52 protein-coding genes and 1 tRNA gene (2 of these 53 cut by a window edge) are annotated in these 57,671 nt (G+C 36.1%); 16 read left to right on the forward strand and 37 right to left on the reverse strand.

The window, feature by feature from the left end:
* From B5X76_RS03745 to B5X76_RS03770, 6 genes are all read left to right on the forward strand, one after another.
* On the forward strand, positions 1 to 478 hold the 3' portion of the coding sequence (locus B5X76_RS03745; RefSeq protein WP_079641605.1) for a sensor histidine kinase. 398 nt of this gene lie to the left of the window's left edge; 478 of the gene's 876 nt are visible here — the last part of the coding sequence; the start codon falls outside the window, past its left edge; it ends in the stop codon at positions 476 to 478.
* Positions 468 to 1,187, forward strand: coding sequence for a response regulator transcription factor (locus tag B5X76_RS03750; protein ID WP_079641356.1), 720 nt, complete (start codon positions 468 to 470; stop codon positions 1,185 to 1,187). The genes B5X76_RS03745 and B5X76_RS03750 overlap by 11 nt, the downstream gene beginning before the upstream one ends.
* Positions 1,188 to 1,347: 160 nt before the next feature.
* Entirely contained in the window at positions 1,348 to 1,863 is a 516-nt protein-coding gene (locus tag B5X76_RS03755; RefSeq protein WP_079641358.1) for a tetratricopeptide repeat protein, read from the forward strand.
* Between the two features lie 6 nt (positions 1,864 to 1,869).
* Positions 1,870 to 2,904: a uroporphyrinogen decarboxylase gene (gene hemE, locus B5X76_RS03760; RefSeq protein ID WP_079641360.1), complete on the forward strand. Its 1,035-nt coding sequence runs from the start codon at positions 1,870 to 1,872 to the stop codon at positions 2,902 to 2,904.
* Between the two features lie 49 nt (positions 2,905 to 2,953).
* Complete coding sequence (locus tag B5X76_RS03765; protein ID WP_079641362.1) at positions 2,954 to 3,505, forward strand: CopD family protein; 552 nt, start codon at positions 2,954 to 2,956, stop codon at positions 3,503 to 3,505.
* 6 nt (positions 3,506 to 3,511) lie between these two features.
* A complete protein-coding gene (locus tag B5X76_RS03770) occupies positions 3,512 to 4,009 on the forward strand; it encodes a hypothetical protein (protein WP_139375190.1) in 498 nt (165 codons plus the stop codon).
* 15 nt (positions 4,010 to 4,024) lie between these two features.
* Here the strand turns inward: B5X76_RS03770 and B5X76_RS03775 are convergent, their stop codons facing one another.
* The 4 genes from B5X76_RS03775 to B5X76_RS03790 form a co-directional block, all read right to left on the reverse strand.
* Positions 4,025 to 5,455, reverse strand: a complete 1,431-nt coding sequence (locus tag B5X76_RS03775) for an NAD-dependent succinate-semialdehyde dehydrogenase (RefSeq protein ID WP_079641366.1) — start codon at positions 5,453 to 5,455, stop codon at positions 4,025 to 4,027.
* A gap of 124 nt (positions 5,456 to 5,579) precedes the next feature.
* Positions 5,580 to 6,794 (reverse strand): bifunctional 3,4-dihydroxy-2-butanone-4-phosphate synthase/GTP cyclohydrolase II, encoded by a 1,215-nt coding sequence (locus B5X76_RS03780; protein WP_079641368.1) that lies wholly within the window; start codon positions 6,792 to 6,794, stop codon positions 5,580 to 5,582.
* A 75-nt stretch (positions 6,795 to 6,869) separates the two neighbouring features.
* Entirely contained in the window at positions 6,870 to 8,327 is a 1,458-nt protein-coding gene (locus B5X76_RS03785) for an LptF/LptG family permease (protein WP_079641370.1), read from the reverse strand.
* Between the two features lie 67 nt (positions 8,328 to 8,394).
* Entirely contained in the window at positions 8,395 to 8,772 is a 378-nt protein-coding gene (locus B5X76_RS03790; protein ID WP_079641371.1) for an START-like domain-containing protein, read from the reverse strand.
* A 240-nt stretch (positions 8,773 to 9,012) separates the two neighbouring features.
* Between B5X76_RS03790 and B5X76_RS03795 the strand changes: the two genes are divergently transcribed.
* A tRNA-Met gene (locus B5X76_RS03795) sits at positions 9,013 to 9,086 on the forward strand.
* 528 nt (positions 9,087 to 9,614) lie between these two features.
* On the opposite strand, the gene B5X76_RS03800 is transcribed toward B5X76_RS03795, so the two are convergent.
* The 27 genes from B5X76_RS03800 to B5X76_RS03930 form a co-directional block, all read right to left on the reverse strand.
* Positions 9,615 to 10,010, reverse strand: coding sequence for a helix-turn-helix domain-containing protein (locus B5X76_RS03800; protein ID WP_079641372.1), 396 nt, complete (start codon positions 10,008 to 10,010; stop codon positions 9,615 to 9,617).
* A 23-nt stretch (positions 10,011 to 10,033) separates the two neighbouring features.
* A complete protein-coding gene (locus tag B5X76_RS03805; RefSeq protein ID WP_079641374.1) occupies positions 10,034 to 11,986 on the reverse strand; it encodes a polysaccharide biosynthesis protein in 1,953 nt (650 codons plus the stop codon).
* Positions 11,987 to 11,996: 10 nt separating this feature from the next.
* Positions 11,997 to 13,052: a GNAT family N-acetyltransferase gene (locus B5X76_RS03810; protein WP_079641607.1), complete on the reverse strand. Its 1,056-nt coding sequence runs from the start codon at positions 13,050 to 13,052 to the stop codon at positions 11,997 to 11,999.
* Positions 13,053 to 13,112: 60 nt separating this feature from the next.
* On the reverse strand, positions 13,113 to 14,171 hold the full coding sequence (locus tag B5X76_RS03815; RefSeq protein WP_079641375.1) for a GNAT family N-acetyltransferase: 1,059 nt from the start codon (positions 14,169 to 14,171) through the stop codon (positions 13,113 to 13,115).
* A gap of 19 nt (positions 14,172 to 14,190) precedes the next feature.
* A complete protein-coding gene (locus B5X76_RS03820; RefSeq protein ID WP_079641376.1) occupies positions 14,191 to 14,685 on the reverse strand; it encodes a GNAT family N-acetyltransferase in 495 nt (164 codons plus the stop codon).
* A 70-nt stretch (positions 14,686 to 14,755) separates the two neighbouring features.
* Entirely contained in the window at positions 14,756 to 15,742 is a 987-nt protein-coding gene (locus B5X76_RS03825; RefSeq protein WP_079641378.1) for an aspartate aminotransferase family protein, read from the reverse strand.
* 34 nt (positions 15,743 to 15,776) lie between these two features.
* Positions 15,777 to 16,580: a phytanoyl-CoA dioxygenase family protein gene (locus B5X76_RS03830; protein WP_079641379.1), complete on the reverse strand. Its 804-nt coding sequence runs from the start codon at positions 16,578 to 16,580 to the stop codon at positions 15,777 to 15,779.
* Positions 16,581 to 16,650: 70 nt separating this feature from the next.
* Positions 16,651 to 17,682, reverse strand: coding sequence for a GNAT family N-acetyltransferase (locus B5X76_RS03835; protein ID WP_079641380.1), 1,032 nt, complete (start codon positions 17,680 to 17,682; stop codon positions 16,651 to 16,653).
* Positions 17,683 to 17,728: 46 nt separating this feature from the next.
* On the reverse strand, positions 17,729 to 18,877 hold the full coding sequence (locus B5X76_RS03840; RefSeq protein ID WP_079641382.1) for a glycosyltransferase family 4 protein: 1,149 nt from the start codon (positions 18,875 to 18,877) through the stop codon (positions 17,729 to 17,731).
* Between the two features lie 97 nt (positions 18,878 to 18,974).
* The gene (locus B5X76_RS03845) at positions 18,975 to 20,357 is read right to left on the reverse strand and encodes a pectate lyase family protein (RefSeq protein WP_079641383.1); all 1,383 of its coding nucleotides are present in this window, start codon (positions 20,355 to 20,357) and stop codon (positions 18,975 to 18,977) included.
* A 203-nt stretch (positions 20,358 to 20,560) separates the two neighbouring features.
* Positions 20,561 to 21,661 carry an NAD-dependent epimerase gene (locus B5X76_RS03850; RefSeq protein WP_079641384.1) on the reverse strand — a complete coding sequence of 367 codons (1,101 nt, stop codon included), beginning with the start codon at positions 21,659 to 21,661 and terminating at the stop codon, positions 20,561 to 20,563.
* Positions 21,662 to 21,713: 52 nt separating this feature from the next.
* Positions 21,714 to 22,802 (reverse strand): glycosyltransferase, encoded by a 1,089-nt coding sequence (locus tag B5X76_RS03855; protein ID WP_176140981.1) that lies wholly within the window; start codon positions 22,800 to 22,802, stop codon positions 21,714 to 21,716.
* Between the two features lie 57 nt (positions 22,803 to 22,859).
* On the reverse strand, positions 22,860 to 23,741 hold the full coding sequence (locus B5X76_RS03860) for a glucosamine inositolphosphorylceramide transferase family protein (protein ID WP_139375191.1): 882 nt from the start codon (positions 23,739 to 23,741) through the stop codon (positions 22,860 to 22,862).
* An 89-nt stretch (positions 23,742 to 23,830) separates the two neighbouring features.
* Positions 23,831 to 24,928 (reverse strand): glycosyltransferase family 4 protein, encoded by a 1,098-nt coding sequence (locus B5X76_RS03865; protein WP_079641390.1) that lies wholly within the window; start codon positions 24,926 to 24,928, stop codon positions 23,831 to 23,833.
* 38 nt (positions 24,929 to 24,966) lie between these two features.
* Entirely contained in the window at positions 24,967 to 25,563 is a 597-nt protein-coding gene (locus B5X76_RS03870; RefSeq protein WP_079641392.1) for a sugar transferase, read from the reverse strand.
* Complete coding sequence (locus tag B5X76_RS03875) at positions 25,553 to 26,851, reverse strand: DegT/DnrJ/EryC1/StrS family aminotransferase (protein WP_079641394.1); 1,299 nt, start codon at positions 26,849 to 26,851, stop codon at positions 25,553 to 25,555. The genes B5X76_RS03870 and B5X76_RS03875 overlap by 11 nt, the downstream gene beginning before the upstream one ends.
* A gap of 55 nt (positions 26,852 to 26,906) precedes the next feature.
* Positions 26,907 to 28,007: a glycosyltransferase family 4 protein gene (locus tag B5X76_RS03880; RefSeq protein ID WP_079641396.1), complete on the reverse strand. Its 1,101-nt coding sequence runs from the start codon at positions 28,005 to 28,007 to the stop codon at positions 26,907 to 26,909.
* A gap of 376 nt (positions 28,008 to 28,383) precedes the next feature.
* Positions 28,384 to 30,207: an asparagine synthase (glutamine-hydrolyzing) gene (gene asnB / locus B5X76_RS03885; RefSeq protein ID WP_079641398.1), complete on the reverse strand. Its 1,824-nt coding sequence runs from the start codon at positions 30,205 to 30,207 to the stop codon at positions 28,384 to 28,386.
* Position 30,208: 1 nt separating this feature from the next.
* On the reverse strand, positions 30,209 to 31,381 hold the full coding sequence (locus tag B5X76_RS03890) for an O-antigen ligase family protein (RefSeq protein WP_079641400.1): 1,173 nt from the start codon (positions 31,379 to 31,381) through the stop codon (positions 30,209 to 30,211).
* Between the two features lie 40 nt (positions 31,382 to 31,421).
* Positions 31,422 to 32,306 (reverse strand): glycosyltransferase, encoded by an 885-nt coding sequence (locus B5X76_RS03895; protein ID WP_245800934.1) that lies wholly within the window; start codon positions 32,304 to 32,306, stop codon positions 31,422 to 31,424.
* Positions 32,293 to 33,459, reverse strand: a complete 1,167-nt coding sequence (locus B5X76_RS03900; protein WP_079641402.1) for a DegT/DnrJ/EryC1/StrS family aminotransferase — start codon at positions 33,457 to 33,459, stop codon at positions 32,293 to 32,295. The genes B5X76_RS03895 and B5X76_RS03900 overlap by 14 nt, the downstream gene beginning before the upstream one ends.
* Positions 33,456 to 34,898, reverse strand: a complete 1,443-nt coding sequence (locus B5X76_RS03905) for a lipopolysaccharide biosynthesis protein (RefSeq protein ID WP_079641404.1) — start codon at positions 34,896 to 34,898, stop codon at positions 33,456 to 33,458. The genes B5X76_RS03900 and B5X76_RS03905 overlap by 4 nt, the downstream gene beginning before the upstream one ends.
* A gap of 3 nt (positions 34,899 to 34,901) precedes the next feature.
* Positions 34,902 to 36,197 (reverse strand): nucleotide sugar dehydrogenase, encoded by a 1,296-nt coding sequence (locus B5X76_RS03910; RefSeq protein ID WP_079641406.1) that lies wholly within the window; start codon positions 36,195 to 36,197, stop codon positions 34,902 to 34,904.
* Positions 36,185 to 36,739 carry a UpxY family transcription antiterminator gene (locus B5X76_RS03915; protein WP_139375192.1) on the reverse strand — a complete coding sequence of 185 codons (555 nt, stop codon included), beginning with the start codon at positions 36,737 to 36,739 and terminating at the stop codon, positions 36,185 to 36,187. The genes B5X76_RS03910 and B5X76_RS03915 overlap by 13 nt, the downstream gene beginning before the upstream one ends.
* A gap of 294 nt (positions 36,740 to 37,033) precedes the next feature.
* Complete coding sequence (locus tag B5X76_RS03920) at positions 37,034 to 39,322, reverse strand: GumC family protein (protein WP_079641410.1); 2,289 nt, start codon at positions 39,320 to 39,322, stop codon at positions 37,034 to 37,036.
* 19 nt (positions 39,323 to 39,341) lie between these two features.
* Positions 39,342 to 40,100: a polysaccharide biosynthesis/export family protein gene (locus tag B5X76_RS03925; RefSeq protein WP_079641412.1), complete on the reverse strand. Its 759-nt coding sequence runs from the start codon at positions 40,098 to 40,100 to the stop codon at positions 39,342 to 39,344.
* Positions 40,101 to 40,634: 534 nt separating this feature from the next.
* Positions 40,635 to 41,072 carry a helix-turn-helix domain-containing protein gene (locus B5X76_RS03930; protein ID WP_139375193.1) on the reverse strand — a complete coding sequence of 146 codons (438 nt, stop codon included), beginning with the start codon at positions 41,070 to 41,072 and terminating at the stop codon, positions 40,635 to 40,637.
* A gap of 213 nt (positions 41,073 to 41,285) precedes the next feature.
* Between B5X76_RS03930 and B5X76_RS03935 the strand changes: the two genes are divergently transcribed.
* The 3 genes from B5X76_RS03935 (at position 41,286) to B5X76_RS03945 (ending at position 44,405) form a co-directional block, all read left to right on the forward strand.
* Positions 41,286 to 42,332, forward strand: coding sequence for a response regulator (locus tag B5X76_RS03935; RefSeq protein ID WP_079641416.1), 1,047 nt, complete (start codon positions 41,286 to 41,288; stop codon positions 42,330 to 42,332).
* Positions 42,333 to 42,543: 211 nt separating this feature from the next.
* Positions 42,544 to 43,374: a universal stress protein gene (locus B5X76_RS03940; protein ID WP_079641417.1), complete on the forward strand. Its 831-nt coding sequence runs from the start codon at positions 42,544 to 42,546 to the stop codon at positions 43,372 to 43,374.
* Positions 43,375 to 43,766: 392 nt separating this feature from the next.
* A complete protein-coding gene (locus B5X76_RS03945) occupies positions 43,767 to 44,405 on the forward strand; it encodes an outer membrane beta-barrel protein (protein WP_079641418.1) in 639 nt (212 codons plus the stop codon).
* A gap of 57 nt (positions 44,406 to 44,462) precedes the next feature.
* Here B5X76_RS03945 and B5X76_RS03950 read toward each other — a convergent pair whose 3' ends face one another.
* The 6 genes from B5X76_RS03950 to B5X76_RS03975 all read right to left on the reverse strand — a co-directional run bounded on the left by B5X76_RS03950 (position 44,463) and on the right by B5X76_RS03975 (position 49,611).
* Positions 44,463 to 45,179: a 3-ketoacyl-ACP reductase gene (locus B5X76_RS03950; RefSeq protein ID WP_079641419.1), complete on the reverse strand. Its 717-nt coding sequence runs from the start codon at positions 45,177 to 45,179 to the stop codon at positions 44,463 to 44,465.
* A 75-nt stretch (positions 45,180 to 45,254) separates the two neighbouring features.
* Positions 45,255 to 45,560: a 30S ribosomal protein S10 gene (rpsJ, locus tag B5X76_RS03955; protein WP_013667229.1), complete on the reverse strand. Its 306-nt coding sequence runs from the start codon at positions 45,558 to 45,560 to the stop codon at positions 45,255 to 45,257.
* Between the two features lie 71 nt (positions 45,561 to 45,631).
* Positions 45,632 to 47,755 carry an elongation factor G gene (gene fusA, locus B5X76_RS03960; RefSeq protein WP_079641420.1) on the reverse strand — a complete coding sequence of 708 codons (2,124 nt, stop codon included), beginning with the start codon at positions 47,753 to 47,755 and terminating at the stop codon, positions 45,632 to 45,634.
* 132 nt (positions 47,756 to 47,887) lie between these two features.
* On the reverse strand, positions 47,888 to 48,355 hold the full coding sequence (gene rpsG, locus B5X76_RS03965; protein ID WP_022829265.1) for a 30S ribosomal protein S7: 468 nt from the start codon (positions 48,353 to 48,355) through the stop codon (positions 47,888 to 47,890).
* Between the two features lie 19 nt (positions 48,356 to 48,374).
* A complete protein-coding gene (gene rpsL, locus B5X76_RS03970; RefSeq protein WP_079641421.1) occupies positions 48,375 to 48,788 on the reverse strand; it encodes a 30S ribosomal protein S12 in 414 nt (137 codons plus the stop codon).
* Positions 48,789 to 48,948: 160 nt separating this feature from the next.
* Complete coding sequence (locus tag B5X76_RS03975) at positions 48,949 to 49,611, reverse strand: helix-turn-helix transcriptional regulator (protein WP_217699618.1); 663 nt, start codon at positions 49,609 to 49,611, stop codon at positions 48,949 to 48,951.
* Between the two features lie 204 nt (positions 49,612 to 49,815).
* On the opposite strand from B5X76_RS03975, the gene B5X76_RS03980 reads away from it, so the two are divergent.
* The 6 genes from B5X76_RS03980 to B5X76_RS04005 form a co-directional block, all read left to right on the forward strand.
* Positions 49,816 to 50,319 carry a DUF2480 family protein gene (locus tag B5X76_RS03980; RefSeq protein WP_079641425.1) on the forward strand — a complete coding sequence of 168 codons (504 nt, stop codon included), beginning with the start codon at positions 49,816 to 49,818 and terminating at the stop codon, positions 50,317 to 50,319.
* Between the two features lie 256 nt (positions 50,320 to 50,575).
* A complete protein-coding gene (locus tag B5X76_RS03985; protein WP_079641426.1) occupies positions 50,576 to 51,445 on the forward strand; it encodes a DUF808 domain-containing protein in 870 nt (289 codons plus the stop codon).
* 119 nt (positions 51,446 to 51,564) lie between these two features.
* Positions 51,565 to 54,918, forward strand: coding sequence for a DEAD/DEAH box helicase (locus B5X76_RS03990; protein ID WP_079641428.1), 3,354 nt, complete (start codon positions 51,565 to 51,567; stop codon positions 54,916 to 54,918).
* 111 nt (positions 54,919 to 55,029) lie between these two features.
* Positions 55,030 to 57,249, forward strand: a complete 2,220-nt coding sequence (locus B5X76_RS03995; RefSeq protein ID WP_079641430.1) for a heavy metal translocating P-type ATPase — start codon at positions 55,030 to 55,032, stop codon at positions 57,247 to 57,249.
* Positions 57,250 to 57,284: 35 nt separating this feature from the next.
* Complete coding sequence (locus B5X76_RS04000; RefSeq protein WP_079641432.1) at positions 57,285 to 57,506, forward strand: heavy-metal-associated domain-containing protein; 222 nt, start codon at positions 57,285 to 57,287, stop codon at positions 57,504 to 57,506.
* Positions 57,507 to 57,640: 134 nt separating this feature from the next.
* A protein-coding gene (locus B5X76_RS04005) for an alpha-hydroxy acid oxidase (protein WP_079641434.1) crosses the window boundary here: on the forward strand, positions 57,641 to 57,671 show its 5' portion. Its footprint extends 1,121 nt past the window's final position; 31 of the gene's 1,152 nt are visible here — the first part of the coding sequence; the start codon lies at positions 57,641 to 57,643; the stop codon falls past the right edge of the window.

Raw genomic sequence — 57,671 nt, forward strand, 5'->3', positions numbered from 1 at the left:
TAGAACGTTCATCCTGCCCAAGGAAGATTTTGACTTCTCGTTACTAATAGAAGAAATTTTAGATAGATTACAGAAGAACGCTTGTAAGTCAGAGATTATTAAACCATATATCGAACCGGGGGTGATACTACACGCCGATAAATTTGCAATTACCAATGTAGTGACTAACCTTGTAGAGAATGCTATAAAATATTCTCCTCCATGTGCTAATGTAGAGGTGAATCTGAAGATAAAGGATAAAGATCTCGTGTTTTCGGTGTCGGATCATGGCGCTGGTATACAGGATGAGGAAAAGCGACTTATCTTCAATAAATTCTATCGTGTAGGAAATGAGTCAACCCGCAAAACCAAAGGAACTGGTTTGGGGTTATATATAGTGAAATCTGTATTGCAAAAACATGATGCGACGATTAGGGTTATGGATAATAAGCCTTCTGGAAGCATCTTTGAAGTAACATTTGAAAATTATGCAAGCTAAGCAAAGGATACTCTTAGTCGAAGACGAGGAACACTTGTTGGAGGCCATCAAACTGAATTTAGAATTAGAAGGCTACCGTGTCACTACGGCTACCGACGGAAAGAAAGCGTTGAAAATCTTTAAAGAAGAACGTTTTAATCTGATTATTTTGGATGTTATGATTCCGGAAATTGACGGTTTTCAGGTAGCGGAGACTATTCGTCTCCAGAATACCGAAGTGCCTATCATGTTTTTGACTGCCAAAAATAGCAGCGAAGACCGGATTACAGGACTTAAAAAAGGTGCTGATGACTATTTGGTGAAACCTTTCAATCTTGAAGAACTAATTTTACGCGTGGGAAATCTAATCCGGCGTGGTATGAAAGGCGATGAATTGAAAGAGTTAAATTCCTATACTATTGGGGATAAAACCATCTATTTTAATTCGTACGAATTGCACTTGGCAGATGGTACTGTTACTTCTCTTACTAAAAAAGAAACAATGTTGTTGAAGCTTTTGATTGAGCGACGCAATGAAGCTGTCTCTAGAGAGCAGATCTTGGAAACTGTTTGGAATTATGATGTGTACCCGTCTACGAGAACTATCGATAATTTTATCCTGACATTTAGAAAGTATTTTGAACCAGACCAGAAGCACCCTATCTATTTTCACTCGATACGCGGTGTAGGGTATAAGTTTACGGATACTCCCGAAGGCCAAGGTGAGTAGCTTTTATGAAATATCCTGTAGCACAGACTATACAAGCACGAATGACCGAGAAGCAGCATGCACAGCATCAGGCAATAAAAATGTGCATAATATACTTTGGATATTCCATCCCGGAATGTTGGGACAAGATAATGACCGTTAAAAAGCAGATTATTTACATATGAATACACGCTTTCGGATGATAATAGTGTCAATAGCGGTGGTAGGCTTAGCTTATTCCGTTGTTTTTAAGCACTATAATGTTTGTGTTTATCTCTTGGGGATTATGGGGTATTTCATATGGAGCCAGTATCGAGAAGGGACAGTTTTTCTCGCGACACAAGCATTTCATAAACAAGATTACGAAAAGACAAAAAGATTACTCGCAGAGATCAAAAATCCCGACCACCTAAGGAAAGGACGACGTAACTTTTATGAATTTATGCTAGGTAATATAGCGTTGAAGGAGAATCAGATAGAAGAAGCTGAATATCATTTTCAATTGGCTTCGAGATTGCCTTGGCGCAGAGATAATGAAAAAGGCATGGTGTTGATTAATCTAGCAAATATCAACTTACGAAAAAAGGATTATGATCGTGTCACAACGTATCTAGATTTGGCTGATAAGTTGGCTCTTACACAGCGACAAGGTGATATTGTTAGAAAAATTAGGGAAGACGTAAAAAAATATAATTAAGAAATAGTGAGTACAATTTTACAGAACGATTTGTTTATCAAAGCTGCACTTTCGCAGCAAACAGAAAGACCTCCGGTGTGGATGATGCGTCAAGCAGGACGTTTTATGCCAGAGTATTGGGAAATCAAGAATAAATATAGCTTCTTGGAGATGTGTAAGACTCCTGAGATTGCTGCAGATGTCACTATGTTGCCTGTGGACCTCCTAGGTATCGATGCAGCTATTCTTTTTTCTGATATTCTAGTTACTGCTGAAGCTATGGGAGGTGACTTATCCTTTGAACAGGGTGTGGGGCCTCGTTTTTCGAATCCAGTTCGGTCATTCGCGGATGCAGAAAAGCTGTCTGTAGATTGCTTAGACAAACTTCAATATGTAGCTGATGCGATTAAAGTGATACAGGAACGCCTAAACGGACGTATTCCACTTATTGGTTTCGCTGGCGCACCATTTACCATATTAAGCTATTTGGTAGAAGGGGCTTCTTCTAAGGATTTTAAGTTAACAAAACTTATGCTTAATAATGAGCCAGAACTTGCTCATCTTATCTTGCAGAAAATTGCTGACTTAACGATAGCTTACTTGAATATGCAGATTGATGCTGGTGTCAATGCTGTACAGTTGTTCGATAGTTGGGCGTCTGCATTGTCTTGGAATGATTATCATACATTTTCTCATAAGTACAATAAGTATATTATCGACAATCTGAAACGCACGGTGCCGGTTATTTCTTTTGCAAAAGGAGCTTCTGTGTTTGCACCAGTAATGGCGGAGACTAAGCCTGATGTAATTTCGGTCGATTGGAATGCAGACCTGTTAAATATTAAGAAGAGTCTACCTGCTGGTATGGCTGTTCAGGGGAATTTGGATCCATTTATCATGTATGCTAATAAACCTGTTATCAAGGCTAAGATACATGAGCTTTTTGAGCGTATGCGGGGGGAGAATGGTTTCATATGTAACCTGGGGCATGGTATCATGCCGGATATGCCATTTGACCACGTCAAGTACGCTGTAGAAGTCATTAAAGAGTTTAGATACTAATAAATCAAAAAGGAAAAATTATTTAATTTTTCCTTTTTACTTTTGTGTTATGATATATCTATATGCTAAGGCAATACATATAATTTTTGTAATATGTTGGATGGCGGGACTTTTCTATATGCCCCGTCTTTTCATTTATCATACGGAGGCCAAGGGAAAAGGAGAGGTGGAATATAATGTGTTGCACCGGCAATTTGCTATTATGGAAAACCGTCTCTGGTGGGTCATCACGACTCCTGCAATGTATATTACGATTGTTTCTGCTGTATTGATGTTGTATCTTAATCCGGGTTTGCTGTCCTTAGGTTGGATGCATGTCAAGTTGTTATTTGTTGGTGGTATGGTCTTCTATCACTTTAGGACTCAGCGAATAATGTTTAGGTTGAGAGATGGGGCTTCTACATGGACGTCACATCAACTACGACTTTGGAATGAAGTTTCTACCATATTGTTGTTTGCTATTGTATTTGTTGTTATTTTGAAATCAGCACTGAGCTGGATTTATGGAGTGGTGGGCTTGTTGGCTTTAGCGATTTTATTGATGATACTAATTAAACTTTATAAAAAATACCGGAAATCAAAAGGAGAGAAGGTAGACTAATTTATTATGAGAAGAGTTTTTTTGACAATTATGTTTATGACTGGTTTATCGATACTTTCATTTGGACAGGACCATAGTTGGGCTTTTGGCTTTTATGGAGATATGAGTGTAAAATCAGCAAAGGAGAGTAGTTTCGGTGTGCAGGGCAAGTATGACCTGAACAGTCGGAACTCGGTACAAGGACAGGTGCATGGAAGGAGTAATTTTGTTTCTGTTGGTGCAGATTATCTTTTCTCGTTTTTAGATAAGCGAAAAAGCAATTTTAACGTTTTTCTTGGAGCGGGAGCTACTGAAGATTTTGTGCGTTACCAAGATCCTGGTGTACAAGAGTATGTATTTGTAAAGGATGAACGGTTCGTTCTGAATGGACAGCTCGGATTGAGCTATTATTTTAAGCCTGTACAATTATCTGTCTATACAGGGTATAAGGTGAAGTATCTAGTAGAAGATGATACGTTTCTGCCTAATTATTTAACGCTTGGCGTACGATATCATTTGTGGTAATATGTTACGGAGCGATTATGCTCCATAACATAAATACTTAATTTCGAGGTATTCGTCTAATCCGTATCTAGCACCCTCTCTACCTATTCCGGATTGTTTTATGCCCCCAAAAGGAGCGGATGCATTGGAGATTAGTCCTGTATTGATACCAACCATCCCTGCTTCCAAAGCTTCACCTACCCGGTAGCAGCGGTGGATATTTTCACTGTAGAAATATGCGGCCAAACCAAACGGCGTGTTGTTTGCTAATTTAATTGCTTCTTCTTCATTGTTGAACTTAAATAATGCACATATGGGGCCGAATGTTTCCTCTTCACTTATTAGGGAGTCCTGAGGGACTTCAGTGAGTACTGTGGGTGCGAAGAAATTATCCTTCAGCGCCTTTCCTCCAGTCAATATTTTAGCTCCTCGGCTTACCGCATCCTCCACATGCTCTTTTACTTTTGCTAAGCCAGCTTGATTGATTAGGGGGCCTACCTGTACGCCTTGCAAAAAACCGTCCCCAACCTTTAATGACTTAACAGCTGTGCTAAGCTTTGTCGCAAATTCGTCGTAGACGGCCTCCTGTATGTAAAATCTATTGATAGAAACACAGGTCTGTCCAGAGTTTCTGAACTTTCCTGCGATAGCTCCCAAAACTGCTTTATCAATATCTGCATCTTCGAATACAAGAAACGGAGCATTCCCACCTAGTTCGAAAGAAACTCTTTTAATGGTACTGGCAGCTTGTTGCATAAGTGTCCGGCCGACAGGTGTTGATCCTGTAAATGTAATCTTTTGAACAATAGGGTTTGTAGCCAACTCTTCCCCAAATCCTTTACTGTTTTTGGAGGTAAGCACGGAAAAAACACCCTTGGGTATTCCTGCCATTTCGACCAATTTGGCTAGTGCTATTGCTGTAAATGGAGTTTGTGAAGCTGGTTTTAAGACGACGGTACATCCAGCAACTAAGGCCGGAGCTAGTTTTCGCGTAATCATTGCTAGAGGAAAGTTCCATGGTGTGATAGCGGCTACTACACCTACAGGTTGCTTAATTGTCATTAAGTGGTTATTGCCTTTCAGTGAAGGGATAGTCTCGCCATAGGCACGCTTGCCCTCCTCTGCAAACCACTCTACAAATGAAGCACCATAGTCAACCTCACCTAAGGATTCTGTCAAAGGCTTACCACATTCCAGTGTCATTATTTCTGCAAGCTCGTTTTTGTGGAGTAGAATGAGTTCGTAGATTTTATCGACGAGTTGACAACGCGTGCCAATAGGGGTCTGACGCCAAGGCGAAAGTGCTGATTCGGCTGCTTTAATCGCACTTTTGCAATGATCAATATGTAGATCCGGGACCGTGCCTATTACTTTGTTTGTAGATGGGTTTACGACTTCAAAAGTATGTTCTGAAGTTATAAACTCACCATTGATATATGCTTGTTGTATAAATAGTGTGTTTGTCATGATTCCTCTATTTATGTAGATAACAATAGATAGCTAATGTAGTTTGTCAATTGGCATGAAAGTTCTTTGCGAGTATGAAGAGTAATACGTTAAGAAAAAAAGAGGAACCCGTCCTCTTTTTATTTTATAAATTCTTAAGAATGGTGTGTCCCATTCGATCTCGCTTGGTCTTCAAATATTCCTCATTGTACACATTGGGTTCGATTTCAATAGGAACATTCTCGACTACTTCTAATCCGTACCCCACTAGACCGGCTCTTTTTGTCGGATTGTTTGACATTAGTCGCATTTTTGTAACCCCCATATGACGGATTATCTGTGCACCCACACCATAATCCCTGAGGTCTGCTTTAAAACCCAGTTGTGTATTTGCATCTACTGTGTCGATCCCGTCTTCTTGAAGTTTGTAAGCGAGTAGTTTGTTGATCAGCCCTATACCGCGACCTTCTTGATTCATGTAAACGATGATTCCCTTTCCTTCTTTCTCAATCATCTCCATTGCTTTGTGGAGTTGGGGGCCACAATCACAACGGCAAGAACCAAAGATATCTCCCGTCATACAGGAGCTGTGTACGCGAACTAATACAGGTTCGTCTTCTTTCCAGTCCCCTTTGTAGATAGCAAGATGCTGCTGTCCGCTATTTTTTTGAGTGAAAGCCTTCATTTGAAAATCGCCGTAAGCAGTAGGCATTTTTACAGATACTTCCTCTTTGATTAAGGTATCGTGTTTCAGACGATATTCGATTAAGTCTTCGATGCTTATTATTTTCAGATTAAAACGTTTAGCTACTTCCATCAGATCCGGAAGTCTTGCCATTTCGCCGTCATCCTTTAATATTTCTACGAGCACACCTGCTGGCTCAAAGCCAGCTAGTCTTGCTATATCAACAGTGGCTTCGGTGTGACCAGTACGACGTAATACGCCTCCGTCCATAGCGATCAAAGGAAAGATATGTCCTGGACGACCTAGTTCTTCAGGCTTGATATTAGGATCTATTAATGCTTTAATTGTTTTTGAGCGATCTGAAGCTGATATTCCTGTGGTACAACCATAACCTTGCAAATCTACGGATACCGTAAAGTTTGTTTCATATATAGCTGTATTCTGACCTACCATTGGGTGTAAATCTAATTCTTTACAGCGTTGCTCCGTCAACGGGGCACAAACTAATCCTCGTCCATGCGTCGCCATAAAGTTTATAATCTCAGGTGTGGCATTTCTCGCTGCGGTTACAAAGTCTCCTTCGTTTTCCCTATCTTCATCGTCTACAACGATGATTACTTTCCCTGCTTTGATGTCTTCAATAGCTTCTTCGATCGTGTTTAATTTTATATCCATTGATATATGAGTTTTCGAATTACAAAGGTATGTTTGATTTATCTTGCTTTAATAATAAGGAAGTCAAAATTGTGATTATACCTTTTGTTTTTTGATGTTTAGTTTTTCTTTAATCCATGACAAAGCATATTGAGCTTTGATTTTATACTGGTCTATATCGAATAAAGCCGAGTCTGTGGTCGATTTGTAAGTCAGGAATGCAGCTAACGGACTTAATACGATGATTGCCATCCACATTCCCCAAAATGGACTGATAGCTCCATCTTTCGCTGATTTCTCTGCTACGGTAGAGATAATATGATATATCAAGAAAAATATGATGGATATCACTACTGGTGCTCCCAGTCCACCTTTTCTAATGATGGCTCCTAGAGGAGCTCCAATAGCAAATAAGAGCAGACAAGAAACGGCAAGCGTAAATTTGCGGTGATACTCAATATCATAGCGAAGATCTTTGTCTACTAATGCTTGATATTCTACAGATCTATTGAAAGTTCCATCCTTAAATTGTTGGATCTGCCCCAGGGCGCTGCTTACAATGTTTCTTTTTGCTGCTTCAGGTACATTATCTAATAGGTTACCTTCAATTTTTAATTTAGACTTTTGATGTACGCCTTCGTTGTAATATCGTGATGTAAAGAGAATATTGTGCTTTAGTTCCTGTGCGCTGATTCTTGATACACTGTCCAATTCCATCCGGTTGGTGTCAGACTTTAATTTAAGCTGACGTAGATTTAGCATCTGATGGTGTTGTTTAAACAAGTTTTCATCTGTACGCTTCATTTCAAAAGCATCCATGTTAAACTTTGTCTCTGTCTCCTTAAAATAAAAACGGGTAAACTGTTGGCGTGGATCATAGGTCTTGGCATTGCTGGCACGAGAGTCCTCATAGCGTACGCCATCAATCAGTTTTAGAATCATAAAATTTTGATCCCGTGAGTTGTACATATATCCCTCTTTTGCTACTAGCACATCGCTACCAGCCGTACCCTTCGATTTATCATAAATAGTAAGATCATATAATACGGTCCCATCTTTACTTTTGCTTTTTGCACGAATCGAATATCCTGGTATAGTACTGTTAAAAATCCCGGGTTTGATAAGAAAGTCTGCTTTTTTATTGCGTACATCCCAAAGAAGAGAACCCATTTTTAGGTTTACGACAGGAAGTATATAGTCTGAAAATAGAAAAGACCCAGACGCAAATAATGCGACCAGAATAAAAAGCGGACTCATCGCTTTACGAAGAGATACTCCTGCCGCTTTGATCGCAACTAATTCGTAGCTTTCTCCTAAATTACCAAATGTCATAATCGAGGATAGGAGCATAGATAAGGGGAGTGCCATTGCTAGTTGTACGGCACATTGATAGCCAATAAGCTCCATAATAACGTACCACTCGAATCCCTTTCCGATCAGGTCGTCAATATATTTAAATAAAAAAAGCATCAAAAGCACAAACATCACAATACAAAATGTGACGATAAACGGCTTAATGAATGCTTGTAGTATTAATACGTGTACTTTTTTCATGTATCTTTAAGCATAGCCTTTCCTAACTTTGTGTTAGGCTACGAGCGACAAACAAAGATACAGAATTTTAAGCACCAATTACACTCTGTAGATAGCTTATAGAGTTGTCCCAGATTTTTTTTCTATCATCTACATTTTCATCTTTTGCATGATCCGTTATCGCTAGAGCGACATCATTTGTGAGTTCGTCTTGCACTATTTCTAGTTCAAAAAAATGAGGTTCGTCATCAATCCATTTGAATTTGACGTATTTGTTTTCTTTATATGCGGCAAGCTTTGCTCTATGGTGTTCACCATCCCAGATAAATTCATAGATTCCGTCGTGGTAGATGACGTCATCGGCAAACCATTGTGATAAGTCATTTGGCTCAACCAGATAAGGGTATAGAATACGAGGGGAAGAGTTGATTATATATTCAAGTTGTATTTTAGTTTTTTCCGACATAGACAAATCACTTTTTAGTTTACGTTCTCTTATTGATTTTTGTAATGATACATATTTTTATTTTAAAAGAGTAGCAAGTCGGATAAAAATTGTTCACATTGAAAAAGTTGTCAACATGTTACAGGTTTCATTTATAGATAATTGCGGTTGAGGCCTTTTAGGAGGATTAATAATTTGTTAAAATCTCGAAATAATTCCTTTGAAAATAATTCCTTATTGCTATATTTGCATCACCGAAACGGCGGGGTAGCTCAGATGGTTAGAGCGCAGGATTCATAACCCTGAGGTCGGCAGTTCGATCCTGCTCCCCGCTACTGAAAAAAGCTTCAAGGAAACTTGAAGCTTTTGTTATTTATAGGTATTAACGAGGCGGGCTTCATATCCGCCAGCTGGCGGACTGCAGTTCGATCCTGCTCCCCGCTACTAAAAAAAGCTTCACTGAAAAGTGAGGCTTTTGTTGTTTTTTGCCCTTGGTTAACGTTTAGCAATGTTTGTTACTGTTTCAGTAGTAAGGAATTCTAAGGGATAGACGGAAAAAAATACGTACCAATCCTGAAAGTCATAAAATACGTTGTATCGACCGTCGAGGATTAGAATCCGTAGTTAAAAAATAATGGGGGAGGAGAGTAATGTTAAAAGAAGAGATAGTGAGTTGATGTTTAAGATACTGTTTGGGATTTTAGGTTCGTTTAACAGTTTGCTGGTTTCTTTGTGGTTTAGGGTAGAAGAAAACGCAAATCTTTGTGGCCTCTACATTTTATATTGATTCTGAATCGATGGGGATAGGAGGGGCGAGCTGAGGAAATCATTTTATTTCTTCCAATAGAAAATGTTTTTTTACATTAAAAATAACCATTTTTGCCTGTTGTGTTCTTATTTGAAGGTGAATTCTCAGAAATGAGATTTAATAGATCATTATATTTTTCTAACAAGCTAATATATTTATTCATCCAAAAATAAACAGAATTATTATCAATGTCTGTGTTTTTTACGGAAGAAGCATCTTGTGCACTAAGTACGTGACGATGGTTTTTTATTAACGTTTCGGGTAGTTCGGCCGTAAAATCGTGTCCAATTATATTACCAACTTCCAAGAGAATTTGAAGATTCAGATTTTCTTGTTCAAACCAATTATATATTGTTCTTCTACTTACTTTAAGCTTTCGGGATAATTCGCTAATCCCAATACGTTCCATTCGAAGAACCTGTTCTAAAATATTTCCTACGTGTATGCCCATGATAAAAAAATGTAAAAGTTGATCTAATTAGCCTCAAACAAGTCTAGCTCTTCATATCTGGAATTATTACTGATGAAGTCTGGTAGAATTTCTTTCATTTTTTTTACCATTTCATAGTCATTGTTCAAGCTATTTAAGCGCAATAATTCCTCTGTAACCCGATGAACATAATTAAAGCTGTAATCAATAATTTTAGATATTTTAATCTTTTGATGATGGGTTGGAATAGTTTCTTCTTCCAGAAGGAGCAACTCCTCATATAACTTCTCTCCTGGGCGTAGTCCGGTAAAAACAATTTTGATATCCTTATCGGGCGCCATGCCGGCAAGTTTGATCATGTTCTTTGCCAGATCAAGAATCTTAACCGGATCTCCCATATCAAAAATAAAGATTTCACCTCCATTTCCCATTGCTGCAGCTTCTAATACCAATTGTACAGACTCAGGAATAGTCATAAAATATCTGGTTATTTCGGGATGGGTAACTGTTATTGGCCCCCCCTTTTCTATCTGAGCTTTAAATCTCGGAATGACAGAGCCGTTTGACCCCATAACATTCCCGAAGCGGGTCGTAATAAATTTAGTTTTTGGTTTATGTAGACTCTTAAAATTTGCTGTAACGTTTTCCGAAGCGGATAATATATTATTGTTATTTAGCGATTGGATATACATTTCTGCAAGACGTTTAGAAGCTCCCATAATATTAGTGGGTTTTACAGCTTTGTCTGTAGAAATCATAATAAACTTTTCTACCTCATGATCGATCGAGAGATCGGATATGTTTTTCGTACCTAATACGTTGGTTAATATAGCTTCTGCAGGATTATTTTCCATCATCGGAACATGTTTATAAGCCGCCGCGTGAAAAACAATCTGTGGTTTAAATTCTTCAAACAGTGTTTTCATCCGGCTTTTGTTTTGGATGTTGGCCATGAATATTTTGGTTTTACCTTCGGGGTAATAATCTTCAATTTCAAGCTGAAGCTCATGTAAAGGTGTTTCTGCCTGATCGCAGAGGATGATATACTCTGGGTTATAGTTTAAAACCTGACGCACAATTTCGGAACCGATTGAACCTGCTGCTCCGGTAATCAAAACTCTCTTTCCGTTTATCTCTTTTGATACATTATTCTTTTTGAGGATAATAGGTTCCCGTTGTAAAAGATCTTCAATTTTCAAGTCCTGTATCTGATTAGGGCTTAATTTGCCATATAGCCATTTATCAGAAGACGGCACTGTAACGACTTTAATGCCCAGCTCTATACATTTTTCAATTGCTTTCTTTTTTCCATTAATATTCAGATCGTTGCCAACTAATAAAACCTTATTGATAGCATATTTTTTCTTAAGTGTTTCTATGCAAAATGACGGATATACATTTTTTTGTTCTATATGTTTGTTTATTTTATCTTGATCATCATCAATAAAACCAAACACGTTTATAGGTGCTTCCTGACAGGTGTCGAGTGCTTGTTTCACCAGGATTGAGGTGTTGTCAGTCCCATAAATTAAGATATTATCCTTTATATTTCCAGGTTGTAAATCTTTTAAATATCCAAAAATGTGTTTAACGGCTATTCTCAAAATAATTAACAAGGATGAAGAAATAAAAAAGTTCAATAACAGTGCTTTGTCAAACCATTTCCATGGAAGTTTAAAATATGGAGCAACAAGCAGATTACCGATAAGCATAAAACCAATACTGCTTATTAGCACTGCCATGAATACGCGAAAGATATCTTCTGTATTGGAATATCTTATGATTCCTGTATGAATTCTCATGCTGATAAACACGTAAATAGAGATCACACTGTACAGACCTATATACAGGATATCGCTGGTGTAAAACAATTCAGCAGATTCAATTTTTTTGGTCAGCAATAAAGATATAAAGAGTGTCCAGATTACGATTAACTGATCGATCAATAATATCAACCATCTTGAATGTACTTTATCACTAAATAATAACTTTTTCATAAGAGTAATTTTAGATAAATGATAGAGAGGAAAATAAGGCAATGAAAGCTCTGTATAAAGGGAAATAGTCGATGGCTATTTTTTTGTCAACGCCTCGCTTATCAAGCAAATAGTTGTATGCTTTGCGGTTTGCAATGAACCGGAAACTTTTATAGTTTAAGAAGAGATCTGAAAAAGCCGATTTCCATCGGAACAGGGAATCTTCTTTAAAGCCGAGCCCCCCACCTAGATGAAAAAACTTCATTCCCCTTTCGCGTCCAATAATGGTAATTTCATCAACTAGAAATTTTGCAGGAGATTGATTCAAATAGGATGCTTTAGTAGCAACCAAATGTGCCTGAATAATTCCGTGAGAAAAAGAGATAATCGTTGCACATGTTATTTCATCACCTAAATAAACCAATAATAATCTGCAGTCAAACTCATTTGAATGAATTAAGTCTGTAAAATATTGTTTATCAAATAAATAGTATTCTGTTGATCCGATTCTACGCATGTTTTCTGTATAGATATCAATGAATATATCAATATCTTCTGGTCGTTTTGATTCCTTTACGAAGTATCCTTTGTCACGGCACCTTTTGATTGATCTAGAGGTAGAGCGATCGTACTTTTTACGCTGAACATCTAAAGGCAAATTCAGATCCAGAGCGACTGTAAGTCCATTTTCATGAACTCCTTCGAATTCTTTCATCAAAATGTACTGATCAAAAAAGGGGTGCAATCGGGAGAATACGGAGACTATCTGTTCGTTTTTCAGAAATTTTAAAAATGACTTTTTAAAATTATCGATTAATCCTTCATTCAGCTGTTCGAATTTTTTACTTGCAATTGGTCCAGGATATCCATACACAGAGCTTAAATCAAAAAATGGCGAATCAGGGATAACTCTTTTGAGGAACGGAAAGGCTATGAAATCTTCACCTTCTTCATAAATCAAGAGTATAGGATTACCACTATTGTCTAAAGAATGATAATGCCAGGTATGATAAAAATCATGTACAAAAGAACGGTTAACGTAAGAATTCCATTCGTTTCTTTCGTTAAGGGTAAGTAATTTAATCATAGAATACATTTTTAGGTGGATAAGAGACCAGGAGGTTAATCAAATACTAACCTATATTAGCTAATATTGGAGCACTGCATTATTTACCGGCACAAAGTCGCATCTGTATAAGGGGAAGTAATCAATCTTATTATTAGGATCGATTCCTATACGATCAACTAAGGAATTATATATTCGCTCATTGGCGACATAGCGCCAACTTTTATATTCTAAAAACAGATCTGAAAAGCCAGCTTTCCAGTTAAACAAGGTATCTTCTTTAAAACCTAAACCACCACCTAAATGGTAATATTTCATGCCTAATTTACGTCCGAGGATGCTAATTTCGTCCGTTAAAAATTTGGCGGGTGATTTATGAAGATATTTAGTTAAGGTAGCCACCAAATGGGCTTCAATTATGCCGCATGTACAGGTAATTATGCTGCCACAAATTATCTTATCGCCAGCATAAACCAATATAAGACGACAATCAAACTCATCTGTACTAATGAGGTCTATAAAATATTGTTTATTAAAAAAATAGTAATCTCCGGCTTCAATCCGTCTCATGTTTTCTGTATATATGTCAAAAAAGGCACTGATATCCTCAAGATCTTTTGTCTCTTTTACTGAATAGCCATTGTTCCACGCTTTTTTGATATATTGATAAGTGGATTTCCTGTATTTTTTACGCTGCTGTTCAAGTGGAATAGTAAGATCAATGGCTACAGTTTTGCCATTTTTGTAAACACCTCCGAATTTTTCGATTAATAAATATTGATTAAAGAAAGGGTGAAGTCTGGAAAATACAGAAATATTATGTTCCTTATCCAGAAAGTCCAGAAAGGAGCTTTTAAAATTATCCATCAGACTTTCTTCAAGATCTTCAAATTTGCGGTTAGAAATAGGCCCGGTATAACCATATACAGAACCCAGATCTGAAAACGGGGAATCTGATATTTTTCTTTTAAGCAAAGGTAAAGCGATATAGTTATTTCCTTCTTCATACACGAAGAGAACGGGATCTCCACTTTGATCTAGAGTATGATAATGCCAGGTATGATAAAAATCATATTCTATGGAACCCTTTACGTAGGCTATCCATTGCTCTTTGTGAAAAAGAGTAATTAATTTTCTCATGATAGTAAGCGAACTAAGGTTAGATGGGAAACTCTTTTTTATTTAATTTCATTTTAATAAATCCATTTCCTTCATTGGAGCCTACTGCAACAAAGCCCATTCTTTCGTAAGTTTTACAAGCAGAAATATTTAATGGATTTACCTCTAATAAAACACGTTTTAAACCTAGTTCGAAAAAAGCATACTTTAATATAAGCTTTGTAGCTTGCTTGCCTATTCCGTTTCCCCATAAGCTTTTTTCACCTATGAATATATGAAAGGATGCCAGTCCATTATTTATATTTAATAACTGAATATTTCCTATGTATTGATTGTTTTCTTTAAGACAAATTGCAAACCGTCGTTCATCCTTATTCTCTAATTTGCCTTTTATCCATTCCTGCTCAGTTTCTAAAGAAATGTATCTATCAGGTTTAAATTCAGTATATTTCCAGATGTCAGAATCATTTCTCCACTGATAAGAGACATTTGCATCGCTTAAAACCAATGGTCTTATATAAACTAAATTATCCATCCTATTTTTTTTAAAAAATTAAAGTAAATTCATAATGTGAATCAAAAAATAAAGAGGCTAGTAAATAGAATTAGGAAGTTAGTTCATGTATTATATCTTTCAACACACAAACTATTCGTTCCATATCTTTTATAGTATACCGATGATCTATTGGTAGTGGGACAAGGTGTTTTGCCAGATGATTTTCAAACATATGTTCGTTTGTCCACTTAAAAACATTGGGCCAATAGGTAGGAACAAATATTTTATTCGCTATAAGTTTAGTTTTAACTTTATCATTTGAAATAAGAAGAGGGTATACCATAGGAACAGCATCTACAGGCATTTCAATATCCAGTTCATTTATTAGAGCCAAATTTTCCTGCAGATGATTATAGTTTTGTTTTCTTATTTTTTCACTGTTTTTATAATTAATTCCAGAAAGAATTTTCTGCGTTAGAACAGACATCTTTTTTATATCGTTATTTTCAAGACTTTTATCGTTTTCAACAAAATCTCCATATGAATTTTCACTCCCAACATCGATACTCTTTATAAGATGTAACAATCTATCAAAAGATATGTCCGTTTCTATGTTCAATCTGAGACTACTATTAAGTTGCAAGTAAGCACCATCAGAGACGCCAAAAAACTTTCTGCATGAATATATTGTATCGATCTTATCTATTGGTTTTGAAAAGAAGGCTTGCGAATTATCAACAATTAAATTTTTAATGTTTTTGCTTAATTTTTCTACTGTATGCTGTTTTATGCCGAAATAGTTGGTATACAAAAAGCATTCAGCATATCCAATTTCAAAATCAACTATAGGGTCTAACTGTTTGTCCAGTGTATAAAACTCATATGGAACTGCCAATTTTAACATAGGTTCCAATATCGTATCACACGTAAAATAGGGGATATAAATTTTAGTATACCCCTTAACCCTCAATATATATTCTAATGCATTTCTGGATGTATTTAATTTTATGAGTGAAGGATAGTATTCTTCTCCATTTGAGAGTTGTAACTGAAAAAAGCCTCCAATGGTTTTCTGAAGTTCTTTTTGATCTTTCATAAAAATTGGAAGTTAAATTTTCAAAAAAAAACTATTAACCTTGACTCGATAAATACATTCTTTTATGAGGAGGTTGATAAAACTCGTACAAATCTGCTGGAATTCTGGCGTTATAACCAACAACTTGCCTTAAGCTTTCACTTAAAGATTCTCCAAATTCATAACCTAAATATCTTGGAAAATCAAACATCGGCTTAAAGAATGGTTTGGTAAAACTTAATGTTAATACTTTTCTGGCATTTTCAGTGTAATTTTTACCAGCAGCATGCCATAAGTTAGAATCAAACAAGATAATACTACCTTTTTGCGTTATCGCTCGGTCAGCGTATTTGTAAAAATATTCCTCACTCGGTTTAACATCTTCCTTATGTGAGCCTGAAAGTAGATAAGTAGCACCATTCTCTTCTGTAAAATGATCAAGCAACACAATCATTTGGATCATCATTTTCATGTTTCCGGTAAAACTTCTCAAATCCCGATGAATATTTTGAACATACGGCCTATCATTTTTCATGTTAATAACCGCACTAAAGCCATTTAAGATATAGTTTCCACCTAAAAAGAAGCGCATTTCCTTATCACAAAACATTTGTTCTAAAAAATTTAAACTAAAATTGTCACATTCCAATAAATGATGAAGGGTGCCCTCCATATTTGTTTCAATACCGTTTTGGGTTTGGATTTCTCTTCTCTGCAAATAAGCCGGTTCCAGGTCATTAATAATTTGAGCAATCAGCCCCTCATTAAGAGCGTTTTCATATATAACCCAACCAAACTGATCAATTGCATTCTCAAAGTCACTAATAGTAGCTCCAGAATAATTAAATATATTTTTCAAAGTATATAGATTTAATGGTTAAAAATTTAGTTTTTTTAATAAAACCCGGAATTTTGAAATCGGATTGATTTTATTTAATGGCCATTTCAGGGTAACGGTACAAGGGAAAATAATTTATATTTAAGTCGTTCTTTCTTTCTTTGATCAGGTCATTGTATACGAATGTATCTGATACAAATTTCCAGGTAGAATCCTCGAGAAACAGATTTGAAAAGGATGATTTAAATTTAAATAAGGAGTCTTCCCGACCTCCCAAACCACCACCCAGGTGAAAATACTTCATTCCCAGCTGCCTGCCTATTATACTTATTTCGTCCGTGAGTAGCTTACTGGGCGATTGATTAACATAATCGACTGCTGTGGCAGACAGGTGGTTTCGTATTATACCTCCACAACACATAATAATTGCGCCACAAATCATTTTAATTCCATCATACATCACGATTAACTTGCAACTATCCTCTTTAATGATTGCCGCAAAATAATCTTCATTGAAAAAATAGCTTTTTTCTGCTTTCAGCCGGTGCATGTTCTCATTGTACATGGCCGTAAATAGACTTATTTCATCTCCGGTTTTAGCTTCTTTAATAATGTAGGGCATCTTTCTCAAGTGTCTGATTTGTCTGCCCATCCTTTTTTCATAGCCTATTCTTTGCTCTTCAATAGAAATGGATAAGTCCATGTAAACGGTTTTACCATTGTTGGAAATACCTCCTATTTTTTCAATCAACACTTTCTGGTCAATAAAAGGATTAAGTCTACAGAAAACACAGATATATCTTCCCGTGTTCATGAAGTTTAAGAAGAAATACTTGAAATTTTCAAGTATTTGGTCACTTATGTCTGCAAATTTTCTGTTGGAAATCGGCCCTGAATAACCATATACAGAAGTCAGATCATACAAACCTGAATTTGCAATTTCTCTTTTTAGTAGGGGTAGCGCAATAAACACATCCGATTCTTCGTAAACGAAAAGAAATGGATCCCCGTTTTTCTCTAGTGAATGATAGTGCCAGGTATGATAGAAATCATAGTTTACAGAATTATGGACATATGCTGTCCATTCTTCCGATTGTTGAAAATTGATCAAGCGATATGCCATGACTAATAATGTATTTAAAGAACTACAGTTTTTTTAGATGTACAAGCTAACCAACGTTCATGATTTTAAGCATTTCTGCATTGACAAGGTTCACATCAAATTTCTCTTTGGCGAATTTTCGCCCATTGATACCATATGAGATAATATCTCGGGTATTATTTATGTAGTGTTCCATTTTGGAAGCAAGAGCTGGAATGTTTTTTACGGGAACCAAAAAACCATTAGTACAGGAAGGTGAAACATTTACAGTTTCACGACATCCAACAGAATCGCTGGTAATGATGGCTCTTCCCATGGCCATGCCTTCTAGGATACATCTAGGAACACCTTCTCCATAATACGAAGGGAGTACAACGATGGATGAATTTTTTATATACGGTCTTACGTCATCCACTTGTCCTATATATTCTACGGTATCTCCAGATTGGATTTTGAAATACAGTTCCTTGTTAATGGAGTCAATGTTATCATCAAAAGAACCAATAAGCCTGAATTTTATATCCGGGTATTTGGATCTGATGGTTTTCGCCGCTTCAAAAAATTCATTTACACCTTTTGCATTGATAAGGCGAGATATCATTAGAAAGCTGATATTCGTAGTTTCTGGTTCAGAATAATCATAATGGCCCAAATCCACACCAGAACCATTTACTACAAATGCCTGATGTTTAATTCCGATTATACCTGATTTTATTAATTTATTATAATCATCTCGGTTCTGAAAAATGATTCTGACCCTCCGGTTTTCCATCAGACTGAACTTAAGCAGTGTTTTGGTTATCAGGCTCACTACACTTTTTTTAGAACCATTATCGGTGAAATTATACCCCAGTCCGGTTAACATCGGAGTTATACAATCTATTCCACAAAGCTTTGCTATAATTGTTCCATAGATTACAGGTTTAAATGTGTAGGGAAAGAAAATATCCGGTCTTAGTTTCCTGATAACCTTGTATAATTGAATCATGTATGTAAGATCGGAGAGGATCGATACATTACTTCCGTTCAGATGATTTTCAAAAACAGTTACTCCAAGATTCTTTAGCTTTTCTTGAACATGCTGTTGTGAAATTTTTGGGGTATAAACAAACACCTCATTCTTCTTGATAAGTTCTTCAATGAGTTTACCCCTAAAATCAAGTAATGTACGCGGAGAATCGCACGCTATCAATACTTTTTTTCTATTTTCTGCCATAATAATGGAATTAAAAAGAATTATACATGAACCAAAAGGCCACCTGACTTACAGTCAGATGGCCTTGCAATTAAATATTTTAACTTACTTCTGTTGATTATAAGGTTGCGCCAGCACCTTTCATCACAATAGATGGAACATTTGCAGCAGTACTAAGTACTGATTTATATTCGTAAGTAGGTACCCAGTTTGAAGGGGCCGTAGTAATTTTGTTTTTTCCAGAGTTATCAAATATATTGGTACTTTCACCGCTGATAACACCTGCTACAGGACTAAGTTCTGTTCTGATCGGAAGCGTAGTGTTTTTGAAATAACTATTTTCCACTCTTACAATTGCCCCCATAAAAGAGCTAACAAATCCTGCATTGTCATAATAGTTATTGAAAGTATGAACAGTTCCATATCTCACATTCGGACAACGTTCTGAAACATTATAGAAATAGTTGTTATGTACAGTAACACGAAGTTTGCCAACAGATTCAGGTTCGTTGTAACTAAAACCGATCAGCATAGCTTTATGGTTGTCGTACAGCTTATTCCATGATAGTGTAACGTAGTCAGCACCAGTTCCTACGTCCAACAATCCATCATAGTAATCCCAGTCACTTACCCGTTCTGATGAAAGGTCACAGTGATCTACCCATACGTGGTGTGCACCACCTTTGATAATTATATTTGAATATGTTTTAACTTTGCTGATTGTCATATTCCGGATAATGATATTGCTCTTCCCGTAGATAAACAAACTTGCACCAATCAGTTTAGATCCGTTAAGGCCCAAAATCGTTTTATTAGATTGTACTCTAAGTAATCCAGATCCTGTAATTGTACCAGAAACTTGTATAATCAATGGTGCCGAGGATGAAACAGCACTTTGAAGCGCTGAAAAAGTTGATACAGTTACCGTCTGACCGCCTGCACCACCTGTTGTTTTACCATTTACAGAAGCATATCCGATAGGTTCATTAGTAGATACTGGAGGATCTGTGGTACCAGTTGGCGGAACTACTGGAGGTATTGTAATGCTTTGATCGCCTACAGTATAGGTGTATTTCTTACGATTGGTTCTCGGATCTGAGTTATCAGAAGCCGAAAGAAACAAGAACCCCGATTTATGACTGAAACGACCTTTACCTAAGTTTCTGATTTCCTGGTGTACAGAGTGCGAAGGGCCTATTTCAACTCCATTTTCAAATACTCTTACGGTTGATGCAGTTGGCTTATCGTTTGTGTCGCTTATTAAATTGGCGTCCATCGGAATTCGTACCGAAAATCCGCCATCGGAAATACCTTTTGAAACATTTACTGTGAATACAGAAGTTGAAGTTGTTGAAACAGCACTTTGTAAATCCACATCGTTAGGCGCATCAATTGTTAGATTTTCTACCCCTTCTTTTTGACATTGACTAAAGGTAAAAATTGTAAACAGTAGTGAGCTAAATACTAGCACTTTTGTAATTAATTTTGTTTTCTTCTGCATGAATTTTTGTGTTTTAAATTTACATCTTGGGCGCAAACCTAAAGGATTTGTAATTTAAAACACAATGCAGATAATGAAGTAGTTATCTAATTTAACTTTGAAGAGTTTTTTGCTAGGCCTTGATTTTTAAGCGGTTGTGATTTTTCAAATTTTTGTTTTCAAGTAAAATTATTGAAGTTGTTAAAAAACCTTATGTTACAGTATTATGACAAACCATTTGCGGTTTGTATAATTTTTGTCTGATTTTGATAAGGTGCTGTATAATAGTTGTTGTACCAGTTTACAAAATTTTTAACCCCTGTTCCCACACTTGTTATTGGTTGATAATGAAGCTTATTGGTTAAATCATTAATGTCAGCAGAAGTTTCGGCAACATCTCCCGCTTGCATAGGCAAAAAGGCTTTATTAGCTTTAATTCCAGTATGTTTTTCGATTTCATTAATAAAATTTAGCAAACTTACCGGTTCTCCTCTTCCAATGTTATAAACAGCGTAAGGTACTTTTGAAGTGGCAGGATCAGGACTTTTCGCATCCCAATTTGGATCTGCTTGTGCGGGAGTATCAATTACTCGAACTATGCCTTCGACAATATCGTCAATGTAAGTAAAATCTCTACTCATCTCTCCGCTATTGAAAACTTCTATTTCTTCACCTTCCATTATTGCTTTAGTAAAAATATACAAAGCCATGTCTGGTCTACCCCAAGGACCGTAAACTGTAAAAAATCTTAAACCTGTCGTTGGCAAATTAAACAAGTAGCTATAGGCATGAGCCATTAATTCATTACTTTTTTTAGATGCAGCGTAGAGTGAAACGGGATGATTTACGCTTTCATGTGTAGAAAAAGGCATTACCTTATTTAATCCATACACACTCGATGAGCTGGCATAAAGTAAGTGTTTAATTTTGAAATTTCTACAGCACTCTAAAACATTCAAAAAGCCTTTTATATTAGTCTCTACATAAACTTCAGGATTTGTGATACTGTATCTTACACCTGCTTGTGCAGCAAGGTTGCAAACAGCATCAAACTGAAAAGTTTCAAAACAAGTCGCTAAACTTTCACTATCACAAATATCCAGTTTAATAAAAGTATAGTTTGGATATTTAGTACTTATCCTACTTTTACCATATTCTAGTTCTGTCACATCTATTCCTGTTTCTATAAGTCTATCGTGTTTTAAGTTGACATCATAGTAATCATTGATGTTATCTATACCTACTACTGTATCTCCTCTTTCTAACAAACGTTTGGCTAAATGGAAGCCAATAAATCCGGCCGTGCCTGTGACTAAAATTTTCATAAGATATAAGTTTATAGATGAATTATAGATTGTTTGAGTCTTTTATTAAAAGTTATAAGCTATTTACTCGGTGCATCTCTTCCAGAATGGAACTAATAAATAGCTCAGGACTGCGATCTTTGAGGTAGTCTTGTCTGGTGTCGTTTTTCTGACTGGGATAATCAGCGAGCGCAAACCCTATAGCTGATGTTAAAGAGTTGATATTATTGGGTTCAACTTTAAGAATAGAAGGTATTTTTTCAATGCCGCCGGCGCAAAGGGTCGAAACAACCGAGTCATTTACGGCCATCATTTCAAGTAAAACATTTGGAAATCCTTCTTTAATGGATGAGACAATACATAGTTTTGCTTTTTTATAATATGGTATTGGATTATCAACATGCCCCATTAGGATTACTCGCTCTTGTAGACCAGTGTCTTTTATTAAAGTATTGAGATTTTTCCTTTCTTTGCCTTCTCCTAATATCAATAAATTTAGATTCTCATGCTGCTGTGCGATTTTTTCAAATGCACGGATTAGTATTGAAAAGCCCTTTTCAGGAATTAACCTGCCAGCTGAGCAGATAAATTCTGAACCGGTCAGCTTTTCATCTATAGGGGCTTCTGCTTTTTTTAATATATGATTTAGTTCAATCGGATTTTCTATTATTACAGCCTTATCGTCTGGTATAAATTTATTTTGCGCTAATAGCTGATTACGCATAATCTCCGTTTGGCACACGATTAAATTAACTGCCGGATAACCTAATCGATATGCTATCTTATAGCTTAATCTTTTGACACCTGTATAGCGGGTAAATACCGAAGTGCATTCACGGACAATTAGGCTTGATTTTAGGTATCCAACGCGTTTGAGTAGGCCTAAATACGAATTTAGGTAAGGATGTGTGCTTATGATCGTGTAATCTTTTCTGTAAGGGTATAGCTCTTTAATAAGTTTTAGAAAGCCGATCAACAGCGTCTCTTGAGTCAAATGCTTTACCTCCTGTGTTTTTGGTATGAAAAGGCGCGAATCAAATACATGTTTCAGAAATATTAATGGACTGTTTGTTACACCTGCTGCCATACGCAGGATATTTTCTGCTCCACCTGCAGTATCAGACATTGATACAAATAATAATCTATTTGAAATCGTATCCATCCTTTGAAAATAATCACATTTCTCAGCTAACATTATGCGCCGATAAGGGCATATATTTTAGTAAAGAACTTTTTTTAATAATCTATGTACAGGAGTAATGGGAGAATGTGTTCTTCTCTTTCCATCTACAACAATCAAATCGTTTCCAAAGCTGATATTATGCATACCTTCCAAATAAGGGGCTTCCGGTAATAATTCAAAATCAGGATCTGATTTAAATGAATGTTCAGAAAGTTCAGAAATCTTATTGATAATTATGGATCCTCCGTAACGGATTTCCAGATTCTGAGTTGGGCGGTAAAGTCGCCCGTTTACTATAAATAAGTTTCCGGCACTCCTGCAATTTTTTGAACTTACCGGAATGGGGTTTAATGCATGTGGTTTAAATTCCTCCTCTAATGAATCTGAATAGTATATGTATAGATCATTTAGCATACCATCTATATTGGTAAATAGCCAATATTTTCCCTTGTAGTAGATAATCGAAGTATCTACATAGCGTGGCCCCACTAGCAAAACCCTTTTCTTCTTTAACTCGGTCGAGTTTTCATGATCCAGCTGATACAGACTTACTTCACCTGCATCTGCTGTTTCAGGAATGCAATAAAAATTTGACTTTTCTTCAAAAATGTATGGGTATGAAAAGTGGATCCCTTTTGGTGTAAGGCCAGATATCCTTTGTTTAGTGCTAAAATTAAAATTTTTAATTCTCGAAATTTTGCCTTTAATCTTCCAAAAGTTAAGCTCCTCATAGTAGATGAAAAGACTGGAATTAATTTTGACAACAAAGGGATCTGCCGAATAATGCGCTTCATCCTCCTCCAGCCATACTACTTTTCCATTAAATCTTTTTCTCCGGATTAAATCTGCAGCAGATTGTTTCACAAATCCTATATTCCATTTGTCTGCACCAAAATACCTATCAATTACGTTATTCATGTTTTCATCGAGATTAAATAACAAGAATTTCATTATCCAAACCTGATTATGCAAATTCTTAAAAGGTTCTGTTTATTTAGTATTTATGTTTAGATCACAAGGTATGCATCTACATGTTTCTTACACGAAGTTCCTATATGATAGTGCTGTTTAAATGAATTCAGGCTATTTTCTTTTATTTTTTGTTTGTCTGGATAGAAAACGGCTCTTTTTATCGTTTGATAATATGAATCCACGCTATTATCATTGCTCAAGAAGCCGGTGTCTTCATTCTTAATCATATCTTTAACACCACCGGCCTTAGTACAAATGGATATACATCCAACTGATAATGCCTCAATTAAGGATATTGGCATCCCTTCATAAAAGCTTGATAAGCAGAAAAAGTCTGCCATACTTAGAAAATCAGCGATATTTTCTTTTCCTCCAAGAAACTCAACGTAAGGGTCGTCTTTTATCATTGAATAAAGATGATGATATAAGGATTCATCACGAACATCACCGATTATTAATAGTTTGCATTTCTTCTCTTCATTTGCATTAAACTTTTGTACAGCTTCAATTAATAGCTGCTGGTTTTTCACTTTCATAATCCTTCCCACATGAATTAAAAGGAAAGAGTTTATATTTTCTTTATATCTTTTAATAAGTACAGGATACTCAGCAGTCAGAGTTAAAAATGGACGACCATTTTCAATTACAATAACATTATCTAAACCATAATATTTCTTAAATGATTTGCCCCCATCATTTGAAACGGCGACAGGAATTACCTTATTCTTCTTGTACAGAGTTTTACGAAATGCCTTAATTAAAAAATTCGGACATTCGGCTTGGGCTGTTGAATGGATGGTGTGAAAAAACTTGCAATTACCACTTATAAATCTATACAAAAGCAAATACTCAAAAGCATTTAAGTGCGTGTGGACTACATCCGCTTTTTGCTTAACCAGCCAACTGGTCAATTTAAAAAGTACCCGGAAATTTAGGCCTTTGCCCTTGTGTAGGGATAAATAACTTATCTTCCCGCTGATTTCATTAAGAAAAGTTGTATCAGCATCATTATCACAAAGAGAAATTAAATATATTTGATACTGATCATTCTTTGCCAACTCATTACATAAGTCGACAACAAAGCGCTCTGCTCCACCTCTTCTAAGTGCGCCTATAATGTGAACTATTTTCATTTTGTTTATGAGTTTTAGAATCGTATTAATTGACTGCTTTATCCAATCGCAATTTTTCTTAAAGTCAGAAATATGATTTTCAGATCAATCCATAAATCATGATTATTGATGTATTTCAGATTTTGTGTGATTTTTAACGGGATTATTTCTTCTATATAGAAATGCTCCGGATCATTGGATTTTGCCAAAAGTTCACATTCGTCAGAAAATTCAATTGATGCCCAATCGGTAATTCCCGGTTTAACGGAGAGTACCCTAATTTGCTCCTCGTTATAAAGATTTACATATTTACGAACCTCAGGACGCGGACCGACAAAACTCATATGGCCTTTTAGTATATTTAATAACTGAGGTAATTCATCCAGTTTATATTTTCTTAACCAATATCCAATTTTTGTGATACGAGTATCGTGATTACCTATGGTAAGTAGTTGCTGATCTGTCTGATGCACATACATTGTTCTGAATTTGAGCAACGGAAAATCTTCCACGTTCTTCCCAACCCTGATCTGACGATAGAATATTCCTCCATTTGAATCTAGAAGTATTAGTATAGCAATTACTACAAAAACCGGACTAAGTACAATCAGTCCAAATGAGGCTAATAAAATATCAAATATGCGTTTAGTGTCCATATCCAAAAATTCTTGTTGAAACGATTGGTCTTCTTGTTCTCTTAATTTTATCTTTAACCTCTGCCTGTACTGGTTTGTTCAGTTGAATTTGTACGGTGGCAATTACCGATTCGATAATAAATTGTATTTCGGCATCCGAAAGTTGAGGGTAAATAGGCAATGAAATCTCACATGAATATTGCTTATAGGCAACCGGATAATCCTCTATATGATATCCAAGGTTTTTAAAATAGGTAAGCATAGGCATAGGTATAAAATGTACGTTGGCCGCTACACCTAGTTGAGCCAAATCATCTATTATTTGATCCCGTTGTGCTTCGGTAATGCCCATTATTCGTAGCGGAAACAGATGATGGGATGATTCTCGCTCTTCATCCTGCAATGGAGGTTTTATAAACCAACTCATTTGCTCTAAGCCCTTACAATATTTTGAAGCTATTTCTTTACGCTGAGGCAATAACTCATTACTATATTTTTTTATTTGTGCCAAACCAATAGCAGCACATATATCCGGCATATTAATTTTTAACCCTTGAAATAAAATATCATAACGCCAGCCACCACCTTTTGATTTAGCTAAGGCATCTTTGTTTTGTCCATTAAGTGTATATATCTTTAGAAATTCATATTCTGTCATTGCATTAAAACTGCGTGGAAGATTTAAACAAATACAGCCACCTTCAGCTGTGGTGATATTTTTTACGGCATGAAATGAAAATATAGCTATATCGCTCATCTTAGCCGAAGACAAACCGTTATACGTTGCACCGATAGAATGTGCTGCATCTGCGATCAATAAGATACGTCCTAAAAGTTGCTGTTTGTCAGACTCCGCTGTAAACATATTATTCACCTCCGAATCCAGAATAATAGCCTTTAGTTCAGTATAATTACATGGCCATCCGGCGATGTCTACAGCTATAATAGCTTTTGTTTTCGCCGTTATGGCTTTCCTGACTTTTTCAGGATCTATACAAAAATCATCGTTGATATCTACCATTACAGGAATAGCACCACAATGCAAAACACTTAAAGCGGTTGCACAGTAAGTATATGCTGGTATAATTACTTCGTCCCCCTCTTTAATCCCAAACCATTTTAACATCAGTATTGCTCCGGATGTCCAGGAATTTACACAAATTGCCGCATCCGAATTGGTAAGTTTAACTATCTCTTGCTCTAAGTCTTTAACTTTAGGTCCTGTTGTAATCCACTTATCTTGAAGTGTTTGTACGACTTGATCAATGACCGTTTGATCAATAAACGGAGGTGAAAATGGAATGTTCATAATTCTGAAGTTTAGTGTGGTTGAATCTCTATTACAATAAAAGAAAGGACATGGATTATGCATTATGCAATATCAAATCTTTCCATTTTGGAAGAATATTTTCTATAGAATTTATTTGATTTATTAACTGCGCATTGCTCGCAACTTTTACTCTAAGGCTTTCATCGGCTAATAAATTATCCATTGCGGAAGTTAGCTTACCAATATTATTTGCCTCTATTAAAATTCCATTTGCTTCATTTTCTATTATTTCTGATGGACCAAATTCACAGTCCATTGCGATACAAGGACAGCCAAAACTCATCGCTTCTATTAAAGCATTTGGGTACCCTTCATTTCTGGATGGTAGAACAAACAATTCCGCTTGATTATAATAATCCTGCAGATTATCTTTTGGTCCAATTAGTTTAGCCCGATTTTGTATACCCAATTTTTCAATTAGATTGGATAGGTTTTCATATTCGCTTCCGCCGCCAACAATTAATAAATCAACGTCATCAGCTTTAATTTTACTATAGGCCTCAATTAGTTGGTCAAATCCCTTAATATAGGAAAGCCGACCAACTCCTAAGATGAACTTCTTGCTGTTTACGGGTTTTGCAGAGGGCGATTTAAATACATTTAAAGGATTTCTGATAATCTTGAAATTATTTAATCTTTTAAAAGATTTATGGTTTCTAATGCAGTCCTCTATTCCTTTGGCTGGTATAACTACAGCCTTAGATTTTTTATATATGACATAGGAAATTCTTTTTAAAAAGAAGTTGAATGAATTAATCGTATGATCAGGTGTAGTTCGTTCTGAGACGATAAAGGGTGTTTTAATTAAAGAGCAAGCCAAACCGGTCCATAAATTTGCCGTGGTCATAAAAGAAATAACACAAGTTGGCTTTTCTTTAATAAGCAATTTAGACAATCGTAGAAATATTAATAATGCATATTTAATACGATTAAAAATATTTTCTTTTCTCCTCTTTTCTAATAAGTTAATCATTTTGACTTGAGGGGAAATTTGATAACCGGGTTCGGCTTCGTTGAGACAAAGAATAAAAACGCTCAGCCCCTGTTTACTAAATTCATTCGCCAATATAGATAACACTCTTTCTGCCCCTCCACTATGAAGGTTATTAATAACAAAAAATAATTTATTTTTCATATGTAAATAATTTGACTTTTAACGGCCATATGGAATATCCAAACTATATTATGCACGGATTGTTGTAATTGGTGTGCATGCTGCTTCGCGGTCATTCGTATTTGTGTAGCCTTTGCTACATGGATATTTCATAGGTGTTTAATCTGTCTTTTATCTTTCATTAACTTGTTCCGAGTTATTGGAATGGAATACTCGTGAGGGCTTTGCTAACTAGGAGTATTTCATAGCTGACAACTATCTGGAAAACTTCAATGATCAAAATATTAAATGGGGCAAACCAAGGATTAAAAGCATTTAGAAAAGCCTTAAATGCCTGAAACAATTTTTTTTAGTTAAAGAAGAAGTAAACGATATTATTATTTGGTGCTAAAGGTATTTATTGGGTGCCAATTTTTTTATAAAATCCAAATTCTTGATACCACTTAGACAAAATATATATTCTCCAAATAAAAGATGAATAGTCATGCTTTCCTTCTAAATGCTTTTTAAAAATATCTTTAAACCTGGGTACATTTAAAATGGGAATCTGACATAAAAAATCGTCTGTTAGATTTTCTTCAAACTCACTACGCAGTTCATTTCTTATCCAACCTGCTAAAGGCACAGCAAATCCTCTTTTGGGTTGATCAAATACTTCTTCAGGAATGTATTCTTTCAGAATATCCTTTAATATTTTTTTTCTCCGGCCTTTTTCGTAACGAAATGATATAGGAAGTGTTCTTGCAAACTCAATGATATTATAGTCCAGAAAGGGGCTTCTTACTTCTACTGAATGAGCCATACTGGCACGATCTACTTTTACATTACTGTCGTTTTCTAACCACAATTTAATATTTAAATCAGCTGTTGCCTGTAACAAATCTTTCGACCATATTTTATAACCATTATAGTGGGACAACCAATTAAAGTTTCTCTTCTTTAGAAGAGAGTCATATCCAACAAATATACCTGCAATGAAATCATATTTTGAAGCAGCATTGAGTATTCCTTTATAAGAAAGTGCGCGTGCACCCAGGAAATTAAAACTCAATACGCTGGCCGCCATTTTTCTCAAAAAATAGGGCACAAACGTAATTTTATCTGCGTAAGGCACTAATCTAAAATGGTTGTATCCAAAGAAACTTTCATCCCCTCCATCTCCAGATAAGACCATGGTAACAGATTGCTTCGTTATTTTATTCAATAGTAAAGAAGGCAACGCAGAGCTATCTGCAAAAGGTTCATCGAACACTTTTACCAATTGGGGAATCATTTCTAAAATATCTGTTGCTTTACAAATTGTTTCTGTATGTTCAGAACCTATAATTTTTGCATATTGTGCAGCGATCTTGCTTTCATCATATTCCGGATCCTCAAAGCCTATCGAAAATGTTTTGATAGGATCCTTTGAAACCGTTGAAGCAATACTGGATATTAGAGCAGAATCTATTCCTCCCGAGAGAAATGATCCAAAAGGCACATCTGCTTGCAATCTTATTTTTACGGCATCTTTTAACAGATTGTGCAACTTCTCTTTGGCCTCATTATAAGCTAAGCCCACTTCGACGACCTCCTTCAGATTCCAGTACTCTTTAACATCGTATTTTTGTCTGTCCAAATCAATCTCCAGATTATTTCCGGGAGGTAATTTATAGACATTTTGATAGATCGTGTATGGGCTGGGGATATAACCACAGTCCAAATACATCGATATAGCTTCATCGTTTATTTGTTTGTGTTGGCTTATTGGACGTAACTGGCTACAAATTTCAAGTTCACCGTCCTTCCATGAATAATAAAAGGGTTTTACACCTAAGCGGTCGCGTGAACAAAATATTTTTCTTGATGTAGCATCATATATAGCAAAAGCGAACATTCCGTTTAGTTTCGGCACTAGAGCAGCTCCCCATTCTTTATAACCTTTTAGTAACACCTCCGTATCGCTTGTTGTATCAAAAGTATACCCTAGAGCTATTAAATCTGTTTTTATCTCCTGAAAGTTATAAATTTCACCATTGAACACTATAACAAGGTCTTCAAATGTCATGGGTTGATGTGAACGAACATTTAAATCTAAAATGGATAGCCGTAAATGTCCAAAAGTCAAATCAAATACTTTTTGAATCCCTAAATAGTCCGGTCCACGGAATTGTATGGATTCCAGTTTTGATTTTACGGCTTCCTCTTCAATGGGAATGTTGGTTAAATAAATTCCACACATACTAAAACGCATTTATATTTAGATACTCAACCTGATAGTTCTTGACTTGGTGAAGATCTACATGTTTCTTTTCAGAGACTTTCTTACCCAGATCTATTTGAATATACAGCCACATCGAAACAAATAATACCAGGTTGTTTTCAAAATAATTATGATTGGTAAGCATGTACATTACTAAAGAAAATGAAACCAGAAAAATTACCGGATTATCATGAAACATTCTTATGCCATTAATTAAAAAAGATCCATATATCCATAGAAAATAGAGAAGGACAAAAAAGCCAGCTTCACCAATAACCATTAAAAAAGTGTTGTGTACACCATTTTTTACGGTGTAAGTATTGTATTCAGGTCCAAAAATTTCTCCGCTAAAGGAATGGTATCCATTACCCAAGATTGGATTGTTTAAAATTTGATTATAATAATGGGACCAGGTTTCTGTTCTCGATTCTTCTTTTAAATCATCATTTACTTTTCCTTCAAGTATTCCTGAAAATGCATGCATTCTTTTCGTACTTAAATCCAGCTTATCTCCAAATGAAAGAAACAGACCAAATAAAACAATACCTACTAGTATTTTATATACATTTTTATAATTGATCAACAAAGATATCAAATTGACTAATATCCAGATAAATAAGAAAGTCCTGGAGAAAGTAAGAAAGCCGGCCATTGAAAATAGTAATTGGCCAATGATTTTTAATTTTTTGTTATTTATTGAAAAACTCAGAGAATAACCTAATATACAAGCATAGCCAGCTGCATTAGGGTTAATATAATACCCCCTATACCTGCCACCAATACCTTCAATAAAAATAGATTCAAAAATTATACTTAAACATCCTAGTAAAAGCACTATATATATGTCTTCCTTTGTGGTATCGCTTACAACACTTGCTCCCATAACTATGACAATAAAATATTTTATAAGCGTTACTAAATAACCATCGTCATTTTGTGCACTGACTATTATCGATATCAAAAAGAATAAAAGGCCAAATACGATAAAAGGAACTATCGGCTTCTTATTCTCACTGAAAAAGTAATAAACGATTATGAGCAGGAAGGTGCTGTAGCTTAAAAGTTGACCAATTGCGGCATTAGCTTTAACCAAGAAATAACTTGGAAGATTGCAGAAAACTAAGAATAAAATAATAATCTTAAGATATTTCATATCGGAAATTATTTAATGTATAATTATATTTTCTAACTACTTACAATATGGTTCTTATTGTACTAAAAGCATTTTGTAGACTGTGATCTCTAACTTCAAATAGGAAATATTTTTTAAGATAATAGAGAAGCAACTTGATTTTTTGAACGCGGGAATATTTAAAAATTTCAATAATCAAGTACAAATCATCAAGTGTTTTTTGTTTTAAACTTTTTGCTTTTAACATGCTCCAGATGCCTCCCGAATGCTTTCTATAGCAGCACATTATTTCGGGTAAAACATAGATTTTCTTTCCAGAAGTAAATGTTAAATAAAGTTTAAGAAATCTGTCTGGCGCATTAAATTTAAAAAACCAATCTGTTGAGTAAATTTCTCTAATTTCGGGCGTATTTCTGAAAAGAATTGTATTGAGTACTGTTTCAAAATCATTATCGAATAATATATCCTCAAACGAATAGATTATTGGTTTTGGATTTAAATTCATATAATATATTTCATTATTTTCTTTAATCCTTTTCGAATAATGACAACACATTATATACTCCTGATTTTGTTCTAAAAAATCAACTTGTTTTTGCAATTTTAAAGGGTCAGTCCAATAATCATCTCCGTCGCATTGGGTTAAATATTTGCCTTTTACCTCTTTATTCAGTCTTACTGCGTTCTTATGGACACCCACGTTAGATTCTGAAGTAATTAATTTTATTTTATCAGGATGTTTTAGCACATATTCTTCTACAATTTTTCTGGTATTATCGGTAGAACAATCTTCTCCGATAAGAATCTCAAATTTAAAAGATGTTTGTTGCATCAAGTAGCCCTCAATAGCCTGTGCTATATACTTCTCATGATTGTAAGTTACACAGCAGATGCTAACCATCACTTCTGTTTCTATACTTTTCATAGCTGGTTTACTTTTTTTCATGACCATTTATGACTTTTTCTATTCGATTGGCAATCAATTCTCCAAAGCCTTTTTGTGTATTAATGGTTTTCACAGGGTATTTCTGTGCTCTCAATAATATACGTGAAATCATATCCAGATCGGGGATGGTGAGTGTATCATACAGAGGCAGGCAAACAATTCTCTTTACCACAGAATCGCAAACGGGCATTCTTTTACGGCTTACAAACGGTAATGTAGCCAAAGAAGGAAAAAAATACCTTCTGCAATATACACCCGCCAATTCAAGTTTGACAATACAATCATGCATCAGTTCTTCTGAATCGAAAAGAATTGGACAGTAGGCGTAGTTGTAATCGGGAGCAGAATCAATGAACTGAAATTTAACTTTTAACTTTTTCAGGTTCTCTCGGTAATGCAGAGACAAAGATCTTCTCTTTTCGAGAATGGCATCAATATGTCCTAGATTACACAACCCCATAGCTGCATGAAATTCCGAATTTTTTGCATTTATACCTGCCAGCGCAAGGGTATCGGGACCGCTGTATCCAAAATTTCGCATAAATGCCATTTTCTCTAACAATTCTGGTTTTTTAGTAAAAACCGCTCCACCTTCTATCGTGTGAAACAATTTAGTGGCGTGAAAGCTTGTAGTACTAATGTCTCCATATTCAAAAACTGATCTGTTTTTATATTTTGTTCCGAAACAATGCGCAGCATCATATATCACCTTTAAACCATGTTTATCAGCAATACTTTGTATTGCATCAATATTACATGGGTTGCCATAAACATGGGTTGCCAATATCGCGGAGGTTTTAGGGGTAATTGCAGCTTCGATTTTATTGGGATCAATATTGAACGTATCCGGATCGATATCCACATATACTGGTTTGCAGCCCTGCCATAAAATACTATTTGTCGTAGCAACAAAAGAGAATGGAGTTGTAATAACTTCTCCTTTCAATTCCAATGCTCTAATAGCCATTTGGAGAGCAATAGTACCATTGGATACATATAATAAATAATCTAGATTTAGATACTGTTTGAGTTTAAGTTCCAAATCATTAACCAGAGGGCCGTTATTGGTTAACCATTGGCGGTCCCAAATACTTTTTACATAGTTTTCAAATTCCTCTACTCTAGGAAGAAATGGCTTAGTTACTGGTATCATCTTTTTAGAATTAATTGTTTAAAATCTATTATTGCCGTAAGGTTTATAAGATTGCTGATACTTAAATAAGTAAGAGCGTAAAACACCGCACTTATGATAATCCGTGTCAAATTGTTAATATTAAAAGAATCCACTAAGAAAGAATCAAGAAGATAAGTTGAAATACCAATAAAGACAGATAAGATTATGGTGGGTAAAATATCAAATATCTGTTCTTTGACCGGATAGTTAATCATCTTTCCACTATAGATTGTGTTGATGTAAAATCCAATAAAATTAAAGGATAATTGAAAATATAACAGGCCGTAAATACCGAATGGTATTACACTCAAAATGCCTATTACACTTAGTACTTTTTTAATAACCTCCAGCTTTAAAAACAAATCGCTCCGACCTTTTACCTTTAAAATATTCAAATTATACGCATGAAGGGGCTGCATTACACCAGCAATACAAAGTATTTGAAAATAAGGTACTGCTGGCAACCATTTATCGGTTAATAAAAAACTAAAAAGAGGTTGAGCTGCGGCACTCATAAAAATCAGTATGGGAGCATTCCAAAAAATAACCTGCTGCATCACTTTTTTGTTTACCCTTTTCAATTGCACATTATTATGGGATATTTCTGAAAACATCGGATAGGTGACTTTATTGACAGCTGCTGAAATATTTGCTGTTGGTAGCTGACTGATAGAATCGGCCCGTGAATAATATCCTAGTTGAGTAGCAGAGTAAAATTTACCTATAATAAGTGTATATATATTCTGGTAAAGGGTGTCAAGTATTCCCGATAGGGTCATTTTATAACCAAAATAAAAATGACGGTTAAAACTTGTTTTATCAAATATCAAAGCTGGACGCCAGTCTGAATATATCCAATGAAGTATGGTAGACAAAAATGTGGTAAATAAACTCATCCATACCAGACTCCAAACGCCATATCCGGTTTTAGCAAGGATAATTCCTAAAATTCCCCCAGCTAAAGAGGACGGTATTTGTATGTTTGTTTGTGTTTTAAACCTCATCTCTTTTACAAGACGGGTGTTTTGTACACCAAAGAAAGCATTTAAGATAAATATCAGACTATAAACACGAATGATACCTGTAAGAACTTGCTGATGGTAAAACGATGAAATAAGAGGGGCGCAAAAATATAATATAAAATAAAGTATTGTGCTTCCTATCAAATTAAAATAAAAAACGGTAGAAAAATCTTTTTGATCTGCATCGGTCGTCCGTATAAGCGAAGAAGTAAGACCACTGTCTAGTAATGTATTTCCGATGGATATAAATACCGATAACATGGCTATTAACCCAAATTCTGCCGGAGTTAAAATGCGAGCAAGCACTATGGTTATAAAAAAACTAATTAGTTTAGAACCAAATTGCTGACCTACTGACCATATTACGCCAGAGATGGTCTTTTCCTTTAAAGTCATTTGTTATAAGCGTGCACTTACCATGGTATTTGGTAAGACTGATTTGATGTCGTAAACGACCGTATTTTCTTTGCAAAGCTTTGTAAGGTCGAGGTGTTTAAATTCCTGATGAGCAACGGCTATTAAAATTGCATCATATTGTCTCTTTTTCGACTCCCCGTTCTGACAAATCACACCATACTCTTGTTTAACTTGATCTGAATTGGCCCAAGGATCGTGAATGCAGACCTTTACTTTATATTCTTCTAACCTCCTAACTATGTCGATTACCTTTGTATTCCTTACATCAGGACAATTTTCCTTAAAAGTAAATCCTAAAACCAACACATCTGCATCTATGATATGCGTGCCGTTATAGATCATTTGTTTAATAAGCTGATCTGCTACATAAGCTCCCATTCCATCGTTTACGCGGCGCCCAGCTAAAATAATTTCAGGATGATAACCAACTTCCTGTGCTTTTTGTGCAAGGTAATATGGATCAACACCTATACAATGCCCACCGACTAAACCGGGTCTGAAATTCAGGAAATTCCACTTTGTACCTGCAGCAGTAAGCACTTCAGTGGTATCTATACCCAGTCTGTTAAAAATCATCGCTAATTCATTAACAAATGCAATGTTGATGTCTCTTTGTGCATTTTCTATGATCTTTGCTGCTTCTGCGACTTTTATTGATGAGGCTTTGTGTGTGCCTGCCCCAATTACAGATCTATAAAGATTATCAATTGTAGTCGCCGTTTCTGGTGTAGAGCCCGAAGTTATTTTTAGTATATTGGCAACTGTATGTTCTTTATCTCCAGGATTGATCCGTTCTGGCGAATACCCTACAAAAAAATCTTCGTTATAAATTAACCCTGATTTTTCTACTAAAATAGGTACACATTCATCTTCTGTTACACCGGGATATACAGTGGATTCATAAACGACAATATCACCTTTTTTTAATACACCTGCTACTAGCGCACTTGCTTTTATTAATGGCGTTAAATCTGGTCTATTATTCTTATCAACAGGTGTCGGGACGGTGACTATAAAAACTTGACAAGAATTTAATTTGTCTTTTTCGCTCGTGCAATACAATCCATTTGGATCTGTACAGTCAAAAGTTAGCACTTTTTTAAGTTCTTCTTCGCTGACCTCTAAAGTGCCATCTTTACCTTCGTTAAGTTCATCCACTCTTCGTTGGAGAATATCAAAACCAATAACTTTATGCTTTTTGGCAAACTCTACTGCGAGTGGAAGTCCAACATACCCAAGACCAATTACGGCTATTCTTGTGGGTTCTATCTTGTGCATAATGCTGTGTTTAAAGGTGAAGCTTTTACAAGATGATTAATCTCAATACAGGTTACCAATGCACATTCTATATGGTCAAGCGACATTAGTACTGTTTTTCCTTGTACTTTGATTATTTTACCTTCGTGATTATAGAATAAGCCACTTCTAATTCTTACTCTATCACCAGGCGAAAGATCATTTAGGTTAATTATTTCAAGGTTATTATATGTCTTCACCAGTTCCTTCAGCTGTTCAATTTCTGACTCCCTTATCACAGCTGGTTTCCCCATAAAATAGATGTAGTTAATTACACCAAGCGTATATCTAACCTTTGTAAGATCTCTATCATCTATTTTAACAAAAACATAACCGGTAAAAAGTGGTACACTAACCTTCTTTTTTCTATCCGCCCATTGGTTTTCGGTAGTTCTTAAGGGACAGAAAGTCTCAACCCCTTGTTCTTGCAATAGCCTATCAACCTTTTTTTCCCAACGGGGACGTACATAAATAACCAACCAGTTTTTTTCAAGTTTTCTTTTGTAATTTAATCCCATTTCCATTGTTAGATTCATTAAGAGGAAGTAAAAAAATGTGTTGTTTTATTAGACCCAATAGAATTTTCCGGACAATATGTAATTCCTGGTTTGCTACTTTGGGGTGCAGGGCTTCGCCATATCACTTACAGTGATGAGGGTGTGTTTTTGTAAAGTAATTAGACAAAGGGTAAATTAGAGGCGGCTAAAATAATTATTTAAAGATCATTTATTTCAAGTCAGGTGCAGCGTAAGTTTATTTATATAATGGTTATTGTTTTAATATTGCAATAGATCTATTTTCTTCTTTTAAGAAGAATGTTAGTTTGGCATGGCATATCCGTAGCCCCCATAACCGTACTTTTGGTTCTTTTCTCTTTTAGCATCGTTAAATACTACCATAAGATTTTTAAGCTTATTTTCGTCGTTAATATCTTTCAGTATAGCTAATTGATAGTTATTTGTGTAGTTATATCTTACCAGATAAATACTCACATCTACATAAGGTGCTAAACTGAAAGCATCAGCTACTTGTCCAACTGGAGATGTATCTAAAATAATATAGTCAAAGCGTTTTTTTAGTTCGCTTAGGAGTTCATCAACTCTAGGGCTCATTATCATTTCTGCTGGATTTTTTGGGATTTCTGAACACCCAATTACACTGACATTATCTGATAATAGACTGGGTTGGATAATATCATCTACAGAAATATATTCATCATCAAGATAATCTGTAATTCCTAGCGTTGATGATAAGTTTAACTTTTTTAATAGTACGGGTCTCCTTAAATCAAATTCTACAATAACTACTTTTTTACTAAGCATTCCTAATGTAGTCGCCAAATTGATGCTAAAAAATGTCTTTCCTTCCCCTTTCATACTGGATGTAACCAATATCACTTTATGACGTTGATTTGTCATAAAGCTTAAATTCATTCGTATGTACCTAAATAGTTCGGAAATAGTGGAGCGATGGTCTGTTTGAAAAACATTGGTACCTTTATCTAGATTGTGGGAAAGTTCGCCTAGCAATTTTGCACCTGTTAGCTCAATGGTTCTGGCATCCCTAACTTTATTGTTGAAAAATCCTCTAACATAAATAAACCCTGCAGGTATTAAGCATCCGAAGACTAGGCCACATAAATAAAGCATTTGTGCTTTTGGAGCAATAGGTGCCGTATTATAAGCGGGTCTATCTATAACTTGTGATGTAGGTACAGTTGTAGACAATGATAATGCTGTTTCTTCACGTTTTTGCAACAAGTAATGGTATAAGCCAGTTTTCACACTTTGCTCTCTACTTCTTTCCAAAAGTCCTCTTTCTATTGTAGGGACAGATTTGCTTTTACTATAGAATTGTGAATAATTTTTTTGCAAATTGTTTTTCTGAATATTAAACCCACTTTTAATTGACTTTAAGTTTTCCAGAATATTGCTTTTTAAACTTGATAATTGATCATTCAAATTTAAAACAAGAGGATTTTCAACATTAGCTGTACGAAGCATTCTGTTTCTTTCTAACTGTAAATCATTAAACTTTCCAATCATCACATTTAGTACAGGATCTTCTATTCCCATGGCGCTTGGCGCTAAACTGCCTTGTGCCTGATTGCTTTGAAAATAACCTTCGATAGATTTTACCAGGCCGAGCTTTATAACTGATTCTGCTAACAATTGATTGTATTCAACCGACCTTGTTGCATTTAATTGTGCATCTATGCCTAAATCGGTCACTTGATTTTGTTGTTTGAAGTTCTCTACATCTTGTTCCGCTCCAGCTAAGTCGTTTATTAAGTATTTTAATCTGTTATCTATAAACTTAATTGTATTTTGAGCGATAATATTTTTATTGTTTACATTATTAATATTATAGTTTTCAATAAGATTTGTTAAAATATCTAATCCCCGTTGCGGAATATTATCGTTCAAACTAATTACAATAGTATTAGCATCTTTAACTACAGGAACTATATTCAACCTAGCTAAGCTGTATGATTCTGTCAGTTTATACAGATCTTGAAAATGAATATTTATTTTCCCATATTCATTTTTGAAAGCAGGCCCTTTCTTTATGTGTATTGTATAGTTTTTATTTTTGATAGGTTGATTATAATTTGCAATCAAATTAATATTACTATCTGTTAAACGAAATTGGTTGTCGTTAATAGATGTAATTTCTATAGATCTGGAATAAGCCCCTTTTTTTAATTCCTGCACTTCTACTTTAATAGGTAATGTATTACCGTATAACTCTATTGTTTTAAAACCTGCTTTTTGAAAGTATGATGTCTCCAGATTCAAATCTTTTAAAACTTTAGATATCAGGTCTCTTGATCTGAAAATTTCAGTTTCATTTTCAACTGTTTTAGTGGTTTGGAACATGTTCAAATCGCTAAAAGCAGTGCCGTTAGACATAGAAGCACCCTCTTTATCATCTTGTACTAATAATGTGCTGCTAATTTTATAAACAGGAGGTGTTATGAACAAGAAGCCATAAACGAATGCTATTGCTATCGTAATGCTAATTAAAAAATAGGGCCAATTTTTGGTAAACCTTTTCAAAGCCTCTGCAAAATCTTTAGGGCCGTTTAAGTTCTTTTCTGCAAACATGATCTTATTCCTTAAGTAATTAATTTCTTAAAATGGCTGAAATCAGGACAGCTACTGCCGATATAGAAGCGATAACAATAGGCATAATTCTCGTGCTAGGGCTATACTCTATAGCTTTAGATTTATCCGGCTCCACATAAACTATATCGTTTTGCATCAGATTAAAAAAGCGATCATTAAGAACATCTTGTTGGTTTAAATTCAACCTTTTCATTGTTCTTTTTCCATTTTGCTCTCTAATAACTAATACGTTTTCTCGTTTACCATAAACCGTCATATCGCCTGCCATACCAAGCGCCTCTAATAAATTAATATGATCACCAGGTATGGTAAAGCTCGAGGGTTTATTTACTTCTCCGATTACAGTAATCTTAAAATTTAAAAGTTGTACTTCAACCATTGGTTCTTTAACATATTTAGCTAGTTTTTCTATTAACACATCTTGGGTTTGTGTTATAGTCAAGCCTTCCACTTTAATATTTCCTATTACGGGCATAGTAATCATTCCGTCTTTAGCAACTCTATAGCCTGTCGGTCCTTCATAAGTACCTGTTGGTGCATTTTGGCGATTGATCGTAAATAACGTGTTTGATTCCGGGTTAAGACTATTTATATTTATCCTCAAGAGATCGTTTTGTTGTATTTTTATTGGTTCATCTTGTATGGTTTCCTCGTCGCTTTGCTGAGCTAAATTGCTGAAATAAGCCAAGTCTCTTTTTTGCGCACATGAGCAAAAAGTGAGAATATATATAATAATTAGCAGGTGTTTTGTTTTCATGATTTTATATCTTAAAATGTGAAAAACTTCTTTACAACTAAGTTATGTATAAAACTATCAATAATTTATGCAGCAAATTACTTTGTATTTAAAGTGTATAAATGGTATACAGGTTTTACAAAAATTTACGATTTTGTTAAACAGATTTAACAGGAGGTGTAAAAAAAGTGAATTACCATATGTACAATAATTGGTTGTATTTAATATGTTGTGAATATAATTTTTATTGTATATCGATTTGAGAAAAGTTGTAAAACGGCAGATATGCATTTCTCAGTTTAAACATTTGATTTCTTTACAGTTTTAGACAACAGCTAATCAAAAGAAAAATGCATATAGCAGATAGAATGGGTGAGGAGCTCGTAAGGTGTTGAGTAGCCTTAATGGTGAGGAATATAAAGACGGGTACAAATCGCGCATAATACCCAAAAGACGAACATAACTAAGCTTTAAACTTGAGCTTAGTACATATGAGCTAAAATATCTAAAAGGATATGGAGGTATATTATGAACGAATATGCTGAATCAAAAAAATTATTTAGGTTGTTGAGAGTGATTTTGGTTTAATAGACACTCGTTGTATTTTTCTAATAGAAGTATATATTTTCTTATCCAATAGTCAATCTTCTCATTTTCTGTGAATTGGTTTTGGAAAGGATGATTTTCTAATTTAGTATCTGAATTGGAGCAAAAAACTTCAGGAAAATCAGAAGAAAAATCATAATTAATATGAGAGCCAATTCTTACTAATATATCAAAAGGTAAAGTATCATGCTCAAACCAATTGTATAACGTACACCTGCTAATCTTCATATATCTGGCCAACTTACTTATATTATGACCTTGCTTTCTAATAATAGACTCTACAATACTACCAGCATGTTTTTGCGAAGAATATTTTAAGGCAGCTCTGTTGCTTTCGTTATTTAAACCAATTTTAAAAAAATCAATCCCCGATTTGATAGCGCTCATAATTCTCTTAATTTTTAGTTCATAATTAATTTTCATTTAAATTTCCTTCAAATGTTTTATATGCGAAATGATGCTTGTCAATATTTATAGTGACGATGGTCACATATTTTAATTTCGGTTTTGTCGCTGAAACGCTACACTTTTTAAGAAAAAATTGGCGCGAAGTAGAATTAGAAGTAGATTTATGAATGATCTGCTATAGGTATTGACAAAATGAAAAATATTTTAATTATCGAAAATGATCCGGATTTACTGGGTAAATATTCGGATATATTAAGAAATTCAGGGTATGAAGTAACAGCAGCATTTAATAGCGAAATAGGGATTAACCTAGCAATAAGTAAACTCCCTAGTTTAATATTATGCAATACTGTGTTGTCAAATATAGATGGTTTTGGAGTATTATCTATATTGTCAAAAAATCCATCCACTACTAAAATACCCTTTGTCTTTTTGAACGCATTATCGACTCCAGATATTGTAAAAAAAGGAATAGCTTGTGGCGCTGATGATTTTGTTACCAAGCCATTTCAGGGCGATCAGCTTGTTAGATCTGTAGAAGCTCGAATTAACAAGAATAAGAATCAGAATTGGACATCATTGCCGATTAGCGAGACGATTAACAATCATCCCCATAATGGCAAAGGCCTGGAAAAACTGTTCGATCTTATTTCTCAATGCAAAATACGGCATATCAAAAAGAAACAAACGTTGTATTACGAAAGCGATCATTCGCAATGGCTTTATCTATTGGTCGAAGGTTGTATTAAGACATTGAAACTAACACACGATGGACGACAAATGATTACAGGGTTGTATAAGCCCAAAAGTTTTATTGGTTTGGATACTTTGTTACTAGATGATCCTTGGCTTGAAAGTGCCGAAGCTACTCAGAATTCATCTCTTTATTTTATATCTAAAAGTGCGATTATTGATTTATTAAACGAACATGTTGAACTTAATCAACACTTTATTAAAATATTATCAGCCAATTTACACGAAAAAGAAGATCAACTCATAGAGCTTGCTTATGAGTCTGTGAGAAAAAGACTTGCACAAGTATTGGTTCGGTTAAATAAGGATGCGGTCCCAATAGACCAAATAGATATTTGTAGGGATGAGCTTGCTGGACTTGCTGGTATTGCTACAGAAACCGTTAGTAGAATACTTACCGATTTTAAAGAAAGGGGGTTGATAGAAAGAAATGGAAGTCAAATCCAGATTAAGGATCTTTACGGTTTAATAAAGATGAAAAGCTAAATAAGCTTTTTGTTGCCCTTTCTTTACAACAATTATAAGTAACCTTCTCGAAAAATGCCTGTGTAAGACAATCTCGATTGATCTTGAAAAGTGTATACCACCAAATTATATGTAAAGCATATTTTACGTTAACGATCAGTATTTTGACTGATAGCCGTCATTGTATCTGTACTATTCTAAAAGTAATTTTGGCGAAAAATGATGGAAATGTATGGAAAAAATTCTGGTAGCTACAGATCTTTCGGCTCGCTCTACTTCAGCGATTCAGTTTGCCTATAAATTGTCGCAATTAAAAGGTGCGACGTTGATTATTGTGCATGTTTATCATCTTTTGAAACCCAAAAGCTGGCGACCTCATCGGTTTGAAAATTACCGCCAAGTCAGAAGAGAATTTATATTAACTAAGTTAAACAAGTTTTTAGATCGAATTTTTAGTAGCATAGAAGCACCTGCCGTTAATTTTGAGATAGACCTTCAGATGAATCCAAATATAGTGACCACTATTTTGAGATGTGTGGCCAAGCATAAATGTACCTGTATATGCCATGGTATTCAGGGGAGAGGGAGATTGAAAAAGACGATTGGTGCCTCGGCAAATAAAATAATTGCGAAATCGCCAGTTCCCGTAATTAGTGTGCCCAGTTTTTATAAGACAAAAACTATAGATAGTATTTGTTACGCTTCAGATATGAATAATTATCAAAAGGAAATCAAGAAGATCGTAGAGTTTGTAAAAATACTTAATGTTGAAATTAAGTTGTTGCATGTTGTCTTTCCACGAGAAATTATGCTTAAAGCTACACTTTTAGAAGCGCGGTTGTTCAAAAGGGTAGGAGTTGTGGTTAAGGTTAAATATGCTCTCAGAACCTCTGCGAACACTTTAATTGAAGATATTGATCTAGCGATTAGAAAAATAAGACCGTCCCTAGTCGTTTTTTTTATAAATAAATCTAAACACTATTTAAACTCCATACTTTATTCCTCAACGACAGAGGAATTGGCTCTCTTTAGAAAAATCCCGATATTAACTTATAAAAAGTAAATAATCCCCAAGAGTTTCAATCTAATATATACAGGTGTCATTAAAGTTGGAACGGTTCTTTAATGGTTTTTCTGTAACTATATCATAGACTTAATATGCTTCTTAGCAAAATAAGGTTCTATTTGCAATAGTTCTATTTGAAACTTTTTAAATGATTGACCTTTTTGATTACATGGTCAGTATTTGTAAGGCTTTTGCAGTATGAAAATGATATCAAATAGGTGTTTTTTTTCGATTTATAATAAAAAACATGATTGTTACACTTGTAATGTATTGTTTTTTAGGTGTTTGTGTTTTTGTGTTGGTTGTTGTGACAATTAGGAGACTTTTCATTCTTTTTTTGATTTCAAAAAGTTCTACATTTGCCAGTGTTAAATATAAATTAAAAAGATATGAAAAAATTTTTACTTACATTAACTGCTGTTGCAGGTTTGACTGCTGCTTCTCAAGCGCAAGAGTTTGGTTTTGAAAAAGGTAACTTCATCGTAGAAGGTAATCTTGCTACAAACAATACAAATGACAAAGGTACTAAAGCTAAAACTTCTGTATTGAACTTCAACCCTAAAGCAGGTTACTTCGTGACTGATAAAATTGCTGTTGGAGTTGACTTCGGTTTTGGTCAAGACAAAAAAACTACTTACGCAGGTGATATCAAAACTGTTGCTACAAACAAGAACTTTGGTGTTGGTGCTTTTGGTCGTTACTACTTCTTAGAAGTTGGTTCACGTTTCAAAACTTACACAGAAGTAGGTGTTGGTTACACTAACGAAAAATTAGGTGAGACTAAAGTTGGTGATGTTAAAACTGACGCGGTTAAATTCAATGGATTTGGTGCTAATGCAGGTATTGGTGCTAACTTCTTCTTGACTGAGAAAATCGCTGTTAACTTTGCTTTTGCTGATGTTGTTTCTTTCAACTCACGTAAAGCTGATGTAGATGGTGCTAAAGCTGAGACTGAATTCAATACTAACGTAAATGTTTTCAATAACTTCTTTAACACTGCTAAATTTGGTTTGACTTTCAAATTCTAATTTGAATAGAAGTTCAAAAAATAGAAAGCCTCACATTTTGTGAGGCTTTTTTGTTATTTATGGATTTGTGGACCAGAGGGAAGCCGATTTTAACATCGCTCTACGGGGCAATTTTAAGTTGGCCACGATTAGCTCGGCAAAGTCCTCAGGTTGTAATACGGTCTCAGGGTTCCCGTCCGTCAAATTCAATTCCTTGGACATATCCGATGCAATCGTACTGGGCATCAAAGTACAAACCCGTATATTGTTCTTACGTACTTCACGCATTAATGAGTCCGAGAAGCCAATAACTCCAAATTTGGACGCGCTATAGGCTGAAGTTGTGGCTGCACCATTTAGACCAGCGGTAGACGATACATTGATAATATCACCTTCATTTTTTTCTATAAGCTGCGGAAGTACTGCTTTGGTGACATAGTAGGTGCCCAACAGGTTCGTTTCGACAATTTCTTTCCAGGTCTTTGGGTCCATGTCCAATACGGATCCAAAAGCAGCTACACCGGCATTATTTACTAAAATGTCAAACGTTCCAAAGTCCGTTGTTAATTTTTCGATGGATGAGATTACACTGTCAAAATCTGCTACATCAAAAATCGCATAGGTAGCTTTTATCCCTAGTTCGGATAGTTCGGATACAGTTTCTTTCAATAAAGACTCATTTCTACCTGTGATAGCAATATTGATGCCTTCTTTAGCAAAAGCCAGTGCGGTTGCTTTACCTAAGCCTCTGCCGCCACCAGTTATTAAAGCATTTTTTCCTTTTAAGTTCTCCATATACAAAGCTACTTATTAAAAACAAAAAAGCCTTCTTGTTAGAGAAGGCTTTTCTTTTTCAGTAACTGAAATCTATCACACTTTGATTTCAACTTCAACACCTGAAGGTAATTCTAATTTCATCAATGCATCAACAGTTTTAGAGTTTGATGAATAGATGTCTAACAATCTCTTGTAAGAACATAATTGGAATTGCTCACGTGCTTTTTTGTTAACGTGTGGTGAACGTAATACCGTGTAGATTTTTTTCTCAGTAGGCAATGGAATAGGTCCACTAACAACTGCACCTGTAGGTTTTACCGTTTTTACGATTTTCTCAGCTGATTTGTCAACTAAATTGTAATCGTAAGATTTCAATTTGATTCTGATTCTTTGGCTCATTTTTTATTGTTTTAAAGATGACCGCTGATTAGAGCTATTCGCAACCAGCGGTCGGTTTGTTTTTATCTTAACTATTCTTCGATAGCTTTGATTTTACCTTTAGATTTTGCAATCACATCGTCTTGTACGTTACGAGGTGCTTCTGCATAGTGATCAAACTCCATAGTAGAAGTTGCACGACCTGAAGTAATCGTACGCAATTGCGTTACATAACCAAACATCTCAGAAAGAGGAACGATAGCTTTGATTACTTGAGCGCCATTACGCGTATCAAGACCTTGCATCTGACCACGACGACGGTTTAAGTCACCCATTACATCACCCATGTTTTCTTCAGGTGTCAATACTTCTACCTTCATGATTGGCTCCATTAATGTTGGAGAACATTTAGGTAGTCCTTGACGGTAAGCCATTTTCGCTGCCAATTCGAATGACAAAGCATCTGAATCGACTGCGTGGAATGAACCATCAATCAAACGAACTTTCATGCCTGATAGAGGGAAACCAGCTAAAACACCATTTTTCAATGACATCTCAAATCCTTTTTGAACTGAAGGAATGTATTCTTTAGGAATAGCACCACCTACGATTTCATTTACGAATTGAAGCGCAGATTTTGAAGTGTCATAATCTTCATCAATTGGAGAGATAACAACTTTGATATCCGCAAATTTACCACGACCACCTGATTGTTTTTTGTAAACTTCACGGTGCTCTGTACTACCTTTGATAGACTCTTTGTAAGCAACTTGAGGCGCGCCTTGGTTTACTTCAACTTTGAACTCACGACGTAAACGGTCGATCAAGATATCTAAGTGAAGCTCACCCATACCAGAGATTACAGTTTGACCAGTCTCTTCGTCTGTTTTTACTACGAATGTAGGATCTTCCTCTGCTAGTTTACCAAGACCAATACCTAATTTATCAATATCAGCTTGAGTTTTAGGCTCAATAGCTAAACCGATAACCGGCTCTGGGAATTGCATTGACTCAAGAACGATAGGGTTTTTCTCGTCACATAGTGTATCACCAGTTTTGATGTCTTTGAAACCAACAACAGCACCAATATCACCAGCTCCGATACGCTCGATAGGATTTTGCTTATTAGCATGCATTTGGAAGATACGAGAAATACGTTCTCTGTTTCCTGAACGTGTATTCAACACGTAAGAACCTGCTTCTAACACACCTGAATAAGCGCGTACAAAACATAAACGGCCTACGAATGGGTCAGTAGCGATTTTGAAACCTAATGCTGCGAATGGTTCTGCTTCAGATGGTTTACGCTCGATTTCTTCACCAGTGTTAGGGTTAGTACCTTTTACCGCTTCGATATCAAGAGGTGAAGGCAATAATTCCATTACTAAGTCAAGCATAGTCTGTACACCTTTGTTCTTGAAAGATGAACCACATACCATAGGGACGATAGCGTTATCCAATACCGCTGCACGTAGAGCATTCAAGATCTCACGCTCAGTCAATGAGTTTGGATCTTCAAAGAATTTCTCCATCAAAGACTCATCATAAGAAGCTACTGCTTCTAATAATTTCTCACGGTACTCAGCTACTTCATCCAACATATCTGCAGGAATTGGAACTTCTGTAAAAGTCATGCCTTTATCAGCTTCATTCCACACCATACCACGGTTGTTGATTAAGTCAACTACACCTTCGAAATCATCTTCAGCACCGATAGGTAATTGTAAAGCAACAGCATTAGATCCTAACATGGATTTTACTTGACCAACAACTTTTAAGAAGTCGGCACCTGAACGGTCCATTTTGTTTACAAATCCAATACGAGGTACTTTATAGCCATCTGCTAATCTCCAGTTAGTTTCTGATTGAGGTTCAACACCATCAACAGCAGAGAACAAGAAAACTAGTCCATCTAGTACACGTAATGAACGGTTTACCTCAACCGTGAAATCCACGTGTCCTGGTGTATCGATTACGTTTACTTGATATTTATTGTTACGGTAGTTCCAGAATACAGTTACAGCTGCAGAAGTGATCGTGATACCACGTTCTTGCTCTTGCGCCATCCAGTCAGTCGTAGCCGAACCCTCGTGTGTCTCTCCCAATTTGTGGTTTACACCAGAGTAGAATAAGATACGCTCTGTGGTGGTAGTTTTACCAGCATCGATGTGAGCAGCGATACCGATATTTCTAACTAATTTTAAATCTTTTGCCATATTAATTTTGCAGTTTGCCCTTAGGAGGCTTTTGTTTGTTTTAACAGTTTAAATAAGTACACCGATCCCGATAACGATTTAACTCTATTATCAAAGATCGGTGTAATCATATTTGTTTTGTCGTTTTCAAAATTAGAATCTGAAGTGTGAGAACGCTTTGTTAGCCTCAGCCATTTTATGCGTATCTTCTTTCTTCTTAACAGCAGCACCTTCACCTTTAGAAGCTGAAATGATCTCTCCTGCTAATTTTTCGAACATAGTTTTCTCACCGCGTTTGCGAGCGTAAGAAATTAACCATTTCATACCTAAAGCGATTTTACGCTCAGGACGTACTTCCATAGGAACTTGGAAGTTGGCACCACCAACACGACGAGATTTAACCTCTACTGCAGGCATTACGTTGTTTAAAGCTTTTTTCCAAGCTTCCAACCCGTTCTCTTGTGTTTTTTGTTCTACTAATTCTACTGCATCGTAAAAAATAGAGTAAGCGATAGATTTTTTACCGTCAAACATCATATTGTTTACAAAACGTGTTACCTGAACGTCGTTAAACTTTGGATCAGGTAAAATGATTCTCTTTTTTGGTTTTGATTTTCTCATTTTTCTTTCCTCCGTTTAATTATTTCTTTTTGCCTTTTGCTGGAGCTGCAGCTACTTGTCCTGGTTTAGGACGCTTAGTTCCATACTTAGAACGACGTTGGTTACGACCTGCTACACCTGAAGTATCTAATGCACCACGGATGATGTGGTAACGTACACCTGGTAAATCCTTAACACGACCACCACGGATCAATACGATCGAGTGCTCTTGTAAGTTGTGACCTTCTCCAGGGATGTAAGCGTTAACCTCTTTACCGTTTGTTAAACGTACACGAGCTACTTTACGCATTGCTGAGTTTGGTTTTTTAGGGGTAGTAGTATATACACGTGTACATACACCTCTTCGCTGTGGACATGAGTCCAACGCTGGTGACTTACTCTTGTCTACCAGAGCTACTCTACCTTTTCTAACTAATTGTTGAATAGTAGGCATTTACCTTTTTTTGTTTTTTAATTTGTAAAAATTAATTTTTTAAAGTCTGCAAAGATATAAAGAATATTTTGAACTCTAAATAGTTAGCTTTAAAATCTTTCAAAGATTTTGTTCACACAATTAGCTTTTGGAAATAGATAGAGTGGGCGACGAAGCTTAATTAGTCAATTGGATCGTTAGGTTTTGTAATCTCATACATGCAGCGTGTATCCTGACTTAATATATGTTGGACTCTTTTTATTTTATAGGCAGGACCCAATAGTTTTTCAAAGTTTTGTAGTTCAGCTCGACAGAATCCCTGGCATGCGCTTGCAGCAGCGCAAATAGGGCAATGCTTTTCTATGAAATAGTACGCGCTTTCTTCTTTTTTCCATTCAGCCATATATCCCTCTTCAGAACGAAGCTGAGTTAACTCATTCAGCTTGTCTTCTAATGTTTCAAGATGGAGGATGGTCTGTGCATACCGCGTATACATTTTGTGTTCACGATCAGTGATCAAAAGATCTAAGGCATTTTCACCCAGAAGAGTCTGTATTGCATGTAATAGATCAACAGTCACCTGAGCGTGTGTATCTGGAAATCGAGAAAGGCCTTTCTCGGTCAGCGAATAATAAGTTGTAGGTCTGCCTACACCTTCACTCTTCTGTATTAGAGATACCAAGCCCGCCAAAGAGAGATTCTGAAGGTGTTGACGTGCACCTTCCTTCGTAATTTGCAGTTCAGCGGCAAGCAACGTTAGAGAGGCCTTTCCATGCATTTTAAGGATCATAAGGATGCGATCAACATTCTCTTTTTTCATTCTACTTCGGATGTTTAGGTCCAAAGATAAGCCTAATTTTTTGAAGATGTTAAGTAAGCCTCTTAATAAAACAAGTTTTTGCTTGTTTTATTAAGAGGCTTTTCTCAGTTTTGTATTATGGAATATAGACGATTTTTTGATTTTATTCATTACGACTATTACATCATTCGGATGGTACTAGGACTTTGAATGTAAGTTAATACACAGCGAATTAACAATGATAATAGAATGGATATGGAAGATGTTTTTATAAACAAAGTGCATTTATCTGGAATTGTAACGGTCGATCTAGTCGATTATGAACCCAAAGAGGAAATTTTCTTTCTCGATATCAAAGATTTTCTTTTTATGGGGCTTATTATAAAGGAAAAAGAGTTTAAGGAAGCATTGTCTGCTTTTAATTGGGCTTCGTTAAAGGGAAAGGCAGTAGCTGTCGGCTGTAGTGAAGATACGATTATTCCTACTTGGGTATATTTTATGTTTGCCGAGCGGCTTCACGGTATAGCTATGCGTATAGACTACAGATCCGTTGATGAGGTTAAAAATTTAATATGGAAAGATAAAATCATGAAAGCCGATTTTACACATTTGAAAGACAAGAAAGTAGTGGTCAAAGCGAATCCTGTTATTAATGCGGATCTCTTTATGGCAGTGGTAGAAAAGTTACGCCCCCTAGTCGTAACTTTGATGTATGGAGAAGCTGGGATGCCGAAGGTTATTTATAAAAGATAGATGCAGTTTCGTAATGTTATCATTCTAAGAGATGCCCTGTTAGCATCGAGTTCTATTTACGATCTGATACGTAGACTACTCTTTGGGTCGCTTTTCTCACTACTATGTTTTTCGTGTTCGACTATAAACTATTGCAAGTTATTACCAGAGGTAATACAAAATAAGCAAAAGGATGAACTCTATTTATTAGGATAAATTTTGTGTGATGTACAGTTTAATTATATATTTACTCCCTTAATAATATAATTCTTAACATATGGCATCAGGGATCTTTGCGGTGTTGGACGATATCGCGGCGTTAATGGATGATGTAGCGGTAGCTAGTAAAATTGCAACAAAGAAGACAGCGGGTATACTGGGAGATGATCTTGCCGTTAATGCTGAAAAAGCTACTGGTTTTCTGGCGTCTAGGGAAATCCCTGTTTTATGGGCAATCACCAAAGGGTCATTGTTGAATAAAATTATTATTGTACCTATCGCTTTATTGCTCAATGTTTTTTTTCCGATTGCCATAAAAGTTGTCCTTGTCTTGGGAGGAGCTTATTTGGCCTATGAGGGGGTAGAAAAAATTGTGGAGTATTTCTTCCATAAACCGAAGACCGGAGAAAAAGTAATCGATGAGACCTTGAACAATCCCGAACTCGTCGAAAAAACTAAAATAAAATCAGCAATTACGACCGATTTTATACTGTCTGTGGAAATCGTCATTATTGCCTTGGGGACCGTCTTGGACAAGGAACTTTCGCTGCAGATATTAACTGTCTCGGTGGTGGCGCTATTGGCCACTATCGGTGTATACGGTATAGTCGCGCTGATTGTACGTATGGATGATCTGGGATATAGACTGATTAAGCGATCTAATGGCAACAAGTTAGTCGCTAGTTTCGGTGCAGGTCTGGTCAAATTGTTGCCCTTGATAATCAAAGCACTGGCTATTATTGGTACTATAGCATTAATCTTAGTATCAGGAGGAATCTTTGCACATAATATCGACTTTCTCCATCATGTTTTTCCTACACTTCCTAGTGTTTTAAAGGAATTTGCAATAGGGCTTATAGCAGGTATTATTATCGTACTCATAATGATGGTCTTTAAAGTAGTTATCTCTACGGTTAAAAAGAAATAATCGAAAATAAGGAGCCCATGGAAAAGGTGGTAAAGGCACCTTTTGCTTTTAATTCAATAAGGAAAGGGAATTACAAAATAGAACGTAGAAGCGGTAGTCGGAATCTAAAATAAAGTGCCATGGAGCAGATGCATGTTATTGTTTTGAGAGATATTATGTTAGCTTCCTGTTCTATTTACGACCTAATGCGATTTCTTGCTATAGGTAGTAGTTATGTTGACTTAGGCGAAAGCTCCTACATTTATCCACTCTATATAGAACTAAATGAGGCAGTTCTCACTAAAGAGACGAGCACTTTAAGTTATCCCAAAGTTAGTGTCCGTCAAGAACCGTCTGTATTGACGGTATCCTGTACTTGTGCCAATAGATCCGACGCGCTGTGCGTTCATCAGGTTGAGGTTTTGGATGCTATTTTGAAACGCGATGATTACCGTATTTTCTTTGATGATCAGTTGCGGGATACGCGATTCCGTAGTTTGGCCAAAGGATATGGTCTAGAGAATGAAAAAGATATAGATGCTTATTTTCAATTACGTTTTGACGAAGGAAAGGCTCAGATCTTTAGCCGGCAGAAAGAACTGTTCCGTGTCGATCAAACCTTTTTAAAACAACCCTCCTTTGCCAGAAGTAAATCCCATGTATCCGAGTTGCTGGCTCAAAGCGATCTAAATAAATGGATACTGGTATTGAGTAAGCATCGTTTTTATGATCAGATTAATTTTCTTTTATTTGAAGCATCAACTACTCAACAGGGGAAATTAAAAAATCCATTGCAGCCTGTCGATCTCACCAGACAGCTGTTGCAAGACAATGACATTGCTACAACGAAGTTTTTAACGGCTTTGCTTAGCTATCAGAATCGATTTGAAGGCCATGCTACAGACACAGAACTTTTAGCGCTGAAGATTATAGCATCCAACCCCATGGGACTTGCTGTGTATTATCACGATAGGAGTAAATCTGAGAATGTCGCTATAAAAAGCCTGTTTCCTGTGAAACTTGCTATTACTAAGCCCGAACTGAAACTTACAGTTCTCAAAAAGGACCCATTTTATGAAATAAGCAGTGCTTTGTCTATTTTAGGAGTTCCAATTCCTATATCCCAGTTGGTACTTAAAAATGATTGTTTTATACTTTTTAAACACGAGTATATTTATATAGCCGACACGGATCTCCTGCGGGTTATCCAATTTTTAAAAAGCAACAATGAGATTTTACTGATCCATAGTACCAAGTACGAAGCCTTTGTTTCCCAATTTTTAGCACCCGTTGAAGATTACGTACATATCGAGTATGACTATATCCATGTCGCTACTCCGGTACAACAGGCCGAGTGTAAGACGGATATGGAACGTATATTATACCTCCAAAAAGAAGGTACATTTATTTCTATTACTCCCGTTGTTCGATACGGAGAGATGGAGGTGCCCGTATATTCACAAAAGCAGTTATACAGTACAGATGCGGTAGGCAATAGATTCAAAATAAAGAGAGACACAACCTACGAAAATATCTTTACAGCATTGGTATTGCATCAGCACGCTGATTTTGAAGAACAGCTGCATTATGCACAATATTTTTACCTGCACAAAGACAAGTTCTTTGATGATTCCTGGTTCTTGGCTGCATTTGATTCTTGGCGCGGTGAGGGGATCTCTATTTTGGGATTTAAAGAACTGGAAGGTACCCGAATAAGCCCCTATACGGCCAAAGTAGATATCAAAGTCAATAGTGGTAAGGATTGGTTTAATGTACATGTCAAACTGGATTTTGGCGGACAGATAGCCCGTATCCGACAGATTCAACGCGCATTTAAAAATAAGAGCAAGTACGTTGAGTTGGATGATGGAACTTATGGGTTGCTTCCAGATGAATGGATGCATAAAATAAGCAAATACTTTAGTTTGGCCCATTTAGAAAAGGAACTGCTTCATATTCCTAAGATCCGATTCTCAGAGGTAGCTGCGCATTTTGAAAATGAAATTCTAACAACAGCGGTGCGCGAAGAACTCAATATCTTTCAGCGAGATTTCTTAGAAGCGACCGAAATTCCCAAGGTAGCTGTACCCGAAGGTTTGAAGACCATCTTGCGATCCTACCAACAGGATGGGTTCAATTGGTTATGTTTTCTTGATCGTTTTGGTTTTGGAGGCTGTCTTGCTGATGACATGGGCCTTGGAAAGACGGTGCAGGTTATCGCATTTTTGCTGTGGTTAAAAATACAATATAAGGGTACTACAAATCTGATAGTCGTACCGACTTCTTTGCTCTTTAATTGGGAAGACGAGCTTAATCGTTTTGCTCCCAAATTACGGGTATTGCATTACAACAATGGACAACGATCCCGGCAACAGCAAGTTTTGACCGATTACGATGTGGTGTTGGTTAGTTATGGAGTGCTTACATCAGATATTAGTACCTTTAAAAGAGAGCACTTTCAATACGTTTTTCTAGATGAAGGCCAGCTGATCAAAAATCCCAATTCCGAAAGATATAAGACGGTCTGTCTTCTAAAATCCAATAATAGAATTGTTTTGACGGGTACACCCGTGGAAAATGGTACGTTTGATATCTACGGTTTATTCTCCTTTGCCTGTCCAGGGTTGTTGGGGAATAAACAGTTTTTTAAAGATACCTATGCGACACCGATAGATCAATTTGATTTTAAGCGACGTGCCGAGGAGCTTGAGCAGCGGATAGCTCCATTTATACTCCGTCGTACCAAAAGTCAAGTGATACAGGAATTACCCGAAAAGACGGAGGCCGTTATCTATTGTGAAATGAATGATGCGCAACGTAGTGTTTACACATCATACGAAGAGGAGATACGCAACTACATTACTGCTACCAATCCTGACATCCTAGACAATGATCGTTTGCATGTTTTGGCTTTTTTGACCAAGCTCCGGCAGATATGTAATTCGCCTGCTCTATTGCAAGAAGGCGATTCCGCATCGCACAGTGTCAAAATAGATGTGCTTCTTGAACAGATTCTGGGCAAGATACAAATGCATAAAATTCTGGTTTTCTCCCAGTTTGTCGGTATGCTTGATCTGATCAAAGACAGGCTTGATGCGCATAAAATTGCTTATTCCTATCTGACCGGACAATCCAAAGATCGGAAAGCTATCGTTGCTGAATTTCAACAAAATGAAGGCCCCCGTGTTTTTCTTATCAGTCTCAAAGCAGGCGGAGTAGGTTTAAATCTTACAGAAGCAGACTATGTATATCTAGTAGATCCTTGGTGGAATCCCGCGGTAGAAAGTCAGGCCATCGATAGGATTTACCGAATTGGCCAAGATAAAAAAGTCACTGCAGTTCGTTTGATCTGTACCAATACTATCGAAGAAAAAATCATCGATCTCAAACTGCGTAAACAAAAGCTCGCAAGCGATCTTATCAGCAGTGATATGGGTTGGTTAAATGATCTTTCCAAGGACGAGCTCTTAAGCTTGGTCAGTGCCATGAATTAATGGTAAGCCAACTGCATCCAATCATAATTGTATAACACATTTCCCAAATACTATAATACTATTGGTTCGCGATTGTCCAACTTTGTAATATCAAAAGATAAAAAGATAATTATGCAAGTTGGACAATCCACACCGATAAAAAAATCCTTCCCAGTACTTAACATGAGTTGTGCGAGTTGTGCTTCTAGCGTAGAAAGTATGGCCGAGACAGTAGAAGGAATTATAGACGCATCCGTCAATTTTGCTACGGCGACAGTTACCGTGAATTTTCAGGAAGGACATTCCGATCCTTCCAAATTGCAGAAGGCGCTACAAGATATAGGTTTTGATATACTGGTCGAATCCGAAGAGAAGCAACAGGAGGTTCTGGACGAGATCCATGAAAAGAAATATGCAGACCTTAAGCGCAAAACCATAGGTGCTATCGTACTTTCCTTACCGGTAGTGGTTATCGGGATGTTTTTAATGCATATTCCATTTGCCAATGAGATTATGTTAGTGTTTTCAACTCCAGTTGTGCTTTGGTTTGGAAAAGACTTCTTTGTCAATGCCTGGAAACAGTTGCAGCACAAGAAAGCCAATATGGATACGCTTGTTGCGCTTAGTACAGGTATAGCCTATCTTTTTAGTGTCTTTAATATGATCGCCATGGACTATTTGATGGCTCGCGGTATAGAGGCCCATGTCTATTTTGAAGCTGCAGCGGTCATTATAGCCTTTATCCTGTTAGGACGTCTTTTAGAAGAGAAAGCGAAAGGAAATACGTCTACTGCTATTAAAAAGTTAATGGGGCTTCAACCCAAGACGGTCCTGGTAGTTCTCCCGGATGGCCAAGAGAAAATCGTGCCTATCGAAGAGTTGATGATCGGTGATACCGTTCTTGTAAAACCCGGAGAAAAGATCGCAGTAGATGGTAAAGTAATCAATGGTAGTTCTTACGTTGATGAAAGTATGCTCAGTGGTGAGCCCATTGCCGTAGAGAAAAAAGAAGGCGAATCCGTATACGCAGGTACAATTAATCAAAAAGGAAGTTTTCAGTTTAAGGCCGAGAAAGTCGGGAAGGATACGATGCTTGCGCATATCATCCGTATGGTTCAGGATGCGCAGGGCTCTAAAGCTCCTGTACAGAAGCTAGTCGATAAGATTGCAGGAGTGTTTGTACCTATTGTGATAGGTATTGCAGTAATCACGGCCATTCTTTGGGCGATACTCGGTGGAGACAATGCGTGGGTTATGGGACTTATTTCAGCCGTTACTGTATTAGTTATTGCTTGTCCATGTGCATTGGGACTGGCAACCCCAACAGCCATTATGGTAGGGGTAGGTAAAGCTGCAGAGAACGGTATACTGATCAAGGATGCCGAAAGCTTACAGCTATCCAAGAATATAACAGCGATCGTTCTGGACAAAACAGGAACGATAACCGAAGGGAAACCCAAGGTTGTCTCTGAGTACTGGACGGTGAATGAAACACGTGTTAAACAGGTGCTTTTTACCATCGAGAGAAAATCTGAGCACCCTTTAGCCGATGCCGTAGTACATCATTTAGAGGGATACACGTCTTTGCGATTAGATAGTTTTGAAAGTATAACAGGCAAGGGAGTAGAAGCGGTTCTCGATGGCGAGAAATACCTTGTGGGCAACCCAGCTCTTCTTGCGGCACACAAGGTGTCTATTCCTACAGAGTTGTCCGAGCTATCAGCTAGCTGGGCAGATAGGGCACAGACCGTGATTTGGTTTGCCACAGACCGTACAGTGCTAGGCATCATGGCGATAGCAGATAAGGTCAAAGATAATTCTAAAAAGGCTATAAAAGAGCTACAAGCCAAAGGAATAGAAGTGTATATGATGACAGGGGATAATAATTCTACAGCTGCCGCCATTGCGCAACAGACCGGTATTACCGCTTACAGAGCCGAAGTATTGCCCCATCAAAAGGCCGAATTTGTAAAAGAACTTCAAGCCCAAGGACATGTGGTAGCGATGGTCGGCGATGGGATCAACGATAGTAGCGCATTGGCTACTGCCGATGTGAGTATTGCCATGGGCAAAGGATCTGATATTGCGATGGATGTTGCCAAGATGACCATAATTTCATCCGACCTGTTGAAAATACCGCAGGCTATCCGGATGTCTAAGCAAACGGTAGCTACTATCAAACAGAATTTGTTCTGGGCCTTTATCTACAATTTGATAGGTATCCCGTTGGCAGCAGGATTGCTTTATCCAATTAATGGTTTTCTATTGAACCCGATGATCGCAGGTGCTGCTATGGCATTAAGTAGTGTCAGCGTAGTCAGTAATAGCTTAAGACTCAAACTCAAGAAATAACAATAATTTTTTAATAACAATAAATCAAGTATAATATGGAAACTCAAAAATTTCAATTCAAAACAAATATCAATTGTGGTGGATGTGTCACTAAGGTAACTCCCCATCTTGAAAAAGCAGAAGGAATCGATTCCTGGGAGGTAGACACCGCAGATCGCGATAAGATACTTACAGTCAGCGCTACTGGTGCCAGTGCTGCTGATATCATACAGGTCGTCAAAGATGCCGGTTTCAATATAGAACCGGTTCAGGGATAAAACAAAGAAGGAGGCGTTTAAAAACGTCTCCTTCTTTGTTTTATGTTAATAATATGTATTGATCGGGTAATATCCTGTTGTTGTCATAGCGAAAAACACGGTAATTTTATCTTTCTATTTGTTGAAATACCAATATGTTGTACAATCCAAGATATCCTTCCGTTG

This window comes from Sphingobacterium nematocida, assembly GCF_900168125.1.
GTDB classification, from domain to species: Bacteria; Bacteroidota; Bacteroidia; order Sphingobacteriales; family Sphingobacteriaceae; genus Sphingobacterium; species Sphingobacterium nematocida.

Excerpts from the sequence above, each read along its gene's own strand:
- B5X76_RS03750 (WP_079641356.1), top strand. The coding sequence starts at position 468 with ATGCAAGCTAAGCAAAGGATACTCTTAGTCGAAGACGAGGAACACTTG.
- B5X76_RS03755 (WP_079641358.1), top strand. The coding sequence starts at position 1,348 with ATGAATACACGCTTTCGGATGATAATAGTGTCAATAGCGGTGGTAGGC.
- B5X76_RS03765 (WP_079641362.1), top strand. The coding sequence starts at position 2,954 with ATGATATATCTATATGCTAAGGCAATACATATAATTTTTGTAATATGT.
- B5X76_RS03770 (WP_139375190.1), top strand. The coding sequence starts at position 3,512 with ATGAGAAGAGTTTTTTTGACAATTATGTTTATGACTGGTTTATCGATA.
- B5X76_RS03775 (WP_079641366.1), bottom strand. The coding sequence starts at position 5,455 with ATGACAAACACACTATTTATACAACAAGCATATATCAATGGTGAGTTT.
- B5X76_RS03780 (WP_079641368.1), bottom strand. The coding sequence starts at position 6,794 with ATGGATATAAAATTAAACACGATCGAAGAAGCTATTGAAGACATCAAA.
- B5X76_RS03785 (WP_079641370.1), bottom strand. The coding sequence starts at position 8,327 with ATGAAAAAAGTACACGTATTAATACTACAAGCATTCATTAAGCCGTTT.
- B5X76_RS03790 (WP_079641371.1), bottom strand. The coding sequence starts at position 8,772 with ATGTCGGAAAAAACTAAAATACAACTTGAATATATAATCAACTCTTCC.
- B5X76_RS03800 (WP_079641372.1), bottom strand. The coding sequence starts at position 10,010 with ATGGGCATACACGTAGGAAATATTTTAGAACAGGTTCTTCGAATGGAA.
- B5X76_RS03805 (WP_079641374.1), bottom strand. The coding sequence starts at position 11,986 with ATGAAAAAGTTATTATTTAGTGATAAAGTACATTCAAGATGGTTGATA.
- B5X76_RS03810 (WP_079641607.1), bottom strand. The coding sequence starts at position 13,052 with ATGATTAAATTACTTACCCTTAACGAAAGAAACGAATGGAATTCTTAC.
- B5X76_RS03815 (WP_079641375.1), bottom strand. The coding sequence starts at position 14,171 with ATGAGAAAATTAATTACTCTTTTTCACAAAGAGCAATGGATAGCCTAC.
- B5X76_RS03820 (WP_079641376.1), bottom strand. The coding sequence starts at position 14,685 with ATGGATAATTTAGTTTATATAAGACCATTGGTTTTAAGCGATGCAAAT.
- B5X76_RS03825 (WP_079641378.1), bottom strand. The coding sequence starts at position 15,742 with ATGAAAGATCAAAAAGAACTTCAGAAAACCATTGGAGGCTTTTTTCAG.
- B5X76_RS03835 (WP_079641380.1), bottom strand. The coding sequence starts at position 17,682 with ATGGCATATCGCTTGATCAATTTTCAACAATCGGAAGAATGGACAGCA.
- B5X76_RS03840 (WP_079641382.1), bottom strand. The coding sequence starts at position 18,877 with ATGGCAGAAAATAGAAAAAAAGTATTGATAGCGTGCGATTCTCCGCGT.
- B5X76_RS03845 (WP_079641383.1), bottom strand. The coding sequence starts at position 20,357 with ATGCAGAAGAAAACAAAATTAATTACAAAAGTGCTAGTATTTAGCTCA.
- B5X76_RS03850 (WP_079641384.1), bottom strand. The coding sequence starts at position 21,661 with ATGAAAATTTTAGTCACAGGCACGGCCGGATTTATTGGCTTCCATTTA.
- B5X76_RS03855 (WP_176140981.1), bottom strand. The coding sequence starts at position 22,802 with ATGGATACGATTTCAAATAGATTATTATTTGTATCAATGTCTGATACT.
- B5X76_RS03860 (WP_139375191.1), bottom strand. The coding sequence starts at position 23,741 with ATGAATAACGTAATTGATAGGTATTTTGGTGCAGACAAATGGAATATA.
- B5X76_RS03865 (WP_079641390.1), bottom strand. The coding sequence starts at position 24,928 with ATGAAAATAGTTCACATTATAGGCGCACTTAGAAGAGGTGGAGCAGAG.
- B5X76_RS03870 (WP_079641392.1), bottom strand. The coding sequence starts at position 25,563 with ATGGACACTAAACGCATATTTGATATTTTATTAGCCTCATTTGGACTG.
- B5X76_RS03875 (WP_079641394.1), bottom strand. The coding sequence starts at position 26,851 with ATGAACATTCCATTTTCACCTCCGTTTATTGATCAAACGGTCATTGAT.
- B5X76_RS03880 (WP_079641396.1), bottom strand. The coding sequence starts at position 28,007 with ATGAAAAATAAATTATTTTTTGTTATTAATAACCTTCATAGTGGAGGG.
- asnB (WP_079641398.1), bottom strand. The coding sequence starts at position 30,207 with ATGTGTGGAATTTATTTAACCAACATTCCCATTGAAGAGGAAGCCGTA.
- B5X76_RS03890 (WP_079641400.1), bottom strand. The coding sequence starts at position 31,381 with ATGAAATATCTTAAGATTATTATTTTATTCTTAGTTTTCTGCAATCTT.
- B5X76_RS03895 (WP_245800934.1), bottom strand. The coding sequence starts at position 32,306 with ATGAAAAAAAGTAAACCAGCTATGAAAAGTATAGAAACAGAAGTGATG.
- B5X76_RS03900 (WP_079641402.1), bottom strand. The coding sequence starts at position 33,459 with ATGATACCAGTAACTAAGCCATTTCTTCCTAGAGTAGAGGAATTTGAA.
- B5X76_RS03905 (WP_079641404.1), bottom strand. The coding sequence starts at position 34,898 with ATGACTTTAAAGGAAAAGACCATCTCTGGCGTAATATGGTCAGTAGGT.
- B5X76_RS03910 (WP_079641406.1), bottom strand. The coding sequence starts at position 36,197 with ATGCACAAGATAGAACCCACAAGAATAGCCGTAATTGGTCTTGGGTAT.
- B5X76_RS03915 (WP_139375192.1), bottom strand. The coding sequence starts at position 36,739 with ATGGAAATGGGATTAAATTACAAAAGAAAACTTGAAAAAAACTGGTTG.
- B5X76_RS03920 (WP_079641410.1), bottom strand. The coding sequence starts at position 39,322 with ATGTTTGCAGAAAAGAACTTAAACGGCCCTAAAGATTTTGCAGAGGCT.
- B5X76_RS03925 (WP_079641412.1), bottom strand. The coding sequence starts at position 40,100 with ATGAAAACAAAACACCTGCTAATTATTATATATATTCTCACTTTTTGC.
- B5X76_RS03930 (WP_139375193.1), bottom strand. The coding sequence starts at position 41,072 with ATGAGCGCTATCAAATCGGGGATTGATTTTTTTAAAATTGGTTTAAAT.
- B5X76_RS03935 (WP_079641416.1), top strand. The coding sequence starts at position 41,286 with ATGAAAAATATTTTAATTATCGAAAATGATCCGGATTTACTGGGTAAA.
- B5X76_RS03940 (WP_079641417.1), top strand. The coding sequence starts at position 42,544 with ATGGAAAAAATTCTGGTAGCTACAGATCTTTCGGCTCGCTCTACTTCA.
- B5X76_RS03945 (WP_079641418.1), top strand. The coding sequence starts at position 43,767 with ATGAAAAAATTTTTACTTACATTAACTGCTGTTGCAGGTTTGACTGCT.
- B5X76_RS03950 (WP_079641419.1), bottom strand. The coding sequence starts at position 45,179 with ATGGAGAACTTAAAAGGAAAAAATGCTTTAATAACTGGTGGCGGCAGA.
- rpsJ (WP_013667229.1), bottom strand. The coding sequence starts at position 45,560 with ATGAGCCAAAGAATCAGAATCAAATTGAAATCTTACGATTACAATTTA.
- fusA (WP_079641420.1), bottom strand. The coding sequence starts at position 47,755 with ATGGCAAAAGATTTAAAATTAGTTAGAAATATCGGTATCGCTGCTCAC.
- rpsG (WP_022829265.1), bottom strand. The coding sequence starts at position 48,355 with ATGAGAAAATCAAAACCAAAAAAGAGAATCATTTTACCTGATCCAAAG.
- rpsL (WP_079641421.1), bottom strand. The coding sequence starts at position 48,788 with ATGCCTACTATTCAACAATTAGTTAGAAAAGGTAGAGTAGCTCTGGTA.
- B5X76_RS03980 (WP_079641425.1), top strand. The coding sequence starts at position 49,816 with ATGGATATGGAAGATGTTTTTATAAACAAAGTGCATTTATCTGGAATT.
- B5X76_RS03985 (WP_079641426.1), top strand. The coding sequence starts at position 50,576 with ATGGCATCAGGGATCTTTGCGGTGTTGGACGATATCGCGGCGTTAATG.
- B5X76_RS03990 (WP_079641428.1), top strand. The coding sequence starts at position 51,565 with ATGGAGCAGATGCATGTTATTGTTTTGAGAGATATTATGTTAGCTTCC.
- B5X76_RS03995 (WP_079641430.1), top strand. The coding sequence starts at position 55,030 with ATGCAAGTTGGACAATCCACACCGATAAAAAAATCCTTCCCAGTACTT.
- B5X76_RS04000 (WP_079641432.1), top strand. The coding sequence starts at position 57,285 with ATGGAAACTCAAAAATTTCAATTCAAAACAAATATCAATTGTGGTGGA.